A 55,331-nucleotide genomic window follows, 5' to 3' on the forward strand; every position below is an offset into this window, starting at 1 on the left:
GGGGGGGGGGGGGCCGGGGGGGGGGACCGGGCGGGCGCGCCGGCGGTTCCGCGGGGGGGGCGGGGCGGGCGGCGGGCCCCCCCCCGCCCGCCCGGGGGGGGGGGGGGCGCCGGCGCCGGGCGGGGGGGGGGGGCCGCCCCGCCCCGCGGCCGCGGCGCCCGCCGCTCACGAGATCACTCCCCGGTGCTGGCGGACGAGCTGCTCGCGCACCTGCCGGCTGTGCCGCCTGCTGACCTGCAAGGTCTCGGTGCCGACGGTGAGCGTCACCCGCCCGCCCTCGAAGCGCAGCTCGCTGACGTGCCGGCCGGAGACGAGCGTGCTGCGGTGGATGCGGATGAACCCGGCATCCGACCAGCGCCGCTCCAGCGCGGCCAGCGACATGCGCACCAGGTAGCTGCCGTCGACGGTGTGCAGCCGCACGTAGTCGCCCTTGGCCTCGGCGAACCAGACGGCCTGCTGCGGCACGAAGCGGGTGCGCCCGCCCAGCTCGACGGGGATCACGTCGTCCTGGCCCGGCTCGGGTGCCGGGCTGGTGGCGGCCTCCAGCCGGCGCACCGCCTCGGACAGGCGCTCGGCCCGCACGGGCTTGAGCAGGTAGTCGACCGCCTCCAGCTCGAACGCCTGCACCGCGCACTCCTCGTGCGCCGTGACGAACACCAGCCGGGGCGGGCTGGGGAAGCCGCCGACCAGCCGGGCGAGGTCGAGCCCGTCGAGGCCGGGCATCCGGATGTCGAGGAAGACGCCGTCGAGCCGCTCGCCGCCGCCGATCATCTGGACCATGTCCTGCAGCGCCGTGACGCCGTCGGCCGCGGTCGTGACGTGTTCGATTCGGTCGTCCTGGCGCAACAGGTAGGCGAGCTCCTCCAGAGCAGGCACTTCGTCGTCAACGGCCAGAACTCTCAGCATGTCCACCACGCTGTCGTATGAAAGCAGAGGTCACCAGCGCCACGCTAGCATAGGGTAAGGATTTGACTACAAAGAGCTAAGTTGCGTCTTGGGAACCCGCAGCCGCACCTTCGTGCCGGCCCCCAGCGCGGTCTCCACCACGAGGCCGTAGCCGTCGCCGTAGATCTGGCGCATGCGCAGGTCCACGTTCGCCAGGCCGATGCCGCTGCCCTCGCGCGCCGGGTCCTCGTCCAGCATGCGCCGCGCGCACTCCGGGTCCATGCCGGCGCCGTCGTCCTCGACCGTGATGTGCGCCTCGGGGCCGGCGTCGCGCACCACGACCCGCACCTCGCCGGGGCCGCCGCGGCCCGCCATGCCGTGCTTGATGGCGTTCTCGACCAGGGGTTGCAGGCACAGGAACGGCACCGGCACGGGCAGCACCTCGGGGGCCACCTGCATGCTGAAGCGCAGCTTGTCGCCGAACCTGGCGCGTTCCAGCAGCAGGTAGCGGTCCACGCAGGTCAGCTCGTCGGCCAGGGTGGTGAAGTCGTGGGCCCTGCGCAGGGCGTAGCGGGAGAAGTCGGCGAAGTCCAGCAGCAGCTCGCGGGCGCGCTTGGGGTTGGTGCGCACGAACGAGGCGATCGTCGTCAGCGCGTTGTAGACGAAGTGCGGCGAGATCTGCGCGCGCAGGGCGCGCATCTCCGCCTCCAGCGCGCGCCGCCGGGAGGCGTCGAGCTCGGCCAGCTCCAGCTGCCCCGAGACCCAGCGGCCGACCTCACTGACGGTACGCACGAGCGCCGCGCTCACCTCGCCGTCGAAGGCCGCCAGCACGCCCACCACCGTGCCGTCCACGGTCAGCGGCACCGCCACGGCCCCCAGCTCGGGCCCCTGCGGCTGACCGGGGAACACCTGGGCCCGCCCGGCGGCCAGCGTGGCGCGGGCGTAGGTGAGCACGTCGTCGGTGCACGGACCGTCCCACGCCAGCGCCGCCTCCGTCGAGGTGATCGCCACGGCCGACGTGCCGAGCAGGGTGCGCAGGTGCCGCACCGCCTTGCGGGCGGAGTCGCGGTCGAGCCCCGCGCGCAGGGCCGGGGCGGCCATCGCGGCGATGTGCAGCGTGGTGAACGTGGCGTCGTCCGCCCTGTGGCCCTCCGGCACCGCCCGGCCGCGCCAGGGCGCGCGGGCGAGCCCGTAGCCGAGGAGGAAGGTCAGGGAGCACAGCGCCACGCACACGGTGGTCAGCATGCTGGAAACCGTAACCAATAACGGAGCGTGCCCGGGGGAAAACCGGGAGTTGTGTCAGGGCGGGCCCTCGCCGGGTTCTTCCTGGTAGGAGTAGCGCTGCTCGCGCCACGGGTCGGCCACATTGTGGTAGCCGCGCTCCTCCCAGAAGCCCCTGCGGTCCTCCAGGAGGTACTCGATGCCGCGCACCCACTTGACGCTCTTCCACGCGTACAGGTGCGGCACCACGATGCGCAGCGGGAAGCCGCGCTCGGGGCTGAGCGGCTTCTCGTCGAGCTCCATCGCGAACAGCGTGTCGGGGGCGGTGAAGTCGGACATGCGCAGGTTGGCGCTGTAGCCGTACTCGGCCCAGATCATCACGTGGCGCACGCCCGGGTCGGGCGGGGCCGCCTGCATGATCGTGGCGGGGGTGACGCCGCGCCACTCGTTGGCCATCAGGGAGAACTTGGTGACGCAGTGGAAGTCGGCGATGCGCGTGGCGCGCGGCAGCTGCTCGAACTCGCTCCAGTCGTAGCGGTGCTCCTCGCCCGACGCCGTGGCTCCGAACACCCGGAAGTCCCAGCTCTCGGGCTTGAACGCGGGCACCCTGCCGTAGTGGATCACGGGCCGGCCGCGCGGGACGTACTGGCCTGGAGGCAGGCGCGACTCCTCCACGATCACTCCCCTCACCGGTCTCGCATCTTGGGCCATCCTGCCATCGGGCCCGTCCTGGTTCGCGAGCGGGTGGCGTGCGGTAGGCTTTCGAGCCATGCACGCAGCGTTCCTGTTTTCCTATGGCGGCGGACCCGAGTCCGTTCGCCATCTGATGCTGCGCTAGCAGTCAGGCGAACGAAGGCCCCGGGTCCGATCGGACCCGGGGCCTTCTTGTTTTTCCCGCCCGGTTCTTTTCCTCCCTCCAGCAAGGAGCAAGCAGATGGTGATCGTGATGGGGCCCGAGGCCACCGCCGCCGACATCGAGGCGATCGTGTCCGTCGTCGAGGCGGCCGGGGTGGAGGCGTTCGTCAGCAAGGGGGTGCGGCGCACGATCGTCGGCCTGGTCGGCGACGTGACACAGCTCGACGCGGCCGGCTTGAGAGGCATGGCGGGGGTGCGCGACGTCATGCGCGTGTCCACGCCGTACAAGCTGGTCAGCAGGGAGAACCATCCGGAACGCTCCACGGTCCACGTGGGCGGCGTGCCGATCGGCCCCGACACCGTGACGCTGATCGCGGGGCCGTGCGCGGTGGAGACGCACGAGCAGACGCTCGCCGCGGCCAGGATGGCGCAGACCGCCGGCGCGGTGCTGCTGCGCGGCGGGGCCTTCAAGCCGCGCACCTCCCCGTACGCCTTCCAGGGGCTGGGCGAGAAGGGCCTGCGCATCCTGGCCGACGTGCGCGAGGAGACGGGGCTGCCGATCGTGACGGAGGTCGTGGACGCGCGCGACGTCGAGATGGTCGCCTCGTACGCCGACATGCTGCAGGTCGGCACCCGCAACATGCAGAACTTCGCGCTGCTGCAGGAGGTCGGCGCGGCCGGCAGGCCGGTGATGCTCAAGCGCGGCATGACGGCCACGATCGAGGAGTGGCTGATGGCGGCCGAGTACGTCGCGCAGCGCGGCAACCTCGACATCGTGCTGTGCGAGCGGGGCGTGCGCACCTACGAGACGGCCACCCGCAACACGCTCGACGTCTCGGCGGTGCCGGTGGCGCAGCGGCTGTCGCACCTGCCGGTGATCGTCGACCCGTCGCACTCGGGCGGGCGGCGCGACCTGGTGCTGCCGCTGACCAGGGCCGCCATCGCGGCCGGCGCCGACGGTGTCATCATCGACGTGCACCCGCAGCCGGAGCAGGCGCTCTGCGACGGCCCGCAGGCCCTGGTGGACACGGATCTGGGCGAGCTGGCGCAGGTCATGACCGACTTCCCGGCGCTGCTGGGCAAGACGGCCGCCTGAGCGGTCGAGCGACGGCCGGCCCGCCACGAGCCATGCGCCGGCCGTACTCACAGGTAACTTGAGTAGGAGAACTCATGTGCCGGGCTTCGCCCGGGCCGCACGATGGCCCCATGACGAAGCCCATTCAGCCCACGCAGACCACCGCGTTCTACGTTCAGGCGATCCTGTCGTTCGCCGTCTCGCTGACCTCCGTGGTGATCGCCCTCGTCTACCTGCCCACGGCCGGCTGGATCAAGGCGTTCCTCGGGCTCGGCCTCCTGTACGTCGTGACCTCCACGATCACCCTGTGCAAGGTGGTACGGGACCGCCAGGAGCTCGCGGAGGTCAGCAACCGCGTCGACCAGGCCAGGCTGGACAAGCTCCTGGCCGAGCACGACCCCTTCAAGGTCGACGCCTAAAGGGTGTACTCCTGGATCGAGTCGGCGAGCTGCACGCACAGCTCCTCGGCGTCGAGCCGCTTCTCGATCAGCTTGAGGTCCTCGATCTTGGCCCGCGTCTCGGCCCGCTTGGGCGCCAGCAGCGAGCAGCAGTCTTCGTCGGGCAGCTCGGAGATCTCCAGCGTGCCGATGCGGCGGGCCTCGGCCATGATCTCGGTCTTGTCCCAGCCGACCAGCGGGCGCAGGATCGGCAGGTCGACGGCGTTGTCCTGGGCGGTGATGTTGGCCAGGGTCTGCGAGGAGACCTGCCCGAGGGCGTCGCCGGTGATCAGGGCGGCGGCGCGGATGCGGTGGGCGACCTCCTCGGCCGTCTTGAGCATCAGGCGCCGCTGCGCGATCACTGCCAGGCGGTCCTGGCCCGAGGTGCGGATCGACTGCTGTGCCTTGCCGAACGGCACCACCCACAGGCGGGACTTGCCCTGGAACCGGTCGAGCTTCCTGACCAGCGCGTACGCCTTGTAGATCGACTCGGACGTGGTGAACGGGATGCCGGAGAAGTGCAGGAAGTCGACGTGCAGGCCGCGGCGCATCATCCGGTAGGCCGCCACGGGCGAGTCGATGCCGCCGGACATGAGCACCAGGGCCCGGCCGCTGCTGCCGACGGGCAGGCCGCCCTGGCCGGGGATGCCGCCGGTGAAGACGAACACCTCGTCGCGGTCGACCTCGATGAACACGGTCAGCTCGGGGTTCTTCAGATCGACGGGCAGGCCGTACTCGTCGTTGATGGCGCCGCCCACGAGCCGGTCGAGCTCGTTGGAGCGCAGCGGGAAGCGCTTGTCGCGGCGGCGGGAGCGGACCGCGAAGCGGGCGCCCCGCTTGGCCTCCTCGCTCTCGCCGACCAGCTCGAGACCGGCCTTGAGCACGGTGTCGGGGTCTTTGGCGACCCGCCAGGCGCGGTGGATCCAGACGAGCCCGGGCACGTCGGCGACGCGCTGCGCCACGGCGTCGGCCTGCTCGGCGGTGGCCCCCTCGGGCAGGAAGATCGCGATGACGCCGTGCCGCTTGCGCACGTCGACCTGGATGCCCACCGTCTGGAGGGCGTCGCGGATGTTGGCGATCAGGCGGCGTTCGAACAGCTCGCGGTTCTTGCCCTTGAGGACGATCTCGCCCAGCTTGAGCAGAACGCACGGCTCGCCCAGGGCCGACATCGTCATGGTGGAACCTCCGGGAAGACGGGGACGGGCGCGGCGGTCTAGAGGGGAACGTCGCGACCACCCGAGTTTAGTCCGCGTCGAGGCCGCGCTCGATCGCATATCGCACCAGCTCGACCCGGTTGTGGAGCTGGAGCTTGCCGAGGGTGTTCTGCACGTGGTTCTGGACGGTGCGGTGGGACAGGACGAGCCGCTCGGCGATCTGCCGGTAGGACAGCCCCTTGGCGACCAGCCGCAGCACCTCGGTCTCGCGCTCGGTCAGGCGTGGCCCCTCGCTGGGTTCGAGCTGGACGGCCAGCCGCCGGTACTCCCCCAGCACCAGCCCGGCCAGCCCCGGGGTGAACACGGCGTCGCCGTCGGCGGTGCGGCGCACGGCGTCGAGGAACTCCTCCCGGCTGGCCGATTTCACGAGATATCCGCAGGCGCCCGCCTTGACCGCCTCCAGCACGTCGTCCTGCTCGGCGCTGGCCGACAGCACCAGCACCCTGGGGGCCGGGTCCACCCGCGCCAGGCCGGCCGCCACCTCGGGGCCCGGCAGGTCGGGCAGCCTCAGGTCGAGCACCACGACCTCGGGCAGCACCGCGGCGGCGACCCTGAGCGCCTGCCGCCCCTCCCCCACGGCCGCCACGACCTCGTAACCGGCCTCCGTCAGATCCCTGGCGACGCCGTCGCGCCACATGGGATGGTCGTCCACCACCATGACCCGCACCATGGCGCCACTGTAAGCGTTGCTCAGGCGGGCAGAGTTATTTCGACCTCGGTGCCCTGGCCGGGAACGCTCACGATCGTCACCTTCCCGCCCAGCTCGGCCATCCGGCCCCGGATCGACCGGGCCACGCCCATGCGGCCGTCGGCGGCGGCCTGCTCCAGCCGTCCTTGCGGGATGCCGGGCCCCTCGTCCCTGACGGTGACGGTGACCGCGCCGTCGAGGAATTCGGCCAGCACCCAGGCGCGCGCGTCGTGACCGCAATGCGCGCGCACGTTGTCGAGGGCCGCGCCGACGGCGGCGGCGACGGACGCGGCGGCCTCGGCGGGCAGGAGCAGCGGCGTGGCCGGGGCCGAGACGGTGACGGAGGACGAGCCGTACCGGGCGAGGAGGGAGCGCAGGTCGGTGGCGCCGCTGGGCGCCGGCGGGGCGATCGAGATCAGCTCGCGCAGCGCGGCCTCCTGCTCCCCCGCCAGGCGGCCCAGCTCGCCCGCCTCGCCCCCGAGCTCCCGGCCGCGCCGGTGCACCAGCGCGAGCACCTGGAGGACCGAGTCGTGGATGTCGCGGGCCAGCCGCTCGCGCTCGCGCTGGGCGGCCTCCATCTCGGCGGCCCGCTGCATGCGCTCCTCGGCCTGCTTGGCCAGCCGGGCCACGTGCCCGACGAGCCAGCCCGCCATGAGCAGCAGCACCGTCTCGTTGATGAGGACGGACGCCTCGTCGGCTCCCGAGCGGGACCAGATGTCACCGGCGGCCACCACGACGGCCGCGAGCGTGCCGGCGCGGCGGCCGTGCCGCACCGCCCAGGCGAGCACGGGCGCGGCCATCCAGGTGGCGGGCACGGGCATGGTGCCGGTGGCCGTCTGGAGGGTGCCCTGCACGTACGGGCTGGCGAGCAGGCACGCCAGCGTCACCGCGAGGTCGGCGGACAGCAGGGGCCAGCGGCGCAGCGACTCGGCCGCGTAGGCGGCCGTCGCGCCGGCCGTCCACAGCGCCATGACCAGGATGACCAGCCAGCCGAGCACCGGCTCGGCGTAGCCGCGGTGCTGGGCCAGGAGCACGACCGCGTAGACCAGCGAGGCGGCGCGGAAGACCGCGATCGCCCGCCAGAACGGCCCCTCGATAGCCATGAGCCCTTCTCATGTTCCCGACACGGAGGTTGACAGATAGTACGAATATCCATGCGAAAGGGACATCCGGGATGGCACAATCCGGGAACCCCTAATGCAAGGAACCGATAGATGACCGCTGTGAATCATTTCACCTACGGACTGATCACGCCGTTGCTCGCCTACGTCATGTCCTGCATCGGCTCGATGCTCGGACTGCGGCTCACCGCGCAGGCGCACGCCTCGCGCGGCGGCGCCCGCGTGCGCTGGCTGCTCGGCGCGGCGATCTCCATCGGCGGCACCGGCATCTGGGTCATGCACTTCATCGCCATGATGGGCTTCGAGGTGGAGGGCACCCAGATCAAGTACGACGTGCTGCTCACCGTGGCCTCCGCGGTGGTGGCCATCGTGGTCGTCGGCACCGGCCTGTTCCTCGTCTCCTACGGCGGCGGCCGCGTCCTGGCGCTGCTCGGCGGCGGCCTGCTGACCGGGCTCGGCGTGGCCTCGATGCACTACCTCGGCATGTACGCGATGAACATGTCCGCCCACGTCTCCTACGACCGGCTCACCGTGGCCGCCTCCGTGGGCATCGCCGTGGTCGCCGCGACCGTGGCCCTGTGGTTCACCCTGCGTGTCAAGAAGCCGATCTGGATCACCGGCGCCGCCCTCGTCATGGGCGTGGCCGTCTCGGGCATGCACTACACCGGCATGTACGCCATGCACGTCTCGGTGGACGCCGAGCCCGGGGTCGTCGCCGGCGCCGACGCGCTCGACTTCCTCGTGCCGCTCATGACCGTCATCAGCCTCATCACCCTGACCATGCTCCTCATGGTCATCCTGTCGCCGTCGGAGGAGGAGCTGCACGAGGACGCGCAACTCGTCGCCAAGCTCGAACAGCGCCGCCGCGCCGCCCACCAGGAACAACTCACGTATCCGACGCCGATGCCGCGCCAGCAGCCGATGCAGGCTCGGCGAAGGTAGTTGCGCGCCCGACGACCGCCTGCTCATACTCCCTTATCGGTGGGTAAGGGATGGGTGGGGCATGTCGCCGATCGATCATTTCTCCTATGGGCTCTTAACGCCCGTGACCGCGTACGTCATGTCCAGCGTGGGCTCCATGCTCGGCCTGCTGCTCACCTCGCGCGCGAGGCTGATCGGCGGGCGTGAGGCCAAGTGGTGGCTCATCGGCGCGGCCCTCGCCATCGGCGGCACCGGCATCTGGACGATGCACTTCATCGCCATGCTCGGCTTCTCCGTCGACGGCCTGGCGATCCGGTACGACGTTCCGCTGACCGCCGCCTCCGCGCTCGTCGCGGTCGTCGTCGTGGGGACGGGCCTGTTCCTGGCCTCCCACGGCGGCGAGCGGCGGGCCTACCTGCTCGGCGGCGGCGTCCTGACCGGCATCGGCGTGGCGGCCATGCACTACCTGGGCATGGCCGCCTTGAACATGTCCGGCCACGTCTCCTACGACCCCGTCGTGGTGGCGCTGTCGGTGCTGATCGCGGTGGCGGCGGCCACGGTGGCGCTGTGGTTCACGCTGCGGGTCAGCGGCGCGCTCAGGATCGGCGGGGCGGCGCTGGTCATGGGCGTGGCGGTGTCGGGCATGCACTACACCGGCATGTTCTCGATGTCGGTCGCCTCGCACGAGGAGATGGCGGCGGTGCCCGGCGCGCGGGCCATCGACTTCCTGCTGCCGCTCATCGTCGGCATCAGCGTCATCACGGTGGGGCTGCTGCTCACCGTCATCCTGTCGCCCTCGGAGAAGGAGCTGCGCAGCGAGGCCGCGTACCGGGAACGGCTGCGCGGAGGCGACGAGGGCGCGCCGGAGGTGGATCTCTTCGGCACGCCCCGCGGCTGAGCCACAAGACTGAGATACGGCTTGCACCGCATGGTGGGCCGCCGACTCTCCGCGGCGCAAGCCGTACCCTGAGGGGGTTGTAGCGGTAACCCCGCTGCCCTCAAGGTACGGCCGCCCGCTTGCGAGCCGCTTTCACCTGGTTGTCCGGGCGGCACGGCGTTACCCGAAGAAGACCTCGGCCTCGGAGTAGCGCTCCACCGGCACGGTCTTCAGCTCGGAGGTGGCCTCGTCGAGGCCGACCCGCACGATGTCGGTGCCGCGCAGCGCGACCATCTTGCCGTAGTCGCCCTCGTGGGCCGCGTCGATCGCCTGCAACCCGAACCTGGTGGCCAGCACCCGGTCGTAGGCCGTGGGCGTGCCGCCGCGCTGGATGTGGCCGAGCACCGTCGTGCGGGCCTCCTTGCCGGTGCGCTTCTCGATCTCCTTGGCCAGCACCTCGCCGATGCCGCCGAGCCGCACGTGGCCGAACGCGTCGAGCGTGCCCGCCTGCAGCTCCATCTGCCCCTCGATGGGGTGCGCGCCCTCGGCGACCACGATGATGGGCGAGTAGCGGGTGCGGAAGCGGGACTCGACGTACTCGCAGACCCGGTCGATGTCGAACGGCTTCTCCGGGATGAGGATGACGTTCGCGCCGCCGGCCATGCCCGCGTGCAGCGCGATCCAGCCCGCGTGCCGGCCCATGACCTCGCAGATCAGCGCCCGGTGGTGGGACTCCGCGGTGGTGTGCAGCCGGTCGATGGCCTCCATCGCGATGTTGACCGCGGTGTCGAAGCCGAAGGTGTAGTCGGTGCCGGACAGGTCGTTGTCGATGGTCTTGGGCACGCCCACGACGTTGACCTCGCGGTCGTAGAGCTGCTTGGCGACGCCAAGGGTGTCCTCGCCGCCGATGGCGATCAGCGCGTCCACACCGGTGGCGGCCAGGTTCTCCTTGATCCGGCCGACCCCGTTCTCGATCTTCATGGGGTTCGTGCGGGAGGAGCCCAGTATCGTGCCGCCGCGCGGCAGGATGCCGCGCACGGCCTGGATGTCGAGTGGCATCGTGTCGCCTTCGAGGGGGCCGCGCCAGCCGTCACGGAAGCCGACGAACTCATGACCGTAGACGCTCACCCCCTTACGCACCACTGCCCTGATCACGGCGTTGAGCCCGGGGCAGTCGCCGCCTCCGGTCAGCACTCCAATACGCATGGCGGGTTCCTCCCAGATAGGGGTCACGAACCAGACCTTGATGTCAGACTCGCATTGTGCCCGGCATCACACACAGTGGTCTAGACCAAACGCCAGCCCGAAAAACTAAACCTGCGTCTGCTTGAAACTGCGGAGGAAATTTCATGATTGTGCTCGCGATTGACGCCGGAACAACCGGGGTAACGGCGCTGGTAGTTACAGAAAACGGGCAGATCATCTCCAAGGGCTACGAAGAATTCGCGCAGCATTTTCCGCGGCCCGGCCGGGTCGAGCACAACCCCGAGGACATCTGGCAGGCCACCCTGTCGGCGTGCGCCACGGCGCTGCGCGACGCCCCCGGGCCGCCGTCCTGCGTGGGCATCACCAACCAGCGCGAGACCGCCGTCCTGTGGGACCGGCGCACGCTCGCCGCGCCCCGCCGCGCGATCGTCTGGCAGGACCGCCGCACCGCCGCCCTGTGCGGGCGCCTGCGCGAGGCGGGGCACGAGCCGCGCGTGTCGGAGCTGACCGGCCTGCGCCTCGACCCCTACTTCACCGCGACCAAGCTGACCTGGCTGGCCGAGAACGACCCCCGGGTATGGGACGGCGTCACGTCGGGAAATCTGGCCATCGGGACGGTGGACTCGTACCTCATCGCCAGGCTGACGGCGGGCGCGCGGCACGTCACCGACCCGTCCAACGCCTCCCGCACCCTCCTGTACGGGCTGGAGTCCGGCACCTGGGAGCCGGAGCTGTGCGAGCTGTTCGGGGTGCCGGAGGCGGCCCTGCCCGAGATCGTGCCCAATCACGGCCCGATCGGGCGGACGGACCCGTCGGCCTTCCTCGGGCTCGACGTGCCCATCAGCGGCGTCGCCGGCGACCAGCAGGCGGCGCTGTTCGGGCAGACGTGCTTCGACGTGGGCGACGTCAAGTGCACCTACGGCACGGGCTCGTTCGTGCTGACCAACCTCGGCGACCGGATCGTGCGCTCCGGCTCGGGGCTGCTGACCACGGTGGCCTGGCAGACGCCGTCGGGCGAGCGCACGTTCGCGCTGGAAGGGTCGATCTTCGTCACCGGGGCGGCGGTGCAGTGGCTGCGCGACGGGCTCGGCGTCATCGGGACGGCCCCCGAGTCGGAGGCCGTCGCCCGCACCGTGCCCGACAGCGGCGGCGTCGTGTTCGTGCCCGCGCTGACCGGGCTCGGGGCGCCGCACTGGGACCCTCAGGCGCGCGGGCTGATCACCGGCATCACCCGCGGCACCACGCGGGCGCACCTGGTCAGGGCCACGCTGGAGGCGATCGCGTACGAGGTGCGCGACGTCGTCGAGTCCATGGGCCCCGAGCCCGGCGCCGTCTCCGTGCTCAAGGCCGACGGCGGCGCCAGCGCCAACGACCTGCTCATGCAGCTTCAGGCCGACCAGCTCGGCACCCCCGTGGAGCGGCCCGCCGTCCAGGAGACGACCGCGCTCGGGGCCGCGTTCCTGGCGGGGCTGGGGGCGGGCGTGTGGGGGTCGCAGGCCGAGCTGCGCAAGACCTGGCACCTCGAACGGCGCTTCGAGCCGGGCGAGCGGGACGACGCCGCCTACGAGCGGTGGCGCGCGGCCGTCCGCCTCGCGACCGCCGCCGCCCACGGCTCCTGACTCCGCCACCCACCTCAAAACCCCGCGTCGCCGCTCCGGGCCCCCGCCGGTCGCGCGGACGGCGCCGACGAGGCGGACGGCGCGGGCGGCGGGTCGCCTGCCGGGCCCTTGGCGAAGCGGGTGAGGAGGTTGAGGGTGGCGCGGCGGGTGAAGGCGGCGGCCGCGTCGGTGACGCCGTGCCCGCAGCGCCGCCCGCGCAGCGCGCACACCCACCGCATGGTGCCGGAGGCGAACACCCCGGCCCCGCTCGGCGCCGTGTAGTACGTGCTGTGGCTGACGCTCGCCCGCCCGCCGCACGAGAACGGCGACTCGGCCAGCACCTCGACCCCGGCCGGCGAGCCCCGCGACACCCGGTCGCTCTCCACCCCTACCATGCCGGGGAAGCGCCGCCCCTTCGTCCCCGCGAAGATCCAGTGCCCGGGCCTGCTCACCCGGTAGACCCCTTCGGCGGGGAAGCAGTCGTACATCTGCCCCACCAGCGCGCTCTCCGGCGCCGTCTCCCGCCACAGGTCGCACACCCGCTCCTTGTCGCACACGACCTGCCGGCCGCGCAGCGCGATGCGCCAGTAGACGGCGTTGGCGCCGAGGAAGGCGAGGTTCGTGCCGTGGTCCCTGGCCCGGGTGACGGTCGCGCGCATGCCGGGCGACCAGTACTCGTCGTGCCCGAGCGAGAACAGCGCGCGGGCGCCGTCGAGCGCGCCGGGCACGAGGTCGAGGTCGGTCAGGTACGCCAGCGGCACCCCGCTCTCCTCGGCCACGGCCAGCGCGTCCTTCTCGAAGTCGAGGAAGAGCCGGGCGCCGGTGCCGTCGTAGGGGCGGTCGAAGGTGACGGCGCGCGAGCGGTGGCCGAACCCCCCGGGGCCGGTGTAGAGGCTGCGGCCGCCCCACAGGTTGTACGCCTGCCAGGTGGTGACCGCGTTCACGATCACCACGCGCCCGGCGGTGGAGGCGGAGCGCACGGTGACGGGGACGTAGCGCTGGCCGCCGGTGGAGGCGTCGAGCCTGATGAGGTACGCGCCTTCGGGCCAGCCGGCGGTGTCCACGGTGAGCGACGGGCTCCAGTGGGCGGCGGTCACGGTGCCGTTCACGACCCGGGCCGGCGCCTGCCGGGTGCCGGGGGTGCGCGCCGACTCCCACACCTTGGCGGGGTTGGCGCCCATGCGGAAGGCGAGGGCGGTGAAGCGCGGCGCGGTGGTGGAGACGTGCAGCCGGAACCGCTCGCCCGGCAGCACGCTCACCCGGTCGGCGTAGCCCTCGATCTCGTGCTCGGCGCCGTGCCGGGTGATCCGCCACGACTCCTGGACGTCGGCGACCGGCGGCTTCGCGTCCCCCGCCGTCGCGGGCGGCGGGGCGGCGGGCGGCCGGGTGGCGGGCGGCGGGCCGCAGGCGGCGGCCAGCAGGACGAGAGCGAGCAGGATTCGGCGCACGTGCCCATGGTCGTGACCGGCCGCGCGGGCGGGCCCCGACTTGGCGAACTCCTTACATGATCAACACGCAGGCCGGGCTTTCCACCTCGTACGACTCCCCGTCCGGCACCGGCACCCCGTCCTCCTGGAGCCGGAAGGAGGTGACGGTGCCGGCGTTCTGGTTGGCCACGTACATGCGGTCGCCGTCGATGGCGAAGTGCCGGGGCCAGGTGCCGCCGGAGGGCACCTCGGCCACCGGTGACAGGTCGCCGGCGCGCAGCACCGAGATCGTGTTGGGGCCGCGGTTGGCGACGTAGACGAGGTCGCCGTGCAGCTGGAGGTGCGAGGGCGCGTTCTCACCCTCCTGCCGGGAGGCGCGCACGACCGTGCGCCGCTCGCCCTCGACGAGGGTGACGGTGCCGTCGAGCTCGCCCGCCACGTACAGGCGCGAGCCGGCGAAGGCGAAGTGGCGCGGGCCGGTGCCGGGGGCCATGGTGATCGGCTCCAGCGGGGTGCCGTCGAGGTGGTAGCGGCGGATCTCGTCGGTGCCGAGGTCGGAGACGTGCAGCAGGCCGTCGTGGAAGACGGCCTGGTGGGCGTGCGGGCCCTCCTGGCGTTCCGCGTTCGGGCCGGAGCCCTGGTGGCGCAGCACGATCGGCTCCCCCGCGAACGCGCCGCGCTCGTCCAGCCGGTAGAGGGTGGCCGTGCCGTCGCCGTAGTTGGCGACCGCGAGGAGGTGGCCCTCGGGGTGCACGGCGACGTGGCAGGGGCTGTGGCCCTCGCTGGGGCGCTCGTCCAGCGCGCCGAGCCTGACCCCGTCGGCCTGGAACGCGGTGAGCCAGCCGCGTTCGAGCTCGCCCACCGCGTACAGCACCGGCAGCGTGGGGTGGGCGGCCAGGAACGACGGCGCCGTCACCCGCGTGAGGCCCTGCTCCCCTGGGGCGCCGAGCGTGACGATGCCGGGGCCGTATCCGCCTATGCGCACGTGCTTCACAGCGGGATCCTTCCTATGGTTGACTAAGGCAATGAGTTCGTTGACAGAAGCAAGGGTTTCTGAGGTCAGAGCCTTCAACCGGTTCTATACGAAGGTGATCGGCGCGCTCCAGGCGGGGATGCTCAACTCGCCGTACTCGCTGACCGAGGTGAGAGTGCTGTTCGAGCTGGCGCACGCCGAGCGCATGGAGACCGGCGGGCTGCGCGGGCTGCTCGGCCTGGACGCCGGATACCTCAGCCGCATCCTCGCCCGCTTCGAGAGCGACGACCTGATCACGCGCGAGCGCTCGGCCGCCGACGCGCGCAAGCAGCTCGTCGCCCTCACCCCGGCCGGGGCCGAGGTCTTCGCCGCGCTCGACAAGCGCTCGTCGGAGGAGATCGGCGCCCTGCTCGACGGCCTGCCCGAGACCGACCAGGAGCGGCTGGTCGGCAGCATGGCCACGATCAGGCGGCTGCTGGGGGGCGGCGGGCAGGCGCGCGCGCCGTACGTCATCAGGCCTCCCCGCACCGGCGACCTGGGCTGGGTCGTCTACCGGCACGGCGCCCTCTACAGCGCCGAGTACGGCTGGGGCACCGCGTTCGAGCAGCTCGTCGCCAGGATCGTCGGCGACCTCGACTTCTCCCGCGACACCGGCTGGATCGCCGAGGTCGACGGGGAGCGGGCCGGCTGCGTGTTCTGCGTGCGGCAGGACGACACCACGGCCAAGCTGCGGATGCTGCTCGTCGAGCCGTCCGCCCGCGGTCTCGGCATCGGGCGGCGGCTCGTGGACGAGTGCCTGCGGCACGCGCGGGCCGAGGGGTACAAGCGGATCGTGTTGTGGACGCGCGACTGCCTGGAGAGCGCCCGGCGCATCTACCAGGGGGCCGGGTTCGAGCTGGACTCGGAGGAGAAGGGGATGGAGAACGGGGTCGAGGTCACCGAGCAGATGTGGTCCCGCGACCTCTGACCCCCTCAGTGAGGTCGGCCGCGGGGCCACCAGTTGAGCGGCCCCGCCAGGCGCATCAGGCTCGGCACCAGCACCGCCCTGATCACGGTGGCGTCCACCAGCACGGCCACCGCCATGCCGACGCCCAGCATCTGCACGAACGCCACCGACGCCGTCGCGTAGGCGGCGAACGACAGCGCCAGGATGCCGCCGGCCGCCGTGATCAGCGGCGCCCCCGCCTGAAGGCCCGTGGCCACGGCCGACTCCGTGTCGCCCGTCCGGTCGTACTCTTCCTTGATCCTGGACAGGAGGAAGACCTCGTAGTCCATCGACAGCCCGTAGGCGACGCAGAGCATCAGGATCGGGATGCTCGGGTCGAGCGTGCCCGTCGGGGTGAAGCCGAGCAGGCCGGACAGGTGGCCGTCCTGGAAGATCCAGACGATGGCGCCGAACATGACGCCGAGGCTGAGGACGTTCAGCAGCATCGCCTTGATCGGGATGACGACGCTGCGCGTCATGAGGAACAGGACGGCGAACGTGACGGCCAGCATGAGCGCCAGCAGCAACGGCAGCCGGTCCACGACCGAGGAGCGGTAGTCGGCCAGCTCGGCCGGGTAGCCGCCGACCAGCACCTCGAAGGGCGGCGGCACCGCGCGGACGGCCTCGACGAGGCGGACGGGGTCGTCGGCCAGCGCCGCTGCTGACGGGACCACCGACAACCAGGTGCCCGGCCCCTGGAACCTGGCGGGCTGGCCGTCGCCGACGCGGGTGCCGCCCGCGTACGAGCCCGCCGCCGAGTCCACCTGGGCCACGCCGGGCAGCCCGGACAATCTCGCGGCGTAGGGGGCGACGCCGCCCGCCACTGCGCCCTTGGACACGAGCTGGATGGCGTCGGTCTCCTCGGCCGGGAAGGACCGGCGGATGACGTCCTGCGTCTGCCGCGAGGACGCCTCCGGCGGCAGGATGCGGTCGTCGGCCACGCCGAACCGCAGGCCCAGGAACGGCGAGGCGAGCACCAGCAGCAGCGCCGTGGCCAGCCCGCCGAACACCAGCGGCCGGCGCATCACCCGGGTGGCCAGGCCGTGCCAGAAGCCGTCCGCCCGCTCGGGAACAGGCTTCTTCGGCAGGAAGGCGCCGCCGATCGCGGCCAGCACGGCGGGCAGCACGATCACCGCCGCCACCAGCCCGCCCGCCACGACCGCGATCCCGGCATAGGCGAAGGAACGCAGGAAGTCGAACGGCAGCGCGAACAGCACCGCCAGCGACGAGGCGACGGTCAGGCCGCTGAACAGCACCGTCCGTCCCGCGTGCTCGACGGCCCCCGCGACCGCGGCGGCCCGGTCCGCGCCGCGCCGCGTCTCCTCGCGGAAGCGCTGGATGACGAACAGGCAGTAGTCGATGCCCAGGCCGAGGCCCATGGCCAGGGTCAGGTTGAGCGCGAAGGTGGAGATGTCGGCGAACAGCAGGACGCCGCCGAGCAGCGCCAGGCCGAGCACCATGGCGTACACGCCGGCCAGGATCGGCACCAGGGCCGCCATGACGCGCCGCTGGTAGAGCCAGAGCAGCACGAACGCCAGCGGGAAGATGACCAGCTCGGCCCGGACGAAGTCCTGCCGGGCCAGCGGCACCGTCTCCCTGAACACCTCCTCCCCTCCCCCGGCCCGCACTTGCAGCAGGTCACTGCCCCGGGTGATCTCGGGGACCAGCCGGGGCAGGACCTCGGCCCGCACGTGGTCGGCGTCGCCCGGGATGCGGACGACGATCAGCGCGTGCCTGCCGTCGCGGCTGCGCAGGGTGGCGGGCTTGCCGCGGGTCCAGTACGAGGCGGACTCGGCCACGCCCTCGTGGCGGCCGGCCCGCTCGGTCAGCTCCCTGCCCGCCGCCTCGACGGCCGGGTCGTCCACGCTGCCGCGCCTGGCCGTCACCAGGAAGATCATGTCGGGGCTGCCGGTGCCGAACCGCGCGACCAGCTCCCGCTGCGCCCGGTCCGACTCCGAGCCCGGCGCCTCGAACCTGGCCAGCGACAGCCCCGACGCCGCCCCCGCCGCCAGCACCCCGGCGCCGGCCAGCAGGGCCAGCGCGAGCGCGAGCACGAGCCGGTGGCGGCGGGCGAGAAAGAAGCCCAGCCTGCGCAGCGGCGGGCTCGCCGTGACCGGGCGGGCGCGGGTCGTCACCATGAGATCTCCCCGAAAACTCGGTAAACTGCTCGTGTTTTGCTTCCGGACCCAGAAATACAAGTGAATGCTCGTATTTGTCAACGAGGAGACCCATGCCTGAACGCACGGTCCGCCGGCAGGCGCGCGGCCTCAAACGCATGGCCGACATCCTCGACGCCGCCGAGCAGGTGATCGCCGAGGTCGGCTACCCCGAGCTGACCACCAACCAGGTCGCCGCACGGGCCGGGATGTCACCCGGGTCGCTGTACCAGTTCTTCCGCAACAAGGAGGAGATCCTCGACGGGCTCGTCACCCGCTACACCGACGACCGGCAGGAGTTCTGGGCCGACCGGCTCGCCGCCGTCACCCCAGAGGTGCCGCTGGAGGCGCTGGTGGGACAGCTCGTGGACGAGAGCGTCCGCTTCAAGAGCGCGTCGCCGGCGTACTGGTCCCTCCTGTACGGCACCGCCACCGGCGACCGGCTCGCGGCGGCGTCACAACGGCTGCACGAGGACATCGCGGGGCACATCGCCGCTATGCTCCGCCGACGCTCCCCCACCCTCTCCGAGGAACGCGCCCGGCTCACGGGCACCATGGCGCTGGCCATGGTGAAGGCGGTGATGCCGATGATCAGCACGTCGGGGCCGGAGCGGGCGGCCGAGCTCGTGAACGAACTCAAGCTGATGCTGGTGCGCTACCTGTCGTAGCCCCGCCCGGCCCCGCCCGGCCGCGCCCGGCCCCGCCTCGGTCAGGCGCGGGCCCGGGCTCAGGCTCAGCGTGGGCTCAGGTGCGGAACGGGCCCGAGACCTCGAACGTGTGGCCCTCCGTGCGGCCGCGCCTGGCCGAGAAGTAGAGCCGCTCGCCGTCCGGGGAGAAGGCGAGCCCGGTCAGCTCGGCCCCGTCGTGCCCCTCCAGCCGCAGGAACGGCGTCACCGCCCGGTCGGGCGCGATGACGTCGATCTCGGGCCGCTCCCTGGCGACGTACAGGTCGCCGGAAGGAGCGGCGGTGATGGCGCGCACGCCCTCGCACAGCCGGTCGAGGGTCGAGCTCTGCGCGTCGTACGCCCACAGGCCGGTGTCGCCCTTCGTGGTGAAGTAGCACACCCCGCCCGCGTAGTGGCAGCCGTCGCCGCCGTCGAAGTGGCGGGCGCCCTCCACCTGGTGGCGGGCCTCCTTGAGCAGGGCGGCCGGCGAGGGCACGGCCTGCCAGTGGCCGGAGGCGCACAGCACCTCCAGCGTGCCCTCCGTCAGGTCGCCCCAGTCGCTGGGCCGGAAGCGGTAGAAGCAGCCGTCGGGCTCGTCCTCCGTCATGTAGATGACGCGGCGCTCGGGGTCGCAGGCGGCGGCCTCGTGCTTGAAGCGGCCCATCGCCAGGCGCGGCCGGGCGGCGCGGGCGCCGTAGGGGTCGCATTCGAAGACGCGGCCGCGGTGGCCGAGCTCGCACGACAGCCACGTGTGCCACGGCGTGGCGCCGCCGGCGCAGTTGAGATCGGTGCCCGACAGGATGCGGTAGGCGTCGGCGATGCTGCCGTCGGCGCGGAACCGCAGCGCCGACGCGCCCCCGAGCAGGGGCAGCTCGGAGTTGCTGACGTAGATCCAGCCGCCGCCGTCGGGGAAACAGGCGCCACCGTCGGGGGCCGCGTGCCAGGTCAGGCCCGCGACCTTCTCGCCGGATCGGGCCACGACCCGGCCGGTGAACCCTGGGGGCAGCGCCAAGCCACCCGTGCCTGCCAGGCCGAGCGGACCGTACGGGCTGACGCCGCCCGACACGAGCGGGCCCGTGCGGAGGAGAGTCTTGCGCGACATCGTGGGGCCTCCCTCTAGGTGCCACGCTAGTCGACCGCACCGACATGAATGGCAGGGACTCGCGACATCAAACTCTGCGCAAACCCCGCTTCCCGTTCGCCGGGCGGTCCGCGCGTGGTGACGTTCCGTACAGACGGCGGGGGTACCCGCTCCCGCGACCGGCGGCCGGACGATCGGCCGGATGATCGGCCGGACGAGATGCGAGGCAGCGCGCCCGCCCGCGAAGATCGGACGGGGTGACAGCACTCTGTCGGGATCGTCCACGTCCGACCCGCTGCCTTATTCAGCCGGCCGTCCCTGACACGCGAAAGCCCGGGCGCGGGGCCCGGGCCGTCCTCGCGCTGGGGTCAGCGCTGCGCCTGGAACATCCAGTGCTGCTTGTCGATCTCCTGCGCCACGGCGATCAGGAGGTCCTGGCTGACGGGGTCGGCCTCCTCGGTGGCGCGGATGCGCTCGTACATGCGCTTGCTGATGCCGTCGAGGACGTCGGTGATCGTCGCCAGCACCTTGCCGTCCTCGATCCAGCCGCTCTCCGGCTGCTGGATGTCGCTGGTGCGGGCGATCGTGGCGGCGCGGCCGTCCGGGTTGACGCCCAGGGCGACGGCGCGCTCGGCGATCGTGTCCATGTGCGTACGCGCCAGCGCGACGACCTCGTCGAGCTGGAGGTGGATCGAGCGGAAGTGCGTGCCGATGAGGTTCCAGTGCGCCTGCTTGGCGACCAGCGACAGGTCGATGAGGTCCACGAGGGCGCCCTGGAGGGCCTCGGCGACAGTGTTCTTGGCGTCGCCCGAAAGCGGGCCGGTGATGGTAGCCATGTCCTACTTCCTCCCCTGCGGTCGGAATTTACACATTTAAGAACGACATCCGGGCGTCACATCTTCCGGCCCGCAACGACATTGACACTGTAATAGTGACAGTGTCATTGTGGGCTCATGAGTGACACCTGGACGATCGGCGAGCTGGCCGAGCACGCGGCGCGCGCCCTGCGCGCCGGCGCGCCGTCCCCTCCCAACGGGCGGGTCCGCGACGTGCCGAGCGAGCGGCTCATCAGGTGGTACACCACGATCGGCCTGGTCGACCCGCCCCTCACCCGCCGCGGCCGCATCGCCCGGTACGGGCGGCGCCACCTGCTGCAACTCGTCGCCGTGAAACGACTGCAGGCGGCCGGCCGATCGATCGCCGAGATCCAGGTCGCCCTGGCCGGCGCCACGGAGCGCATGCTGGAATCGGCCGCCCACCTGGACGGCCCCCTCCCGGCGCCGGCAACGGCCGACGGAGCGAGGGTGGCCCAGGGCGGAAGCGGCCAGGCGCGGCCAGGCGAGGCCCAGGCCGCGCAGGCACAAGCAAGCCGAGCGCAGGCGGCCGATGCGTGGGAAGGCCACCGTGAGGCCGGAGCCCCGTCGCGTGCGGTCGCGCGCGGCGGAGGGGAGCCCGTGCGCGGCCGGTTCTGGGCCGAGCGACCCGGCGTCGGTGCGGCACCCGCCCATCCAGGGCAGCAGCCAGGCGCGCTCCCCAGCGACGACCCCGCACGCGAGCGCGGCGGCGATCCTGCACGCGAGCATGATGGCGACCCCGCGCCGCCCGGCGGCGGCCCCGCACACGAGCACGGAACGCAGCGATCCGACGGCTCGGCGCGTCCTGCGGGCACTCGCCCGGCCGCCACCCCACCGGGCCTCGGCGCGCCCGGCGAGGCAGGCGTGCCGTCCGGTCGCGGCGCAGGCGGCGAGGCAGGAGCGCCGCCGCTGGGCGGGCCGTCCCAGGCAGTGGGCGCGCCGGATCCCACACCGTCGCGGGAGCCGGGCGCGCGCGGCGAGGGCGGCGAGCGGGTATGGGGCGCTGGGGTGCGGGGTGTGGTGGTGACGGGGGTCAGGTTGGGAGACGGGGTGCGGCTGCTGCTGGACACGGGCCGGGTGCCGTCGGAAGAGGACGTTCAGGCGGTGCTGGCGGCGGCGCGGCCGCTGCTCGCGGTGCTCGAAGAGAGGGAGCTGACATGAGGATCACTTCGCTGGAGCCCGCACGGTGCGCGCCGGTGCCGGACGCCGGGTTCGGCGCGCTGCTCACCGAGCGCGGCAACCTGCCGCTGGAGAGCGTGGACGTGGCCGCCGACATCTCGGGCCTGATCGCCGGGGTGGAGGTCACGCAGGGGTTCAGGAACCCGTTCGACGTCACGCTGGAGGCCACGTACGTCTTCCCGCTGCCCGACCGGGCGGCCGTCACCCGCTTCCGGATGGAGGCCGACGACCGGGTCGTCGAGGGCGTGCTGAAGGAGCGCGGCCAGGCCAGGGCCGACTACGACCGCGCGCTACGCGAGGGCAGGCGGGCGGCGATCGCCGAGGAGGACCGGCCCGACGTGTTCACGATCAGGGTGGGCAACATCCTGCCCGGCGAGCGCGTGTCGGTGTCGCTGACGATGAGCCAGCCGCTGCCGTACGAGGACGGCGCGGCCACGTTCCGGTTCCCACTGGTGGTGGCGCCACGTTACATTCCGGGCACCCCGCTCGACGGCCCGCCGGCCGGTGACGGCACCGCGCCCGACACCGACGCGGTACCGGACGCGTCGAGGATCAGCCCGCCGGTCCTGCTGCCGGGCTTCCCCGATCCGGTACGCCTGTCGCTGACCGCCACCGTGGACGCGGCCGGGCTGGAGCTGCGCGAGCTGGCCTCCAGCCTGCACGTCGTCGAGGAGGAAAGCCATGCGGAAGGGCGCGGTGAGAGGCGGACCGTGCGGGTGCGGCCCGGTGAGCGGCTGGACCGGGACTTCGTGCTGCGGCTGTCGTTCGATACCTCCACGTCGCTGCAGCTCGACGGGCAGGGCACGTTCGCGCTCACGCTGCTGCCGCCGCCGCTGGAGGGCACCCGCACGCCGCGCGACCTGGTGCTGCTGCTCGACCGTTCCGGCAGCATGGGCGGCTGGAAGATGGTCTGTGCCCGCCGGGCCGCCGCCCGCATCGTCGACACGCTGACGCCGCAGGACAGGTTCGCGGTGCTCACGTTCGACTCCGTGGTGGAGCAGGCGTTCGAGGGGCTGGTGGAGGCGTCCGACCGCAACCGGTACCGCGCGGTCGAGCACCTGGCCAGGGTGGACGCCCGCGGCGGCACCGAGCTGCTCGAACCGCTCCGCCAGGCCACCACCCTGCTGGGCGGCGCCGAGGCCGGCCGCGAGCGGGTCGTGGTGCTGGTCACGGACGGGCAAGTGGGCAACGAGGACCAGATCCTGGAGCAGGCGGGCGGCGCGCTGTCGGCCATGCGCGTGCACACGGTCGGCATCGACCGGGCCGTGAACGCCGGGTTCCTCGGCCGGCTGGCCGGGCTCGGCGCCGGGCGGTGCGAGCTGGTCGAGTCGGAGGACCGGCTCGACGCCGCCATGGACGCCATCCACCGCAGGATCGGCGCCCCGCTGGTCACCGACCTGTCGCTCAAGGACCTCGACGTCGAGCCCGGCACGGTCACCCACCTGGGCTCGATCTTCCCCGGCGTGCCGCTGCGCGCGTACGGGCGCTACCGCGAGGGCTCCTCGGTCACCGTGCGCGGCACCGCCGCGGGCGGGCCGTGGGAGGAGCGGGTGCCCGGCGTCACCACCGATAATCCGGCCCTCCGCGCGGTGTGGGCGCGGGCGCACCTGCGCGAGCTGGAGGACCGGTACGCCATGGGCGAGCACGACCTGGAGCCGCGCATCGTGCGGACGTCGCTGGAGTACGGCGTGCTCTGCCGGTTCACCGCGTACGTGGCCGTGGACACCCGCCAGGTCGCCGGCGAGGGCCCCGAGCACCGCGTCATCCAGCCGGTGGAGCCGCCGAGCGGCTGGGAGCTGCCGAGCGCGGCGCCGGCGGCGGGCGCGTTCGCGGCCGGCATGATGCTGACCTCCGCCCCCATGGCGGCGCCCCGGATGCGGATGTCCGCGCCCGGGCTCAGCCCGTCCGACCTGGACCAGGGGTTCGTGGGCAGGGGCTCCCAGGAGGGCGGCCCGGTGTTCGGCGCTCCCGGGGGCGCCCCTGACGGCGCTCCTGGTGGGGGTGCTCCCGGTCACGGTGTGGTGCCGCCGTCCGCGCCCGGCCGGCCGGCGATGCCCGCACCGGCCGCTCCCCGTGGCGGCCCCTGGCCGAAGACCGGCGGGCGGCCCACGCACCGGCTGGAGTCGGTACGTCCCCAGCTCGTCGCCGAGCTCGACCGGCTCAAGGCCCTGCCGGCGCCCGACCTGCTGTACCTGGCGGACCTGGGCACCCGGCTGGCCGCGCTGGCGGCGTTCCTCGGCGGGAACGAGGACCTGGAGACGCTGGCCCGCGAGTTGGAGGGCGCCGAACGGCCGGGCGCGGACGCGCAGGCGCTGCACGACCGCGCCGTCCAGGTGCTCACGACGCTCACCGGCGGCGGCACGCCCGCCCCGCCCGAGTCCCAGCGCCGCCCCCAGTCCCCGGGCCCGGGCCCGCAGCCCCCGGAGGCGAAGCGGCGCGGCCCCTTCTGGAAGCGCACCTGACAACCCGTGTGACGGGCGGCAGAGCGACCGCCCGTCACATGATCGGGGTCCACTCCCGCAGCAGCACGACCTGGGAGCCGTCCACCGCCGCGTACGGATCCTGCCGGAGGATGTCCCGCAGCTCGGCCTCGTCCGCCACCTCGTACACGTGCAGCGCCCCGCTGTCGTCCGCCCACGGCCCGGCGGTCACCAGCCGTCCCTGCTCCTTGAGCCGTCGCAGGTGCTCCCGGTGCGCGGGGCGGGCCGCGAGCCGCCGGGGGTCGCCGTCGAAGGCCAGGTGCACCACGTATCTCGCCATGCCCCGCACGTTAGGTCCGGGCCGTCCCTGCGGTCAGCATCGCGAGGCACGGCCGTGGTGTATCACGGGATACATGACGTACACGCTGGCCGATCTCCCCATGCTCGGCGGGCTCGGTGAGGAGCGGCTGCGGGGGCTGGCGGCGCGGGCTCGCCGGCGGCGGTATGCGGCCGGGCAGGTGCTGTGCACGGAGGGGGATCCCGCCGACGACCTGATCGTGCTGCTGGACGGGCGGGTCAAGGCCGCCCGGGTGAGCGCCGAGGGCCGGGAGGTGGTGCTGGCCGTGGAGGGGGCGCCGGTGGCGTTCGACAAGACGGCGCTGCTGGTGGACGGCGCCCACCGTGCGACCCGGACGGCGCTGACGGCCGTGGAGGTGGTGTACCTGCCGCGCGCCGCCGTGCTGGAGCTGGTCGGCGCGGAGCCGTCGGTGGCGGCGCGGCTGCTGCGCACGCTGGCCGCGACCGTGCGCGACCTCGACGAGCGGCTGCTGGACGCGTCGGTGCGGGACGTGCCGTCACGGGTGGCCGCCTGGCTGGTCCGCCGGGGCGCCGCCGGGCGGTCGACGATCCCGGGCCCGCGACGGTACCGGGTGCCGCTGGACGGAGGGCAGGCCGGTCTGGGGGCCGAGATCGGGGCGACCAGGGTGAGCGTCAACCGCGCTCTGCGGGCGTTCGAGCGCCGCGGGCTGATCGAGATCGGCACCGGCGAGGTGATCGTGCTGGACGGCCCGTCCCTCGCCCACGCCGCCGGGCCGGCTCGCCCGTGAACGTGCCCGCACGGGCGGACGGGCGTGCGGTGTTCCGGCGGCCCCGTACGCTGGTCAAGTGACGACACTTGTCCTGGACGGCGGCCTGGCGACGCGGCTGGAGGAGCTCGGCGCGGACCTGAGCGACGAGCTGTGGTCGGCGCGGCTGCTGCTGGAGGAGCCGGCGCTGATCAGGCGCGCGCACGCCGACTACTTCGCGGCCGGGGCCGACGTGGCGACCACGGCCAGCTATCAGGCGACGCTGCCGGGGTTCGCTCGGCGCGGCCTGGGCGTGGCGGAGGCGGAGCGGCTGATCCGGCTGTCGGTGGAGCTGGCCGCCCAGGCGCGGGACGAGGCGGGGCACGGGCTGGTGGCGGCCTCGGTCGGCCCGTACGGCGCCTATCTGGCCAACGGCGCCGAGTACACCGGCGACTACGACCTCGACGAGCACGGCCTGTACGCCTGGCACCTGCCGCGCTGGGAGATCCTGGCGGCGGCCGGGGCCGACCTGCTGGCCTGCGAGACGATCCCGTCGTTCCCGGAGGCGCGGGCGCTGGCGGCGCTGCTGGCCCGCACGCCGGGGGTGAAGGCGTGGGTGAGCTTCTCGTGCCGCGACGGGGAGCGGCTCAACGACGGCACGCCGATCCGGGAGGCGGCGGCGTTGTTCGCGGGGCACCCGCAGGTGGTGGCGGTGGGCGCCAACTGCACGGCGCCGCGCCACATCCCGGGGCTGATCTCGTGCCTGGCGGGCGGCCTGCCGGTGGTGGTCTACCCCAACTCGGGCGAGTCGTGGGACGCCGGCGCCCGTCGCTGGCTGGGCCTGGCGGACCCGGTCGAGTTCGGCCGGGCCGCTCAGGAGTGGCAGCGGGCGGGCGCGTCGCTGATCGGCGGTTGCTGCCGTACGACGCCGGAGCACATCAGGCACATCCGCGCGCGCCTGACCTGAGCCGGCACGAGCGCATCGAGCGGGTCCGCGCGTCCGGCCTGAGCCAGGCCCGAGCCCATCAGGCGGATTCGCGCGCGTCCGGCCTGAGCCACCAGCCGGTGAGCAGGCCGCCCGCGAGCACGACGGCGGCCACGACGCGGTAGCCGGTGCCCATCCCGTACGTGGCCATGACCGTCCCCATGACGGCGACCCCGATGGCGCTGCCGAGCTCGCGGGTGGCGCTGTTGAGGCCGGAGCCGAGGCCGGCGCGCTCGCGCGGCAGCGCCGCCATGATCTCGTGCGAGAGCACGGGCAGGCACAGCCCCATGGACGCGCCCATGATCACCAGCCCGGCGGCGTACAGGGGGTAGGGCATGGTGGCGCCGGCGAAGGACAGCAGGGCCAGCCCCGCGACGTTCCCCGCGAGCCCGGCCAGGACGGCGGGGCGCGGGGCGAAGCGGCCCGCCAGCCGCGACAGGACGATCATGGGGATGACGAGCGGCACGATGGCCACCCCGGTGAGCAGCGGCGAGAAGCCCTTGACCTCCTGGAGGAAGCGGGCGTTGACGAAGAACAGCGCGAACAGCCCGAAGAAGGTGACGGCCACGCCGAGCGTCCCGGCACGCAGCCGCGCCGACGCGAACAGCCGGGGGTCGAGCAGCGGCGCGGAGGCTCGTAGCTGGTGCGCGACGAAGACGGCGAACAGCACGGCCGCCACGCCGAACGCCGTCACCACCAGCCCGCTCCCCCATCCGGCCTCGGGCCCCTCGATGATCCCGGCGAGCAGCGCCACGGACGCGGCGGTGAGCAGCACCGTGCCGGCCAGGTCGAGGGCGGCCGGGTGCCGGGGCACGCGCGGCACCATCACGGCCACCAGCGCCGCGAGCACGGCGGCCAGCAGCACCGGCACCCCGAACAGCGCCCGCCACGGCAGGTACTGCATGACCAGCCCGCCGCCCAGGTTGCCGATCACGCCGGCGGCGCCGGTGGCGGCGGTCCAGGCGGCGACGGCGGCGCCGCGCTCGGCGGGCGGGTAGACGCCGACGGTGATGGCCAGCGAGGCCGGCATGACCATGGCGGCGCCCGCGCCGCTCAGCGCCCTGGCGGCGATCAGCGTGGCGACGTCCGGCGCGAGCGCCGCCGCGAGGCATCCGGCCGCGAACACGCCCAGCCCGGCCAGCAGCACCCCCTTGCGGCCGAAGCGGTCGCCGGCCGCGCCGGCGGGGATGAGCAGGCAGGCGAAGACGATGACGTAGGCGTCGACGATCCAGAGGATCTGCGACGGGGAGGGGTGCAGCTCGGAGGCGGCGAGCGTGGGGATGGCGAGGTTGACGGCGGCGACCAGGGCGACCGCGAGCACCACGGACGCGGCCATGACGGCCATGATCCGGGTGCGGGACCGGACGCCCGGCTCCAGCGTAAGGGTGGACATGCGAAAACCTCCGGCGAGGTCGAGGGGTGAATGAGTGCGGCGGAGGCCTCCCGCGTTCCTCACCGTAGACTCGACCCTGACCTGACCTCAAATGCATCTTTGGCAGGTGATACATGCGTCAGACGCAACCGAGCTTCGACCTGCTGATCGCTCTCGACGTGCTGCTGGAGGAGGGCAGCGTCTCGGCGGCGGCGCGACGGCTGCACCTGTCGGAGCCGGCGATGAGCCGCACGCTCGGGCGCATCCGCGCGGCGATGGGCGACCCGGTGCTCGTGCGCTCGGGGCGGCAGATGGTGCCGACACCCCGGGCGCTGGCCGTGCGGGGCGAGGTGCGGGCGCTGGTGGAGGCGGCCAGGAAGGTGTTCACGCCGCCGGGCGAGCTGGATCCGGCCACGCTGGAGCGCAGGTTCGTGATCCTGGCCTCGGACGTCGTGATCACGGCGGTGAGCGTGCCGCTGCTGACGGAGGTGAGCCGGTCGGCCCCGGGGGTGCGGCTGCACTTCGTCCCGGAGGGGCACGGCGACGCGCAGGCGCTGCGTGACGGGAGCGCCGACCTGGAGGTGACGGGCATGGAGGACCCGGCGCCGGAGATCAGGGTCGAGCCGCTGACAGAAGACCGGGGCATCGGCGTCGTGCGCCCCGGGCATCCGATCCTCGACGGCGGGCCGGTCACGGCGGCCAGGTTCGCCGCGTTCGAGCACGTCATCGCCACCCGGCGGGGCCGCACGGCGGGGCCGGTGGATGAGCTGCTGGCCGGGATGGGGCTGGCGCGGCGGGTGGCGGGCTCGTTGCCGACGTTCGGGGCGATGCTGCTCGCGGTGCGCGAGTCGGGGCTGGTGGGGATGACGCCGGAGCGGCTGACCAGGCCGATGTACGAGGCGCTGGGGCTGGTGACGTTCGCGGTACCGTTGGAGCTGCCGCCCATGACGATCTCGATGGGGTGGCACCCGCGCTACGACGCCGACCCGGCGCACGCCTGGCTGCGCGAACGCGTCCGGGAGGCCCTGGCCCGCCACCCCACGTAGAGAAGAAAGAGGGCGGCGCCGACCGTAGAAGCGGCGCCGACCCAAGAGGCGGTGCCGGCCGCCACCACGCCCGGCCGGCACGCCCAGGTCACGCCCTCCGGCGTTACGCGGTCGCCGTGGCGGCGCTGCGGCGGCGGAACAGGACGCGGTCGAGCGCCAGCGCGCCGCCCCCGGTGAACCCGACGGCCAGGCTGGCCGCGGCCAGCGCCAGCACGAACTCGTAGCCGCCGTCGCCGGCCAGCCCGTTGGAGCCGTGCACGAAGGCGATCGCGCCCAGCATGTCGAGGGCGAGCAGCGTGCCGGCGATCGGCAGCGCGACGCCGAGGATCAGCGCCAGGCCGCCGGCGACCTCCAGCACGGCCACCGCGGGCGCGGCCAGGCCGGCCAGCGGGATGCCGACGGACTCGAAGAACTTGGTCGTGCCCGCGATGCCCATGGTCGCGAACTTCTGGTAGCCGTGCACCAGGAAGATCACCCCGATGGCGACCCTCGCCAGCAACAGGACGATGGGACGCGCCTGATCCACCATGCGAACTCTTCCCCCCTCGATGGTTGTTCAGATTTGAACAACGACTCTAGCAGTGATTTGTTCAAATTCGAACGACAGTACACTGAATCGGTGACGGACATCCGATGGCTGGACGCGACGGAGATGGCGGCGTGGCGCGCCTTCGTGTCCACCTCCCACCTGCTCGAGCGGCGGATCGAGGAGCAGCTCAAGGCCGCCGCCGGCCTCACGCACCCGCAGTACGAGATCCTGGTGGTCCTGTCGGAGTCCCCCGGCCGGCAGATGCGCATGACGGAGCTGGCGAGAGACGTCGTGGTGTCGAAGAGCGCGCTGACGTACCAGATCAACCAGCTCGAGAAGGCGGGGCTGGTGGAGCGGGCGACCTGCCCGTCCGACGAGCGCGGCGTGCTGGCGGTGCTGACCGAGAAGGGCGCGCGCTGCCTGGAGCAGGTGGCGCCCGGTCACGTGGAGGTCGTGCGCGCCTTCCTGATCGACCGGCTCAGCCGGGAGGAGCTGCGCACGATGACGAGCGCCATGCGCCGCACCGAGGAGGCCTTACGCTCCTCGGCGTGACCTCCCGGCTCACTCGCTCTTGCCCGCGGCGGCGGCCCGCGCGGCCCGCTCCATCTCGACGCGGGCGCTGGCGGCGTACTTGTCGACGTACTCCTGGCCCGACAGCTCCATCAGCGCGTACATGATCTCGTCGGTCACGGCGCGCAGCACCAGCCGGTCGTCCTCCATGCCGTAGTAGCGGGAGAAGTCGAGCGGCTTGCCGAACTTCACGCCCGGCCGGATGCCCAGCTTGGGGAACAACCGCCCCGGGGGCATCATCTCGTACGTGTTGATCATCGCCCACGGGATCACCGGCACCCGCGACTCCAGCGCGAGCCTGGCCACGCCGGTCTTGCCCTTGTAGAGGCGGCCGTCGGGCGTGCGGGTGCCCTCGGGGTAGATGCCGAGGATGTGGCCCTCGCGCAGCACGCGCAGCCCGGTGCGCAGCGCGGCCTCGCTGGCCTTGCCGCCGGAGCGGTCGATCGGCACGGTGCCGACCCCGCTGAAGAACAGGCGGGTGAAGAAGCCCTTGATGCCCCGGCCGGTGAAGTAGTCGGCCTTGCCCAGCGAGATGACCTTGCGCCGGATCTGCAGGGGGCCGAAGAAGTGGTCGGCGAAGGACAGATGGTTGCCGGCCAGGATGGCGGGCCCCTCCTTGGGGACGTTCTCGGCGCCTTCGGTCCACGGCCTGAAGATGAGGTGGAGGAACGGCCCCAAGATGGCCTTGACCACCCAGTAGAACACCCTGGCACCTCTTCCTGCGCACTTCTCGTCGGCGGGCATCGTCAGCAGTGGGCAGAGTCATCTTCCCATCTCGACGGCCATGCTCCTACATCAGCTCTCGCACAAATACCCCGGAACATGCGACGATCGGGCCGTTCCGGCGGAAATTGCCGGAATGAAACGGCACAGAGGAGCTGTTATGCCGCTCATGCCAGGCGCGGAGCCCTACCACCACGAAGCAGGCCAGATCGGCGTGCTGCTGTGTCACGGCTTCACCGGCACGCCGCAGTCCCTGCGACCATGGGGCGAGTACCTGGCCGGTCAGGGGATCAGCGTGTCGCTGCCCCGCCAGCCCGGGCACGGCACCAAGTGGCAGGAGATGAACCGGACGCGCTGGGAGGACTGGTACGCCGAGGTGGAGAAGGCGTTCGCCGACCTCCAGGGCCGGTGCGCGGAGGTGTTCGTGGCGGGCCTGTCGCTGGGCGGCTGCCTGGCGCTGCGGCTCGCCGAGGTGCACGGGTCCGCCATCAGGGGGGTGATGGTGGTGAATCCCTCGATCGCCAACGACGTGCCGCTGCTCAAGCTCGCTCCGCTGCTCAAATGGTTCGTGCCGTCGGTGCCCGGCGTCGCTAATGACGTCAAGAAGCCGGGCGTGCGCGAGCTGGCCTACACTCGCACTCCGGTGAAGGCGGCGGCCTCGCTGCCCGGGCTGTGGTCGCTGGTGCAGGCCGACCTGGCGAAGGTGACCCAGCCACTGCTGGTCTTCCACAGCAGGGACGACCATGTGGTGAAGCCGACGAGTGTCGCGATCATTCGCGCGAAGGTCCCGCAGGCCACGATCGAGGAGCTTACCGATAGCTACCATGTTGCGACACTTGACAATGATGCCGACAGGATCTTTGCCGGGAGCCTCGACTTCATCCGGACACATGCCTCGGTACCCTTGCAGAGGGACTGATCGCACCCAGGGGGAAGTCGCGATCGCTGCGGAGAGGCCCATCTAGGTGACGCCCCAGAGTGACGAGGACGAGGTCTGGCGGCAGATCGTCGCGTCCTTCAACGACACCGCCGAGCGCGACTCGGCCGACCAGCCATGGCCCGACAGCGAGAACCTGCCTGCCGAGCCCACCCGCCGGGTCGTCAAGCCCTCGGAGGAGGAGCCCGCGCACGACGTCTCGCCGGGCTCCCTCGACTCCCTCGACGACGGCCCGCTGCTCGACCGCGACCGCGGCGACGGCGACGGTGAGGGCGAGGAGGACGAAGGCCACTTCGAGCCTCCGCCGCCGCCTCCCCTGCCCAAGCTCGACCTGCCGACCAAGCTGGCGTGGGTGGCGCTGTTCGGCGGCCCCGCCTACCTGCTGGTCGCGGCGATGGCGAGCTGGCACATGGAGGGGTGGGCGCTGTTCACGGCGGTGGCGGCGTTCATCGGCGGGTTCGTGGCGCTGGTGGTGCGCATGGGCGACGGCCCGCCCAACGACTCCGGCTGGGACGACGGCGCCGTGCTGTAGGCGCCCGGCGCGGGCTCACGACTTCGCCGTGGTGGTCTTGGGGGCAAACGACTCCACCACGTCGCTGTAGCGGTCTTTCGCGTCGACGGCGTGGCCCACCGCCCACACGGTGCTCCTGCCCGCCAGGTACGCCACCGCCTGCAACCGCACGCTGCTCCTGCCCTGCTGGGCGTCGCCCCTGATGGTCTCGCACCGGCCCTTCTCGCAGCGCAGCATGAACGGCTCCGCGGCCCGCGAAGGGTCGTAGCCGGTCATCCAGTAGCGGCCCTTGCCGTCGCCGGTCACGCCGTACAGCCTGGCCTCGGAGGCGGGCAGCTTCAGCTCCCGCCACCGCTTGCCGTTCCAGGTGAGGGCGAGCGGCACGATGTCGCCGGGGCCCCGGTAGACGCCGCCCACGGCCAGCGCCCGCTTGGAGCTGTCGACCTGCACGTCACGCAGGTAGCCGCCGGGGACGGGCGGCAGCGGCATGGACTTCCACGAGCCGCCCGAGTAGTGCATGACCAGCGGCTCGGTGCCGGTGTCGCCGACGGCGAACCCGCCGGAGACCGCGTACAGGGCGCCTTCGTCCTTGGTCTCCTGCGCCGTCCAGGTGCTGCCCTGGCCGGTGAGGATCAGCCCGTTCTTCTCCCGGCTGCCGACGGCCACGATCTTGCCCGACTTGGCGTCGACGCCGCCGAGCCAGTCGCCGGCCCGCAGGGCGGACGGCCTGACCCGGTCGAACCCGGCGGTGTCGCCGTGCGCGAGGTACGGCAGCCCGTCGTGCCCGTCGCCGACCGCCCACACGTCCGACGGCGAGGCCGCGGCCAGCCCGCGCAGGCTGCCCGCGGCGGTGTTGTCGCGGATGCCGATCTCGGCCCACCTGCTGCCGTCCCAGTGGCGGATGGTGCCGCGGTTCTTCCAGACGTCCCAGATCTCCTGCTGGCCCACCGCCCACACGTCGCTCGGCGAGACCGCCAGCACGTCGGAGAGCGAGCCGTCGACCTGGAGGCGCACGCTGGTCGACTGCTGCCACGCCTCGATCTGCGCGGGGCGGGGATCGGCATGCGCGGCGGGCGTGACCTGCGTCCAGGCCACGGACGTCGCCAAGATCAAGGAGAGCGCACGCCGCTGAAAGCGACGGGTCATGAAGGAAATGCTACGGGCTGGACAGCCTGTCTTGCCCGCTAGTGCCCAACTCTCAGCTCCGCGACGACCGGCAGATGGTCGCTGGCCCCGGTGAGATCGGCGCTCGCGGCCCGCACTCCCCCGCACGACACGACGTGCGTCCCGCGCGCGGCGAACACCCCGTCGATGCGCGCGGACGGCTTCCCGGCGGGGAACGTCAGGCCGTCGCCCTCGGGCGCCACGGCGTAGCAGTCGGCCAGCCGCCCGGCCAGGTAGCGCCAGGCGGGGCGGTGCGGATGCTCGTTGACGTCGCCGGCCAGCACGACGGCCGCGCCGTGCCTGGCGGCCACGTCCTCCATCAGCGCCACGGCCTCGACGGCGTGCCGCATCCTGGCCGCGTCGTGCAGGTCGAGGTGGAGCGAGCCGACGGCCAGCCGCGCCCCCTCGGCCTGCACCACGGCGACGGCCAGCGCGCGCCGCTCCAGGCCGAGGAAGGCACGCAGCCGGCGGGTCTCGGCGTGCAGGACGCGGGCGCGCGGCCCGACCAGGACGGCCACGCCGCCCACCCGTCCCGGCGTCGCCACGGACAGCCCCGAGGCGGCGGCCAGCGCCGCCCGCCTCGCCCGCCAGCGCAGGAACCTGGGCGCCTCCTGCACGCACAGCACGTCGGCGCGGGCGTCGGCGATCACCCTGGCCAGCGCGGGCACGCTGTCGCGCAGCCCGTGCAGGTTGTACGTGCCGACCCTGACCGTCACGGGCGCCACGGGCGTCACAGGCGTACGGACGTCAAGGGCGTCAAGAGCGTCACGAACGCGGGCGTCACGGGCGTCACGGCATCGGGCCCGGCGCAGCCTGGCGAGGTCGGCACGGGGGCCGGGCTCAGCGCTGCCTGGCCAGGTCGGCGGCACCCACGACGCCGGCGGAGGCGCCCAGCTCGGCCAGCCTGATCTCGGCGAGCGGCCGGTGCCCGTGCCCGGTCAGCCGCTCGGCGAAGGCCTGCCTGGCCCGGTCGATGAACAGGTCGGCCGCGCGGGACACGCCGCCGCCGACGATGAAGCAGCCGGGGTCGAGCACGGCGGCCAGGTCGGCCATGCCCTGCCCGAGCCAGTCGGCCAGGCTGCCGAACGCGTCGAGCGAGGCCTCGTCGCCCTGGCGCGCGGCCTCGGTCACCTCCTCGCCCTCGATCTTGCCGCCGGCCAGCCCCAGCAGGATCCTGGCCCGCTCCGGCTGCGCCTCGGCGATCTCGCGGGCGTCCTTGACCAGGGCCTGGCCGCTGGCGTACTGCTCCCAGCAGCCGATGTTGCCGCACCCGCACTGCCGCCCGCCGGGCAGCACCTGCATGTGGCCCAGCTCGGCGCCCATGCCCCAGCGGCCGCGGTAGAGCTCCCCGCCGATGACGATGCCGCCGCCGATGCCGGTGCCGAGCGTCAGGCAGACCACGTGGGACTGCCCCCTGCCCGCGCCGAACCTGGTCTCGCCCCAGGCCATGGCGTTGGCGTCGTTCTCGATGACGACCGGCAGGCCGACCAGGTCGCTGATCTTCTTCTGCAGCGGCTCCTCACGCCAGGCGAGGTTGGGGGCGAAACGCACGACGGACCTGGTCTCGTCCACGAAACCGGCCGCGCCGACGCCCACGGCCTCGATCGTCCGGTCTCTGGACAGCTCGCGTACGACGTCGGCCACCGTCTCGGCGACCACGTCGGGGCGGTCGGCGGCAGTGGGCCTGAGCGTGTGTTCGACGATCTCGCCATTGTCGTCGACCACACCGGCGGCCACCTTCGTCCCGCCGATGTCGACACCGATCGTGAGCATGCCCCGCGTCTCCTCTAGTTCAGATCTATGTGTTCCACGTCGTCACGCTGCCCGTCGCGGCGGCCCTCATGCTGGTCGCCGCCCGGCCTGCCGGTGCTGCGGGGGGCCGGCCTGCTCAGCGCGTCGAGCGCGCCCTTGAAGGCGGCGAACAGCTCGCCGCCCGCCGCCATCAGGTGCCCGGCCACGTCGCCGCCGGACTCACGCTGTGCCGCGATCGCCCGGCAGACGGGGCAGGCGCGGCAGATGTACTCGTCGTGGGGCTCGGACACGGCCTCCTCCCAGACGTCGCGCTCCCTGCGGCCACCGCCGCCGGTGAAGGAGTTGAGCACGCTCCTGCCGACCTGGCGGGTGGCCCGCCCCTGGATCGAGTCGAACAACTTGCGTGCCTCGTCGGCGACGGTCCCGATCGGGTCCCTGTTCTGGCTCTCGCTCATCTTGGCCCTTCCTGGCGTTTGGGGTCGCTCCTCCATTTCAACTCCTCAGGTCGCCGATTCGCTCCCCGAGCCGGATGATGGTGCGGACCCCGCCCCTCCGGGCTCGTCCTCGGGCTCGCCCTCTTGTGCCGCCCACCGCACGCGCAGCACGCCGTCGCGCAGCTCCGCCCCGCTGATCCGCCGGCGGGCCAGCGCCACGGGCAGCGCCAGGATCCTGCGGTACGGCCCGGCGGTGACGATCAGCTCGTCGCCCTTGCGGGCCAGGTCCACGTCGGCGCGGTCGGCGCCCGGCAGGGCCAGCGCCAGCTCGTCGGCGCTCATCCGCAGCGGCGGCTCGACGGCGTGCGGGGCGAACGGGTCGGACTCGCCGTACAGCGCGGCGCCCAGGCCGGCCAAGGCGTCCTTGCCGACGGGCTCGGCCGGCAGGTACGGCACGACGTGGACGGGCAGCGGCGCGAACGACTGCTCCGCCTCGGCCAGCAGCCTCGACTGGGCCGCCACCCAGCGGGCCCGCCACTCGTCGGCGCCGCCCTCGGGGAAGACCCGGTTGGCGATCACGGCGTCGACGCGGTAACCGTACAGGCTGAGGGAGGTCAGGGTGCGCCTGGCCTCGGCGAGCACCACCGACTCGGGGGTGAGCACGAGCCGCACGGAGGCGTGGTCGCCGGTGAGCAGCTCGCGCACCTCCATGAGGCCGCGGTGGAAGCGCTCGCCGGCGCTCAGCACGTCGTCGCCGGGCGCGCTCACCCGGGCCACGCTGCGCGTGAACGGCGCGACCAGCCGCACCAGCCTGCGGCCGACCGGCATGAGCCGGTTGACGTGCCAGTCGAGCGCCTCGGGCAGCGCCAGCAGGCGCAGCGTCTCGGCGGTGGGCGCGCAGTCGACCACGATGACGTCCCAGCGGCCTTCGCGGGCGTGCTCGCGCAGCTCCAGCAGCGCGATGACCTCCTCGGCGCCCGGCAGGACCGTGATCTCCTCGGAGGTGATCCGGTCGAGGCCCAGCTCGACGAGCACGCCCCTGGCGTAGTTCTGTAGCTCGCCCCAGTGGCGCTCCAGCGTCTTCTGCGTGTCGACCTGGTGCAGGTGCAGACCGGGCGCGATCTCCCCGGGGCCGGCGGCCAGCGCGTCGGACAGCGAGTGCGCCGTGTCGGTGGAGATGATGAGCGTCTTGAGCCCGCGACCGGCGGCGAGCGTGGCGGTGGCCGCGGCGGCCGTCGTCTTGCCGACGCCGCCCTTGCCGGTGAAGAGCAGGACGCGCGGGCTCACCTCAGCGGCCTTCGACGCGCTTCTTGAGACCCTTGAGCGCGGTGTCCACGATCACCTTCTCCGCCTTGCGCTTGATCAGGCCGATCATGGGCACGCTGAGATCGACCGTCAGCTCGTACGTCACCTCGGTGCCACTGCCCGTGCCGGCCAGCCGGTAACTCCCCCTGAGGTCGGAGACCATCTTCCCCGGCTCGACCACCTGCCAGTGCACGCCGCCGCCCTCCCACGTGTAGCCGAGGGTGTAGGTGTCGCTGATCGGGCCGGCGTCGAGGGCGAAGCGCACCGTCTCCGGCCTGCCGTCGGCGTCGGTGGTGAGAACCTGAGCGCTTTTGACCTGGCCCGCCCATTCCGGGTAGGAGGGGAAGTCCGCGATGACCGCCATCACGTCGGCCTGCGGGGCGCCGATGGTGATGCTCGAAGTGGTGCGATCAGACATGCGACCACCGTAGTGCACAAACCGCCGACCGCGGCGGAGCGCTGCACAGCGCCGCTCAGATCACCATTCGAGGACGTACGGGACGCCCTTCCCCCGGAAATGCCCCACGTTCACGCATTCGGTGCGGCCCACCCGGGCCCGCCGGTGCAAGGGGTTGTGCACGTGGCCGAACAGGGCGTAGCGCGGCTGCGTGCGCCTGATCGCCTCCAGCGTCGCCTCGCTGCCGCGCTCGAAGCGCCGGGCCACCACGTCGTACAGCAGCTCGGGCAGCGCGGGCGGGATGTGGCAGCACAGTACGTCGACCTCGCCGACCGCCTCGACCTTGGCGGCGTACTCCTCGTCGGTCAGCTCGTGCGGGGTGCGGTACGGGGTCTTGAGGCCGCCGCCCACGAAGCCGAAGCGCAGCCCGCCGATCTCCGCCACCTCCCCGTCGAGCACCTGGTGGCCGGGCCTGAGGTAGTCGGCCCACAGGCGCGGCAGGTCGACGTTGCCGTAGGTGAGGTAGGCCGGGGTCGGCATGGCGCCGAAGAGGGCGGCGTACTGGGCGCGGACGTTGCGCTCGATGTGCTCGCGCGGGTCGCCGTCGAGCGTGCTCCACAGGCGCGCCGACATGGCCCTGGCCTCGTCGAAGCGCTTGGCCGTGCGCAGCGCGATGAACTTCCTGGCGTTCTCGGCGCCGAACAGGTCGGCGAAGATGCCCTGGGCATGGTCGTCGTAGTCGACGAACAGGATCAGGTCGCCCAGGCAGATCAGCGCGTCCGCGCCGTCGCCCGCGCGGGCCAGGGCGTCGGCGCGGCCGTGGACGTCACTGACGACATGCACCCTCATGAGGGGAATCCTACGACCGCGTGATCGGGCCGTCCGATCCGCCGTTTTCGATGCGCGTACGGGCGGGCGACGGCTGCTAGCGTGGGAAATGCCCTTCATAACGCCTCAATGACGAAGCTACCGGCGCGTAACTTAAGGCGGTAACGTCCAGGCGGTCCCCGAAGAGGAGTTGAGTTCGTGCGCGAGTACAGCGTCCCCGTCCTGGTCGACGTGCCCGCCTCCGCGGGCCTGGCCGACACCGTCTTCCGGCGCGCCGAGCAGGAGCCGGGCGCGGTCGTCATGCGCCGCAAGACCGGCGCCGGCTGGCCCGTCGTCACCGCGGCCGAGTTCCGCGACCAGGTGGTCGAGGTGGCCAAGGGGCTGATCGCGGCGGGCGTCGAGCACGGCGACCGGGTCGCGCTCATGTCGCGCACCCGCTACGAGTGGACGCTGGTCGACTACGCCATCTGGGCCGTCGGCGCGGTGACCGTGCCGATCTACGAGACGTCCTCGGTCGAGCAGGTCAGGTGGATCCTGCACGACAGCGAGGTCAAGGCGGCGTTCGTCGAGCTCGACGGGCACGAGGAGGCCGTGCGGGAGGCCGCGCCCGAGCTGAAGGCGATCTGGCGGGTCGACGGCACGCTGGAGACCGGCGACGTCACCGCCGCCGACGTCGACGAGCGCAGGAAGCAGGTCACCTCCGCCGACCTGGCCACCGTCGTCTACACCTCCGGCACCACCGGCCGGCCCAAGGGCTGCCGCATCACCCACGACAACCTGCTGTTCACCGCGCTCAACGTGCTGCGGGGGCCGCTGGAGCCGCTGTTCGCCCGCAAGGACCCGGCGGCGCTGCTGTTCCTGCCGCTGGCGCACATCTTCGCCCGGATGATCCAGGTCGTCCTGATCGAGGCCGGCGCGATCATGGCGCACACCCCCAACATGAAGAACGTCGCCCCCGACCTCCAGGACTTCAAGCCGACGTTCCTGCTGGGCGTGCCGCGCGTGTTCGAGAAGGTCTACAACTCCGCCGAGCAGAAGGCCATCTCCGGCGGCAAGGGCAAGATCTTCGCCCGCGCCGTCGACGTGGCCGTGGCCTGGAGCAAGGCCGAGAGCACCGGCGGCGCGCCCCTCGGCCTGCGGCTGCGGCGCGCCGTGTTCGACCGGCTCGTCTACTCCAAGCTGCGCGCGGCCACCGGCGGCCGGCTGTCGGCCGCCGTGTGCGGCGGCTCCGCCCTCGGCGAGCGGCTCGGCCACTTCTTCCGCGGCGTCGGCATCGAGGTCTTCGAGGGCTACGGCCTCACCGAGACCTCGGCCCCGCTCTCGGTCAACATGCCCGGCGCCAACAAGATCGGCACCGTCGGCAAGCCGCTGCCCGGCATCACGCTGCACATCGGCGACGACGGCGAGATCCTCGCCAAGGGCCGCAACGTCTTCCACGGCTACTGGAAGAACGACGAGGCCACCGCCGACGTCATCGACCCCGAGGGCTGGTTCCACACCGGCGACATCGGCGAGCTCGACGCCGACGGCTACCTGCGCATCACCGGGCGCAAGAAGGAGATCCTGGTCACCGCGGCGGGCAAGAACGTCGCCCCCGGCCCCCTGGAGGACGCCCTGCGCGCCCACCCGCTGATCTCCCAGGCCATGATCGTGGGCGACGGGCGGCCGTTCGTGGCCGCCCTCATCACCCTCGACCCCGAGGCCCTGCCCGCGGGCGCCAAGGTGGCCGAGCTGCGGGGCGACCCCAAGGTGCAGGCCGAGATCCAGGCCGCCGTCGACCGGGCCAACCAGTCGGTGTCGAAGGCCGAGCAGATCAAGAAGTTCCTGATCCTCGACGGCGACATCACGGAGGAGAGCGGGCACCTCACGCCCACCCTCAAGGTCAAGCGGAGCCTGGTGATGCGCGACTTCGCCAAGGACATCGACGACCTGTACGGCGGCCACTAGGCAGGTTGGGGCCAGGCGCCGCCGGCCACCCGCGCGCCAGACGGCACCGGCCATCCGCGCGCGCCAGACGGCACCGGCCATCCGCGCGGGTCAGGCGGCGCCGGCCAGCGGGGCGGTCTGCTCGGCGTGCTCCGTGGCGGCCACGAGCGCGGCCAGGCTGTCGCGGGCCGTGCGGATCTCGGTGAGCTGCCGCTCCAGGGCCGCCAGGCGCTCGCGCAGGTGGCCGAGCGTGCAGGCGTCCAGCACCTCGCCCGAGCCGGACGCGCACGGCAGCACGTCCCTGATGACCTTGGTCGGCAGGCCGGCGGCGAGCAGCGTGCGGATCCGCCGCACGACGACGGGCGCGTCCTGGCCGTACCGCCGGTGGCCGCCCTCCTCCCGGAAGGACGTCAGCAGCCCCTGCTCCTCGTAGTAACGCAGCAGCCTCGGGCTGACCCCCGTCTCGCGCGACAACGCCCCGATCCTCATGTGACGCTCCTCACAACACTTCGGCTTGAATCTCACACCGATGTGAAGTCCTAGCGTGACGGCCATGAGAGAAATTCCACGTGAGAGCTTCGTCATCGGCGGCGACCTTCCGGTGAGCAGGATGGGCTACGGCGCGATGCGGCTGGCCGACGGGCCCGAGCCGGCGCCGTCCGCCACGGAGGCGCACATCTGGCGGCCCCCGGCCGACCGGGCGGCCGCCGTGACGCTCCTGCGCAGGGCCGTCGAGCTGGGGGTGGACCTGTTCGACACGGCCGACGCCTACGCCCTGGGCGCCAACGAGGAGCTGATCGCCGAGGCGCTGCACCCGTACGAGGGGAGCGTGACGGTGGCCACCAAGGTCGGCGTGGTGCGCCCGTCGCCCACGGAATGGGTCACCCACGGCCATCCCGCCTACCTGCGCCAGCAGGCCGAGCTGGCGTTGCGGCGGCTGCGCGTCGAGCGCATCGACCTGCTCCAGCTGCACCGCATCGACCCGGAGTACCCGCTGGAGGACCAGCTCGGCGCGCTCAAGCAGCTCAAGGACGAGGGCAAGGTGCGCCACATCGGCCTGTCGGAGGTCGGCGTGGACGAGCTGCGCCGGGCCTCCGAGATCACGCCGATCGCGAGCGTCCAGAACCTGTACAACCTGAGCACCCGCGAGCACGACCCCGTCGTGGACTACGCGGCCGAGCACGGGATCGCGTTCCTGCCGTGGTTCCCGTTCGCGGCCGGAGCGCACGCGGGGCCCGGCAGCCCGCTGGCGGAGGTGGCGGCCGAGATCGGGGTCACGCCGGCACAGGCGTCGCTGGCCTGGCTGCTGCACCGCTCCCCCACGGTGATCCCGATCCCGGGGACCTCCTCGGTCGGGCATCTGAAGGAGAATGTGCGCGCTCTGTCGGTGAAGCTGACGGACGACCAGTTCGAGCGACTTTCTCGGGCTCTTTAGCCAACGGCGGAGGCGCAGCAGATGATGGAGAAGAACCAGCAGCCCATCGCCACCACCCATCTGGAGATCCCCGTCACCATCCAGCGCAAGCTCGACGTGAGCTGACCACACCCCAAGGGCGGGCTCCCGGCGCGATGCCGGGGCCCGCCCTGGTCATGTCCACCACCGCTCGATCGGCTCCCCCGACAGGGGCGTGCCGCCGGCGCGCAGCCCGTCGAACATCACGTCCAGGAACCGGTCGGGCAGCCCCGCCGCCAGGTCGCCGGGCAGGCCGGGCAGCGGCCGGTGCAGCAGGTTGAGCATCAGCAGCACGTCCCCGGGGGCGACGTCGGCGCGCATGTCGCCCGCCTCCTGCGCGGCCACGATCATCCGCGACAGCAGCTCGAACCACGCCACCCCCGCCCGGAACAGCTCCTCGTCCTCGGGGACGGCGTCGATGAGGTGCGGCCGGACGGCGGCGACGACGCGGTTCAGCTCCCCGCCCTCGTGGACGAAGCGCCGCAGCGCGCTCCACGCGTCGGGCTCCTCCTTCCAGGCGGCCTCCCCCAGCGCGGTCACCCGCTGGATGGCGTCCACGGCGAGCCCTCTGAGCAGCGCGTCCCGGTCGGGAAAGCGCCGGTAGAGGGTGCCCACCCCCACCCCGGCGGCCCGGGCGATCTCCTCCATCGGCACCGTGAAGCCTTCCGCCAGGTAGATCCTCCTGGCCGCCGCGAGGATCTGGTCGCGGTTGCGCCGCGCGTCGGCACGCATCGTCAGGTTCCCCATTCCGTCACCCCGCCAGCATAACTGGACGAATTCTTCCGCATAGGCGTATCGTCGGGAAGCGGAAGAAATCATCCGCTTAGGAGGAGTCATGGCAGACGACCCGTTCCCCTGGCCCAGGACGTGCCCCTTCGCCCCGCCGCCCCAGTACGCGAAGCTCCCGCCCGTCTCCCGGCACGAGCTGGCCTCCGGCCAGTGGGCCTGGCTGGTCGCGGGGCACGAGGAGGTCAGGCAGGTGCTGCGCGACCCGCGCGTCAGCTCCGACCGCGCCGACCCGCGCTTCCCGGTCGTGTTCCCGGCCGCGCAGCGGGCGCTGGGCAGGGCCAGGGCCAAGCCGTCGTACGGGGGGATGGACCGGCCCGAGCACACCCTGCACCGGCGGATGGTGGCCGGGGAGTTCACGGTCAGGCGGGTGGAGGCGCTGCGCCCGCGGATCCAGGAGATCGTGACGGAGCACATCGAGGCGCTGCTGGCGGGGCCGCGCCCGGCGGACCTGGTGGCGGCGCTGGCCCTGCCGGTGCCGTCGCTGGTGATCTGCGAGCTGCTCGGCGTGCCGTACGAGGACAGGGAGGACTTCCAGCGGCGTACCCGGATGATCCTGTCACGCACCAGCGGCCTGGAGGAGAGCGTCGAGGCGTTCGTGGGGCTGATGGCGTACCTGGACCGGCTCGTGGCCGCGAAGCGGGCGCGGCCGGACGGCGCGGACCTGCTGGGACGGCTGGTCGCCAGGTACGTCGAGGCGGGCGTCTACGACCACGAGCAGCTGGTGAGCCTGGCCTCCGGTCTGCTGATCGCCGGCCACGAGACCACCGCGAACATGATCTCCCTCGGCACGGTCGCGCTCCTGGAGCACCCGGCCCAGCTCGCCGAGCTGCGCCGGGACCCGTCGCTGACCAGGAACGCGGTGGAGGAGCTGCTGCGCTTGTTCAGCATCGCCGATCTGGTGACCGCCCGCGTGGCCACCGCGGACCTGGAGGTCGGGGGCGTGACCGTGCGGGCGGGCGAGAGCGTGATCGCCCTGTCGGCGGCGGCCGACCACGACCCCGCCGTGTTCGAGCGGCCCGGCGAGCTGGACGTGCGCCGCGACGCCCGCCACCACGTGGCCTTCGGCTACGGCAGCCACCAGTGCCTGGGGCAGAACCTCGCCCGGCTGGAGCTGGAGATCGTCTTCGGCACGCTGTTCAGCCGCGTGCCGGGGCTGCGGGTGGCGGTGCCGGTGGCGGAGCTGCCGTTCAAGACCGACGGGATCATGTTCGGGCTGCACGAGTTGCCGGTTTTCTGGTAAGTGGCGAGATCTGTGCGTTGACAGTCAGAAATGCTGGCTTTTCGATGAAGGAAGGTGAGCGAACTCGGGGGATTCTGACGGGTCCAGCTAGGAGGAACCCACCATGAACCAACGGCCGCCGATCTCACGCCGCAATCTCCTGCTGGGCACCGCCGCCGCGTTCGGCGTCCCCGCGATTCTGGCCGGATGCGGCTCCGGCAACCCGGCCCCCGCCCCCGGCGGGTCCGCGGGCAGCAAGCTCGGCACGGTCACGATCGGATCGAACGCCTCCGACGAGATCCCGAAGAAGTCCCTCGAAACCGTGGTCAAGGGCTTCACGCAGGCCACGACGAGGATCAACACCGTCGACCACAACACGTTCCAGGAGAACATCAACCGCTACCTGCGCGGCACGCCCGACGACGTGTTCACCTGGTTCGCCGGCTACCGCATGCAGTTCTTCGCCGAGCAGGGGCTGGCCGTCGACATCTCCGACGTGTGGCAGGAGATCGGCGGGAACTACACGCAGGCGTTCAAGGACCAGTCGACCGGCGTGGACGGCAAGCAGTACTTCGTCCCGTTCACCTACTACCCGTGGGCGGTCTTCTACCGCAAGAGCCTGTGGCAGGAGAAGGGGTACGAGCCGCCGGCCACGCTGGACGAGCTCACCGCGCTGGCGAAGAAGATGAAGGCCGACGGGCTGATCCCGATCGCGTTCGCCGACAAGGACGGCTGGCCGGCGATGGGCACGTTCGACATCCTCAACCTGCGCACGAACGGCTACGACTTCCACATCTCGCTCATGGGCGGCAAGGAGTCGTGGACGGATCCGCGGGTCAAGCAGGTGTTCGACACGTGGCGGGGGCTGATGGAGTACCACCAGCCGGCGGCGCTGGGCCGCACGTGGCAGGAGGCCGGGCAGTCGCTGGCGCAGAAGAAGACCGGGATGTACCTGCTGGGCATGTTCGTCGCCCAGCAGTTCCCCGAGGCCGACCGTGACGACCTCGACTTCTTCACCTTCCCGGAGATCAACCCGGCGTACGGGACGGACTCGATCGACGCCCCCATCGACGGCTACATGATCTCCGCCAAGGCGAAGAACGTGGAGGGCGCCAAGGCGCTGCTCAAGCACTTCGCGCAGCCGTCGTCCCAGGACATCGCCACGAAGCTGGACCCGGGCACGCTCGCGGCCAGCTCGAAGGCCGACACCTCCGGCTACAGCGCGCTGCAGAAGCGCGGCGCGGAGCTGGTGTCGAAGGCCACGCACATCGCGCAGTTCCTCGACCGGGACACGCGGCCCGACTTCGCCTCCACGGTGATGATCCCGTCGTTGCAGTCGTTCGTCAGCAAACCCGACGAGATCGACTCCTTGCTGGCGAGCATCGAGAAGCAGAAGGCGAACATCTTCCGCTGATGGCCGTCAAGACCCGTCGCTACTCCGCCCGCGACGTGACCATCCTGGTCATCGGGCTGGGGGTGGCCATCGCCGTCAACGTGAGCGTCATCTGGGGGCCCACGCTGGCCTCCATCGGGCTGTCCGGCACCGACTGGAACGGGATCGGGCCGATCGAGTGGATCGGCGGCCAGAACTACCACGACCTGTCGGCCGAGTACCCGCCGTTCTGGTCGGCGGTCCGCAACAACGTGTTGTGGCTGGGCTTCCTCGGGCTGGTCGCGACGCCGTTCGGGCTGTTCTGCGCGGTGCTGCTGGACCGGCGGCTGCGGATGTCGCGCTTCTACCAGAGCGCCCTGTACATGCCGGTCGTGCTGTCGCTGGCCGTCGTGGGCTTCATCGCGCAGCTCGTCTACTCCTCCGACTACGGCGTGCTGAACGCGGTGACCGGGCTGAACGTGGACTGGCTGGGCGACCGCGCCATCAACATCTGGGTCGTGATGGTCGCGGCCGGCTGGCGGCACGTCGGCTACGTCATGATCATCTATTTGGCGGGGCTCAAGGCGGTCGATCCCGCGCTGAAGGAGGCCGCGGCCATCGACGGGGCGAACGAGCGGCAGGCGTTCTTCCGCGTGGTGTTCCCGACGCTGCGGCCGGTCAACGTGATCGTCCTGGTCATCACGGTGATCGAGGCGCTGCGGGCCTTCGACATCGTCTACGCCATCAACAAGGGCAGGAACGGGCTGGAGCTGCTGTCGGTGCTCGTCACCGAGAACATCGTGGGCGAGGCCAGCAGGATCGGGTTCGGCTCGGCGATCGCGGTGATCCTGCTGGTGATCTCGATGGGGTTCATCGTCGCCTACCTGTCGCAGATGTTCAGGGAGGAGCGATGACCCTCACCGCGCCCGCCGCCGCTCCCCCGGCCCAGGCGCGGCGGCCGCCGGCGCGCCGCCCCGTCCGGCCGCTGCGGGTCCTGCTGCACGTCTTCCTCACGCTGGTGGCGCTGGGGTGGCTGCTGCCGCTGGTGCTCGCCGTGTACGCGTCGCTGCGTCCGTACGAGGAGACCGCCCGCCTGGGGTACGTCTCGCTGCCGGAGCACCTCACGCTCGACTACTACGCGCAGGCGTGGACGCAGGCCGAGCTGCCCCGCTACTACCTCAACACGTTGATCATCGTGCTGCCGGCGGTGGTGGTGACGCTGCTGCTGGCCTCGTTCACCGCGTTCGCGATCGCCCGGCTGCGCATCCCGGGGCGCAGGACGTTGCTGATCGTGTTCACGGCGGGCAACCTGCTGCCGCCGCAGGTGCTCATCACGCCGCTCTACACGCTCTACACGATGGTGCCGCTGCCGTCGTGGCTGTCGGACTCGCAGTCGCTCTACGACTCCTACCTGGGGCTGATCCTCGTCCACGTGGCGTTCCAGTTCGGCTTCTGCGTCTTCGTGATGGCCAACTTCATGCGCACCATCCCGGAGGAGATCAACGAGGCGGCGCTGGTGGACGGGGCGGGGGTGTGGAAGCGGTACTGGCGGCTGACGCTGCCGCTGTGCCGGCCGGTGCTGGCGGCGCTGTCCACGCTGCAGTTCACCTGGATGTACAACGACTTCCTGTGGGCGCTGGTGCTGATGTCGTCGGGCGACAAGCTGCCCGTCACCTCGGCGCTGAACAACCTGCGCGGCCAGTTCTTCACCGACTACAACCTGCTGGCCGCCGGCTCGATGCTGGTGGCGCTGCCGACCCTGATCGTCTTCCAGCTCCTGCACAAGCAGTTCGTGGCGGGGCTCACGCTGGGCGCCACCAAAGGCTAGAGCGGCTCACGCCCGGCTCCGCTCAAGGCTGGAGCAGCTTTTGGAAGCGGGCGGCCACATGCTCCCACGTCCACTCGCGGGCGACCCAGTCGCGGCCGCCCGCGCCCATCTTGCGGCACTTGTCGGGGTCGGTGAGCAGCTCGACGACGGCCTGCGCCACCTCGCCCACGTCCTCCCCGTTCACGACCAGCCCCGTCTCGCCGGGCCGGACCGCGTCGGGCGCGCCGCCGGACGCGCCCGCCACCACCGGCAGCCCGGTCGCGGACGCCTCCAGGAACACGATCCCGAGCCCCTCCACGTCCACCCCCTTCAGCCGGGTGCGGCACGGCATCGCGAACACGTCCGCCGCCGCGTAGTAGCCGGGCAGGTCGGCCGCCGGCACCGTGCCGGTGAACCTGATCGACTCCTGCCCCGCCGCCATCCGCTCCAGCTTCCTGCGGTACGGGCCGCCGCCCACCAGCAGCAGCACCGCGTCCGGCACCGAGCGCAGCACGTGGGGCCAGGCCCTGATGAGCTGGTCCTGGCCCTTGCGCGGCACCAGCCGCGACACGCACACCACGACGGGCCGCCCGCCGAGCCCGAGCTCGGCCGGGGCCACCCCCGGATGGAACTGGCCGACGTCCACGCCGGGCGCCAGCCGGACCAGCTTGCCCGCAGGGACGGCCGCGGCCAGCCGCCTGCGCGTGTACTCGCCCAGGTAGGTCACCACGTCGGCGTGCCCGCCGATCCTGCGCAGCACCGCGCGGAAGCCCGGCGAGATCGCCCACGACGCCTCGTGGCCGTGGGTGAGCATCACCACCCGCCGCGCGCCCGCGCCGCGCAGGCGCGGCCCCAGCAGGCCCAGCGGCGCCGCCGCCCCGAACACCACGGCCCGCGCGCCGTGCTCGGCCACCAGCCCGGCCGCCGTACGGGCGACGGCCGGGGTGGGCAGCATGAGCCGGGTCGGGTGCCGCACGACCGGGAACGGCTGGCGCCGGTCGAACTCCTCGGCACCCGGCCAGGCGGGCGCGTAGACCACGGCGCCCGGCGTGCGCAGCGCCAGCCCGTGCACGAACGACTGGATCCCGCCCGGCCTGGGCGGGAAGTCGTTCGTCACGAAGAGGACGCTGCCGGTGGAGCTGGTCACGGCTCGGGCGCGCCGTTCAGCTTCGCCCACGCGCGGGCCATGGCGATGCGCTCGGGGCCGGAGGGATGGGAGGCATAGAGGATATATTCCACCGCATCCGGCGACAGGTCGGAAATATTCGTCACGGCGAGCCGTTTCTGCATGGCGATGAACGTGGCCGGATCCCTGGTCAGGTCGAGCGCGTGCACGTCGGCCCTGGCCTCGATGTGCCGGCTGATCACGTTCTGGGCCGGACCCATGATGAGCGAGCCGACCGTCATGAGGCCCATGACCACGCCCACCGAGCGCGGATCGGCGATCGAGGCGACGCCGGTGCGCCGCCGTACCGAACCGAAGACCAGGAACAGCGCGACCGCGCCGAACGCGGCGCTCAGGGCGCCGATCAGCGTGCCGTACAGCACGTCGTCGTACTTCGCGTGGCCCAGCTCGTGCGCCACGACCAGCTCGACCTCCCGCTGCGGGGCCCGCAGCAGCGTGTCGTAGACGACGATGCGGCGCGTGGCGCCGAAGCCCGACACGTACGCGTTGAGCGCCGTCGTGCGGCGCGAGGCGTCGGCCACCAGCACGTCCTCGACCGGGACGCCGTCACGGGCCGCCATGTCCAGCAGGTTCGTGCGCAGGGAGCCCTGCGGCATCGAGGTGAAGTCGTTGAACAGCGGCTCGAACACCACCGGGTACACGAACGACGTCACGATCGTCAGCGCGAACGCGCCCACCGCCGCCGGGATCCACCAGCGCCTGACCTTGCGCGCCAGCGCCACCAGGGCCAGCAGCATGACGCAGAGCAGGAACGCCTCCACGCCCAGGTTCTTCAGCCGATCCGCCGTCCAGCTGCCCCAGCCCTGGATGGACAGGCCGTAGTCGCGCAGGATCGTCTCGAACCACATCCCGAGCGGCCACCTGACCAGCTCCGTGATCGCGGTGATCACCAGCGCGCCGAGCACCACCCGCGCCCACCACGGGCCGCGCAGCCTGCCCAGCACCCTGGCGCTGAACGGGGTGGCGATCAGGATCCCCGCGATGATGACCGTCAGGCCCAGCGAGAGGTAGCTCGGCAGCGTCGTGGCCGCGTCGAACGCCTGCGACCTGGCGATCTGGGCGGCGTCGAAGTCGCGCGCCGGGTCCGGCGGGCCGCCGGACAGCACCCGCCACGGCGTGCTGAAGGCCGACACGGCCAGGATCACGACGCCCAGCAGGACCAGCGCGATGGCCGCCGGGCGCGTCGCCCTGGCGTCCTCGGGGGCTGCCGCCGTCACGGGCACCTCCTCACGATGCCCGTCCGCACGCTCCTCATTCGGAGGCGGTGGTCCGAACGTCACGGTGTCGTCGCTCGCGGGCACCCCGGCGGTCGCCTGGGCTCGGGCCTGGGCGGGCGCCTGCGCGGCTGCCGCCGGCTCGCTCTCCCCCGGCACCGTCGTCCCTCCGCCGAGGTGCGGGCGTCCGGCGGGGACGGCGTCCTCCGATTCCGCCGCCTCCTCGTCCGCGTGCCCCGCGGCCCCCACGGCGGCCATCGCCCCATCCGGTATCCGGTCTTCCCCGGTCACCTCGTCTTCCCGCGCCGCGTCATCGGCGTCTCTTCGATCGCTCATCTGCCTCCCCTTCACACGAGCCGATCCCGCACGTACGTGCGCCACCGTGCCGTCAGCGTGGCGACGGAGAGCCCCAGCGAGGCGAGCGCCCGATCGACGCCCGCCACCCGGGCTTCACGGTAGAGCCTCACCAGGGTCCCCTCACCGAACCGGTCAGCGAGGAAGCGACACGCCAGCCAGGCCTCCTGGTACGCCCGGGCAAGGCGGCCGGGGTCGGCCCCGTTCACGGCGAAAGCCTCAGGGCCGGGCAAAGCGTTCGGCAGGTGTCCGGCTCGTACCTCGGCCGCCAGCTCGGCGGCGGCCGTCGCGACGGGCAGCCCGGAGTCGCGGTAGCCGACGTAGTCGGCGAAACCCTCGTACAGCCAGACGGGCACGCCGCCGGTGCCGGCGACGACGTGGGTCAGCTCGTGGGTCAGGACGACGTCCCTGCCGGTGCGGTTCAGCCTGGCGAACGCCTCGGGCACGACGATCACGCGCCGCCCGTCGGCGACCGCCGCCAGCCCGTCGAGCGGGGTGGTGCGGGCCAGGCGGGCGGCGTCCCGTCCGGACTCGGGCAGGACGATCAGCGGCCGTACGGGCCGGCCGAGCACGCCCGAGACCCGCACCGCCGCACCGTCGGCCGTGCGCGCCAGCTCGGCCAGCGACGTCGGCGAGGCGCCGGCCGGCCCCGCGACCGTGGAGCGGGCACCGCGACTCACGGCCGTCCGCCGCCCCGGCCACAGATCGCGCAGCTCGGGAGGAAGGATGGGGGAACCGGGCAGCGGAGCGGCGGCGGAGGGCACGAGGATCAGCAGCCCCGCCACCACGGCCCGCCGGCTCACCCGCTCCAACACGATGCCCGATCGTAGTGGCCCGGACCGCGCCGGGCTCCAGCGCGTAAGTCCCCGGACAGGCGAGAGCCCCGTCCGGATCCAGGAAATCCTCCAAGAATCCGAACGGGGCTTCTTCACATGCCGGGACGAACCGCGCCGACAAAGGACGATCGGCGCCATCCGCTCAGCTTGTCGATGCGTACCCGTTCACCTGTCCGCGGCGAGTGGATCATCTTGCCCTTGCCGACGTACATGCCGACGTGGCCGAGCCCGCTGAAGAACATCAGGTCGCCGGGACGCAGATTGCGCCAGGAGACCTTGTGCCTGATGCGGGCGAACTGGCTGCTCGCCACGCGCGGGAGCTTGATGCCGGCCTTCTTCCAGGCGAACTGGACGAGACCGGAGCAGTCAAACGAACCAGGCCCTGTGCCTCCGTACCGGTACGGGTCACCGATCTGGTTCTTGGCCACGGCGACGGCCTTGCGGGCCTTCGCTTGCTGCCGAGCGAGCCTGGCCGCCCTTCGCTGGGCGGTCGTGGCCTTCCTGGACGTCTTGGCCGTGCTCGCCACCGCCGTGCTCATCGCCGCGGTGCTCGTCACTGCCTTGACCGTCATCGGAACGGCCGCATCGCTCGTCGTCTCCGCCCGAGCCGTTGGGGCATGGAGGATCAGACCTCCGGCCGTCACGGTCATCGTGAGTGCAACGCCACTCAGGGCAAGGCGGGACAGGCGGGGGTTCTGCAGGGGACTAGACAGGATTTCTCCTTGTGTCTTCCACGAACGCCTACCGGGTTAGCTGACGGATTCGGGCGTGGAAGTCGCCCTACGGCACGCATGGGCGCGCCGATTCACCCCTGATCCCTTGGGGACTTGGGATCGCTGGGTCCCCGGCTCCGTGCCTCCTGGCTGCACGGATTCGGCAGGCCGCCCTGGCCCCGACGCGAACTTGCTGGTGTGGGGATGGTCGGGGGGCGGCCGGCGGATTTTTATCTGTCTCACATCGGGAGGGACCGATGCGGGTTCGCGGGGACATGGCTTGTTCACCGCGACGACGCCAGAAGCTACGCCGAAAGGTCACGGATCGGCAAAGGGTGAGTCCGGCTGTAAAGATCAGACAGGAGGGTTTGTCAGGATCGAAATCCCTGCTGGAACATCGGGCTCCGTTACCGAAATGTGACCCTCCTCACACTTCAGAATTGACACATTTGTCAGGTCCCACCCGTCACATCCGTCACATTTGTCACACTTCAAACTGAGTATCGCCACTGGGAGCGCTCCCGCCCGCTCCGTGCCATGATGCGCGCCATGCCGGGGGAAGCACGGGTACCTACGGCTCCATCCGTATCCATCCCCGCTGAATGTGGCCCTCTCTGAAGACCTTGCGAGCCCCTCTCTACGATGGAGCATCGTAGATATTGCCGACCCTCCGCCCCAGACCCGCCGTTTCACGCGCCACCCGGGCAACGCGCGTCTCGTCGCGCCGCGGCGCACGAATGCGCGCACGACGCGGCGGCGCCAGGCGGCACACGACGCGGCACCCCGCCATGCAGCGCCCCACCACGCGCCGCCCCACCACGCGGCACCCCACTACGCGCCGCCCCAGCACGCGGGCCGCACAGGCGGCACTGCGCCGGGCAGGCGGATTTCGCGCGCCTGTCCGGCGCCGGGCCGGCGAGACGATGCGCGGTGGAGCTCGGCGCAAGGTGGGCGGCGCCCAAGGCGGGCTCTCCAGCCGCACCGGACAATCGCGCTGGGCACCACGCCGACCACCGCGCCGCCGGCGTGACCCGGTCCCGCCGCCACGCCAGGCGACCCCCTGCGACCTCCCCTGGCGGGGGGCGCGTGGCCGCACCCGTACGTGACCGAAACCCGGGCGGTCAGGGACCGAAATCGGCCCTCACCCACCGCCGCGCGAAAGCGGGACGATTACGGGCGGACCGCACCCACCAGCGACCGCCCGTAAGAGGAGAGCTTGACGACCTTGACGACGTCGCCCGTCTGCGGCGCGTGGACGATCTGCCCGTTACCCGCATACATGCTGACGTGTCCCAAACCCTCGCTGAAGATCAGATCCCCCGGCTGGAGCGCGTCGAGCGACACCCGGCGGCTGGCCCCCCACGACCACTGCTGCCACGTCGTGCGGGGCAGCGAAACGCCGGCCGCCGCCCAGGCCGCCTGGGTGAGGCCGGAGCAGTCGTAGCCGCGCGGCCCCGTGCCGCCGTAGATGTACGGCTTGCCCACCTGTGCGTACGCGAAGCGCAGAGCGGCCGCGGCGCTGCCGGAGGCGGGGCCGGTGTACTTGATGCCGACGCTGTTGGGGTTGCCGGGGTTGTAGGCGCCCAGCTTCTTGAGGAGTTTCTTCTGCTCGGCGATGAGCTTGCGGATCTCGGAGCGTTCCTTCTCGACGGCGTCGCGTTCCTTGTCGGCCTCTTCGAGCGCCACCTCGGCCTTGTCGCGCTCGACCTTCAGCCCCTTGTTCTCGCGGTCGAAGGCGGCCAGTTTCTCGGCTCGTTCCTGCGAGAGCTGCCCGGCCACCGCCCATCCGGTGAGCATGGCGGAGGGGTTGTCGGTGTTGAAGAGGCCGGGCCAGGAGGTGACGTCCTCGCCGAGCTTGTAGCTCTCGACGGCCATCCCGATCACTTGTGAGCGCAGGTCGGCGACGGTCGCCAGCTTGCGCTTGTAGCTGTCGTTCAGCTTCGTGTAGGTGCTCTTGGCCTTCTTGTAGCGCTCGTTCGCCTGGTTGAACTGCTCGACGACCTTGTCGGCCTTGTCGTTGAGCTTCTCGAGCTTGGCCTTGGCCTGCGCCAAGGTGGGGCGAGGATCGGCGTGAGCGGCTCCCGTCTGGGACAGCACCAGTCCGAACGCGAGACCCGCGGCCACCGGTACCCGGCCAAACCTCACTGTATCGCCTCCCAGGGATTACACCTGGGGCGAAATAGTACAGAAGTGGCAGGCGGGGTATTGCCAAACCTACCAATTCGTAATTTATGCGCGGCCGAGCCGGCGCAGCAGCAAGCCAGACGGAACGGGTCTGGCGCCCATGCGCCTGACGGACTCGGCGACCTCCCGGTCGGAGGACACCACGGCGATGGCGCGGCCGGGCGGCTCCGCGCGTACGAGCTGGCGGATGAGGTCGTCGGCGATCTCGCCCGGCGCGCTGAACAGCACCCGCACCCCGCGCGGCGCCACCACCTGCACGGGCGCGTTGAGCTCGGCCCCGTCGAACACCACGGTCACCTCGACCCTGGTCTGCGCCACCAGCCCGCCCAGCGAGGTCATGAGGCGGGTGCGCTGGTCGGCGAGGGTGAGGGTGCCGTAGCCGGTCTTGGTGACGTTGTAGCCGTCGATGATCAGGTGCACCTGCGGCAGCGCGAGGAGCTGGTCGAGGAGCTGCGGGTCGTCGTCGGCCAGGGCGCGCGCGGGCACGCCGCGCACGTTGGGGCGCTCGCCGGTGACGGCGGCGACCGAGTCGGCGGGGCGGCTGATCGTGGTGGGCAGGGCGAGCTCGCGGCGCAGCCCGGCCGAGGCGTCTTGGAGGGCGTCGAGGAGCACGCGGATGCGGGCGTCCTCGATGCTCCTGCCCTCGCGGGCGGCGCGGCGGGAGGCTTCGAGCTGTTTCTCCACGTCGGCCAGGCGCTCGCGCAGCCGCCGCAGCTCGGACTCGCCGGCGCTGCCGGCGGCGGTGGCGGCCGTGCGGGCCTCCTCAGCCGCGCGTTCCATCTCCTCGGCCCTGCGCGTGGCGGCCTTGGCCCGCTCGCGGGCGTCGTGCAGCTTACGGCGCAGGTCGGAGTTCTCCGCGCGGGCCGCCTTGATCTGCTCGCGCAGCCGGTCGGCCTCCTCCTTGGCGGCGCTCTTCTGCGCGGCGAGCTGCTCGCGCAGCCGCGTGACGGTCTCCTCGCGCTCCAGGTCTTCGGCGGCGACCGCCGACTGCTCCAGGTCGGCGCGGGCGGTCTCGATCATCTCCGCCCAGCCGGGCGGTCTGGTGAGGTACGCGGCGGCGGCCACGAGCACGGGGTCGGCGGCCGGCGGGATGTTGCCCTCGGCGAGCGAGGCGACCAGCTCGGGCCAGCCGGCGGCCACGGACTCGGCGACCAGCTCGCGGAACTTCTTGTCGTTCTCGAGCTGCGCGGCGATGGGCGCCCCGCCCAGCTTGGCCCGCTTGCGGGGGTCGAACTTGGCGATGCCTCTCAGGGGCGGCGGGATGGTGGCAGCGGGCATCGAGCCGAGGACCTGGGAAGCCAGATCCACGACATTGAGCCGCACCTGCTCGGGAAGCGGGCGAGACAGGCCTTCACCCGCTGAACTCATCCCACTTGTCCCTTCGTGACATGCCCTTTCAGACAAGGGTACGGCTGTTGCGTACCTGACCGTAACGGCCACCTCTATATGGACAAGCGCTTGCTAGGGGGTATACGACTGTCGAAGGGCAGATGGCCAACCGGGAGGCCCACCGTGACGGAACAGCTCCGCACCTCCACCCGTGACCTGGAAGAACTGCGGAAACGCGCCACCGTCTGGCTTCGCTCCAGGGTCGGCGCGGACGCCACGGTGTCCGAGATGTCCAGGCCGTCGGAAAACGGGCTGTCAAGCGAGACCCTGTTCTTCACCGCCACCTGGGACGGACAGGGTACGCGCTGCGTAGCGAGGCTCGCACCTGCGGTGGAAGCCGTTCCGGTTTTCCCCTCGTACGATCTGCGGGCCCAGTTCCACATCATGCGCCTGGCCAGGGAAAAAGCTGGAATCCCAGCGCCCAGGGCCCTGTGGTTCGAGCCGGACCCCGAGCCGCTCGGCACCCCGTTCTTCGTCATGGAGCGGGCCGAGGGCGAGGTGCCACCCGACGTGATGCCGTACACGTTCGGCGGCTGGCTGCACGACGCCTCCCCCGAGGACCAGCGCCGGCTGCAGGACGAGAGCGTGCGACTCCTGGCGGCGCTGCACCAGACCGCATTCACCCCGGAGGAGCTGGCCCCGTTCGGGGCCGCCGGGCTGCGCGCGCACGTCGAGGCGCAGCGCGCCTACTACGCATGGGCGCACGGCGAGTGCCGCGTCCCGCTGCTGGAGCGCGCGTTCGCCTGGCTGGAGGAGCACTGGCCGGACGACCCCGGCCCCGACGTGCTCACCTGGGGCGACGCCCGGATCGGCAACGTGATGTACCAGGACTTCACCCCCGTCGCGGTGCTCGACTGGGAGATGGCCGCCGTCGGGCCACGCGAGCTGGACCTGTCGTGGATGATCTTCCTGCACCGCTTCTTCCAGGACATCACGGTCAGCGCGGGCCTGCCCGGCATGCCCGGGTTCATGCGCCGCGAGGACGTCTGCCGCACCTACCGCGAGCTGACCGGCTACGAGCCGCGCGACCTCGCCTTCTACGAGATGTACGCGGCCCTGCGGCACGGCGTCATCATGGCCAGGATCTGGCACCGCAGGATCCACTTCGGCGAGCTGACCATGCCCGACGACCCCGACGACCTGGTGCTGCACCGCGCCACCATCGAGGAGCTGCTCGGTGGCTACGAGGCCGCGTCGTAGACCAGCAGCGCCACCTGCACCCGGTTGTTGAGCCCCAGCTTGGTGAGGATGCGCGAGACGTGCGCCTTGACCGTGGGCACGCTCATGTAGAGCTCGCGGCCGATGTCGGCGTTCGACTTGCCCTGCCCGACGGCCATGGCCACCTCGCGCTCGCGCTCGCTGAGCCGTTCGAGCAGCTTCCTGGCGCGCTCGCCGCGCTCCTCGCCCGGCCCGCCGCCGTCGGAGACGTGCGTG

At 72.2% G+C, this 55,331-nt stretch carries 54 protein-coding genes and 1 riboswitch (1 of these 55 running past the window's edge); of the genes, 22 read left to right on the plus strand and 32 right to left on the minus strand.

All coding sequences use genetic code 11. The features are described 5' to 3' along the window. Positions 1-165: 165 nt before the first annotated feature. The 3 genes from HCN51_RS14545 to HCN51_RS14555 form a co-directional block, all read right to left on the minus strand. Positions 166-906: a LytR/AlgR family response regulator transcription factor gene (locus tag HCN51_RS14545; protein WP_168010174.1), complete on the minus strand. Its 741-nt coding sequence runs from the start codon at positions 904-906 to the stop codon at positions 166-168. A 66-nt stretch (positions 907-972) separates the two neighbouring features. Next, positions 973-2,130 (minus strand): sensor histidine kinase, encoded by a 1,158-nt coding sequence (locus HCN51_RS14550; protein ID WP_168010175.1) that lies wholly within the window; start codon positions 2,128-2,130, stop codon positions 973-975. A gap of 54 nt (positions 2,131-2,184) precedes the next feature. After that, positions 2,185-2,796, minus strand: a complete 612-nt coding sequence (locus tag HCN51_RS14555) for a molybdopterin-dependent oxidoreductase (protein ID WP_230466414.1) — start codon at positions 2,794-2,796, stop codon at positions 2,185-2,187. A gap of 244 nt (positions 2,797-3,040) precedes the next feature. On the opposite strand from HCN51_RS14555, the gene aroF reads away from it, so the two are divergent. Next, the gene (aroF, locus tag HCN51_RS14560) at positions 3,041-4,057 is read left to right on the plus strand and encodes a 3-deoxy-7-phosphoheptulonate synthase (RefSeq protein ID WP_168010176.1); all 1,017 of its coding nucleotides are present in this window, start codon (positions 3,041-3,043) and stop codon (positions 4,055-4,057) included. Positions 4,058-4,167: 110 nt separating this feature from the next. Beyond that, entirely contained in the window at positions 4,168-4,455 is a 288-nt protein-coding gene (locus HCN51_RS14565) for a YiaA/YiaB family inner membrane protein (protein ID WP_168010177.1), read from the plus strand. Here the strand turns inward: HCN51_RS14565 and thiI are convergent. From thiI to macS, 3 genes are all read right to left on the minus strand, one after another. Further along, positions 4,452-5,648: a tRNA uracil 4-sulfurtransferase ThiI gene (gene thiI, locus HCN51_RS14570; RefSeq protein WP_080041139.1), complete on the minus strand. Its 1,197-nt coding sequence runs from the start codon at positions 5,646-5,648 to the stop codon at positions 4,452-4,454. The two genes, HCN51_RS14565 and thiI, sit on opposite strands and share 4 nt — an antisense overlap. A 67-nt stretch (positions 5,649-5,715) precedes the next feature. Then, the gene (locus HCN51_RS14575) at positions 5,716-6,357 is read right to left on the minus strand and encodes a response regulator (RefSeq protein WP_168010178.1); all 642 of its coding nucleotides are present in this window, start codon (positions 6,355-6,357) and stop codon (positions 5,716-5,718) included. A 20-nt stretch (positions 6,358-6,377) separates the two neighbouring features. Continuing rightward, positions 6,378-7,478, minus strand: a complete 1,101-nt coding sequence (gene macS, locus HCN51_RS14580; RefSeq protein WP_168010179.1) for a MacS family sensor histidine kinase — start codon at positions 7,476-7,478, stop codon at positions 6,378-6,380. A 111-nt stretch (positions 7,479-7,589) separates the two neighbouring features. On the opposite strand from macS, the gene HCN51_RS14585 reads away from it, so the two are divergent. Then, positions 7,590-8,438 (plus strand): MHYT domain-containing protein, encoded by an 849-nt coding sequence (locus tag HCN51_RS14585; protein ID WP_168010180.1) that lies wholly within the window; start codon positions 7,590-7,592, stop codon positions 8,436-8,438. Between the two features lie 103 nt (positions 8,439-8,541). Further along, a complete protein-coding gene (locus tag HCN51_RS14590) occupies positions 8,542-9,315 on the plus strand; it encodes an MHYT domain-containing protein (RefSeq protein ID WP_346433643.1) in 774 nt (257 codons plus the stop codon). 159 nt (positions 9,316-9,474) lie between these two features. On the opposite strand, the gene HCN51_RS14595 is transcribed toward HCN51_RS14590, so the two are convergent. After that, positions 9,475-10,500 carry a 6-phosphofructokinase gene (locus HCN51_RS14595; RefSeq protein ID WP_168010182.1) on the minus strand — a complete coding sequence of 342 codons (1,026 nt, stop codon included), beginning with the start codon at positions 10,498-10,500 and terminating at the stop codon, positions 9,475-9,477. Positions 10,501-10,643: 143 nt separating this feature from the next. Here HCN51_RS14595 and glpK point away from each other — a divergent pair, with 143 nt between their 5' ends. Continuing rightward, positions 10,644-12,119, plus strand: coding sequence for a glycerol kinase GlpK (gene glpK, locus HCN51_RS14600; RefSeq protein ID WP_168010183.1), 1,476 nt, complete (start codon positions 10,644-10,646; stop codon positions 12,117-12,119). Positions 12,120-12,133: 14 nt separating this feature from the next. Here glpK and HCN51_RS14605 read toward each other — a convergent pair whose 3' ends face one another. After that, positions 12,134-13,546, minus strand: coding sequence for a N,N-dimethylformamidase beta subunit family domain-containing protein (locus HCN51_RS14605; RefSeq protein WP_206067028.1), 1,413 nt, complete (start codon positions 13,544-13,546; stop codon positions 12,134-12,136). A 52-nt stretch (positions 13,547-13,598) separates the two neighbouring features. Then, on the minus strand, positions 13,599-14,519 hold the full coding sequence (locus HCN51_RS14610; RefSeq protein WP_168010184.1) for a beta-propeller fold lactonase family protein: 921 nt from the start codon (positions 14,517-14,519) through the stop codon (positions 13,599-13,601). A 94-nt stretch (positions 14,520-14,613) separates the two neighbouring features. Between HCN51_RS14610 and HCN51_RS14615 the strand changes: the two genes are divergently transcribed. Continuing rightward, on the plus strand, positions 14,614-15,465 hold the full coding sequence (locus HCN51_RS14615; protein WP_346433644.1) for a bifunctional helix-turn-helix transcriptional regulator/GNAT family N-acetyltransferase: 852 nt from the start codon (positions 14,614-14,616) through the stop codon (positions 15,463-15,465). A 5-nt stretch (positions 15,466-15,470) separates the two neighbouring features. Here HCN51_RS14615 and HCN51_RS14620 read toward each other — a convergent pair whose 3' ends face one another. After that, entirely contained in the window at positions 15,471-17,621 is a 2,151-nt protein-coding gene (locus tag HCN51_RS14620) for an MMPL family transporter (protein WP_168010186.1), read from the minus strand. Positions 17,622-17,713: 92 nt separating this feature from the next. On the opposite strand from HCN51_RS14620, the gene HCN51_RS14625 reads away from it, so the two are divergent. Then, entirely contained in the window at positions 17,714-18,307 is a 594-nt protein-coding gene (locus HCN51_RS14625; RefSeq protein WP_168010187.1) for a TetR/AcrR family transcriptional regulator, read from the plus strand. A gap of 76 nt (positions 18,308-18,383) precedes the next feature. On the opposite strand, the gene HCN51_RS14630 is transcribed toward HCN51_RS14625, so the two are convergent. Both HCN51_RS14630 and HCN51_RS14635 read right to left on the minus strand, forming a co-directional pair. Further along, entirely contained in the window at positions 18,384-19,406 is a 1,023-nt protein-coding gene (locus HCN51_RS14630; RefSeq protein WP_168010188.1) for an alkaline phosphatase PhoX, read from the minus strand. A 347-nt stretch (positions 19,407-19,753) separates the two neighbouring features. Continuing rightward, positions 19,754-20,221 carry a Dps family protein gene (locus tag HCN51_RS14635; protein ID WP_080041150.1) on the minus strand — a complete coding sequence of 156 codons (468 nt, stop codon included), beginning with the start codon at positions 20,219-20,221 and terminating at the stop codon, positions 19,754-19,756. Between the two features lie 117 nt (positions 20,222-20,338). Between HCN51_RS14635 and HCN51_RS14640 the strand changes: the two genes are divergently transcribed. Both HCN51_RS14640 and HCN51_RS61335 read left to right on the plus strand, forming a co-directional pair. After that, entirely contained in the window at positions 20,339-21,400 is a 1,062-nt protein-coding gene (locus HCN51_RS14640; RefSeq protein ID WP_168010189.1) for a helix-turn-helix domain-containing protein, read from the plus strand. Further along, positions 21,397-23,880, plus strand: coding sequence for a VIT domain-containing protein (locus HCN51_RS61335; RefSeq protein ID WP_168010190.1), 2,484 nt, complete (start codon positions 21,397-21,399; stop codon positions 23,878-23,880). The genes HCN51_RS14640 and HCN51_RS61335 overlap by 4 nt, the downstream gene beginning before the upstream one ends. Positions 23,881-23,914: 34 nt before the next feature. Here HCN51_RS61335 and HCN51_RS14650 read toward each other — a convergent pair whose 3' ends face one another. Next, positions 23,915-24,178: a YciI family protein gene (locus HCN51_RS14650; protein ID WP_168010191.1), complete on the minus strand. Its 264-nt coding sequence runs from the start codon at positions 24,176-24,178 to the stop codon at positions 23,915-23,917. Positions 24,179-24,251: 73 nt separating this feature from the next. On the opposite strand from HCN51_RS14650, the gene HCN51_RS14655 reads away from it, so the two are divergent. Then, entirely contained in the window at positions 24,252-24,944 is a 693-nt protein-coding gene (locus HCN51_RS14655) for a Crp/Fnr family transcriptional regulator (protein ID WP_168010192.1), read from the plus strand. Between the two features lie 58 nt (positions 24,945-25,002). After that, positions 25,003-25,869 carry a homocysteine S-methyltransferase gene (mmuM, locus tag HCN51_RS14660; protein WP_168010193.1) on the plus strand — a complete coding sequence of 289 codons (867 nt, stop codon included), beginning with the start codon at positions 25,003-25,005 and terminating at the stop codon, positions 25,867-25,869. A gap of 58 nt (positions 25,870-25,927) precedes the next feature. Here mmuM and HCN51_RS14665 read toward each other — a convergent pair whose 3' ends face one another. Continuing rightward, the gene (locus tag HCN51_RS14665; protein WP_168010194.1) at positions 25,928-27,280 is read right to left on the minus strand and encodes an MFS transporter; all 1,353 of its coding nucleotides are present in this window, start codon (positions 27,278-27,280) and stop codon (positions 25,928-25,930) included. 113 nt (positions 27,281-27,393) lie between these two features. Between HCN51_RS14665 and HCN51_RS14670 the strand changes: the two genes are divergently transcribed. Beyond that, positions 27,394-28,305: a LysR family transcriptional regulator gene (locus HCN51_RS14670; RefSeq protein WP_168010195.1), complete on the plus strand. Its 912-nt coding sequence runs from the start codon at positions 27,394-27,396 to the stop codon at positions 28,303-28,305. 103 nt (positions 28,306-28,408) lie between these two features. Here HCN51_RS14670 and HCN51_RS14675 read toward each other — a convergent pair whose 3' ends face one another. Further along, on the minus strand, positions 28,409-28,834 hold the full coding sequence (locus HCN51_RS14675) for a DoxX family protein (RefSeq protein WP_168010196.1): 426 nt from the start codon (positions 28,832-28,834) through the stop codon (positions 28,409-28,411). Between the two features lie 90 nt (positions 28,835-28,924). Between HCN51_RS14675 and HCN51_RS14680 the strand changes: the two genes are divergently transcribed. Beyond that, complete coding sequence (locus HCN51_RS14680; protein WP_080041157.1) at positions 28,925-29,386, plus strand: MarR family winged helix-turn-helix transcriptional regulator; 462 nt, start codon at positions 28,925-28,927, stop codon at positions 29,384-29,386. 9 nt (positions 29,387-29,395) lie between these two features. Here HCN51_RS14680 and HCN51_RS14685 read toward each other — a convergent pair whose 3' ends face one another. Further along, on the minus strand, positions 29,396-30,109 hold the full coding sequence (locus tag HCN51_RS14685) for a lysophospholipid acyltransferase family protein (RefSeq protein ID WP_080041158.1): 714 nt from the start codon (positions 30,107-30,109) through the stop codon (positions 29,396-29,398). Positions 30,110-30,287: 178 nt separating this feature from the next. On the opposite strand from HCN51_RS14685, the gene HCN51_RS14690 reads away from it, so the two are divergent. Together HCN51_RS14690 and HCN51_RS14695 are read left to right on the plus strand one after the other, a co-directional pair. Next, positions 30,288-31,046, plus strand: a complete 759-nt coding sequence (locus tag HCN51_RS14690; RefSeq protein WP_080041159.1) for an alpha/beta hydrolase — start codon at positions 30,288-30,290, stop codon at positions 31,044-31,046. Between the two features lie 46 nt (positions 31,047-31,092). Further along, positions 31,093-31,596, plus strand: coding sequence for a hypothetical protein (locus HCN51_RS14695; protein ID WP_080041160.1), 504 nt, complete (start codon positions 31,093-31,095; stop codon positions 31,594-31,596). A 15-nt stretch (positions 31,597-31,611) separates the two neighbouring features. Here the strand turns inward: HCN51_RS14695 and HCN51_RS14700 are convergent, their stop codons facing one another. From HCN51_RS14700 to HCN51_RS14730, 7 genes are all read right to left on the minus strand, one after another. After that, positions 31,612-32,721 (minus strand): hypothetical protein, encoded by a 1,110-nt coding sequence (locus HCN51_RS14700; RefSeq protein ID WP_240972839.1) that lies wholly within the window; start codon positions 32,719-32,721, stop codon positions 31,612-31,614. Between the two features lie 38 nt (positions 32,722-32,759). Then, the gene (locus HCN51_RS14705; RefSeq protein WP_168010197.1) at positions 32,760-33,455 is read right to left on the minus strand and encodes an endonuclease/exonuclease/phosphatase family protein; all 696 of its coding nucleotides are present in this window, start codon (positions 33,453-33,455) and stop codon (positions 32,760-32,762) included. Positions 33,456-33,579: 124 nt separating this feature from the next. Beyond that, on the minus strand, positions 33,580-34,512 hold the full coding sequence (locus tag HCN51_RS14710) for an ROK family glucokinase (RefSeq protein WP_168010198.1): 933 nt from the start codon (positions 34,510-34,512) through the stop codon (positions 33,580-33,582). A gap of 14 nt (positions 34,513-34,526) precedes the next feature. Next, complete coding sequence (locus HCN51_RS14715) at positions 34,527-34,946, minus strand: DUF5304 family protein (protein ID WP_080041163.1); 420 nt, start codon at positions 34,944-34,946, stop codon at positions 34,527-34,529. Between the two features lie 45 nt (positions 34,947-34,991). Next, complete coding sequence (locus HCN51_RS14720) at positions 34,992-36,212, minus strand: TRC40/GET3/ArsA family transport-energizing ATPase (protein WP_168010199.1); 1,221 nt, start codon at positions 36,210-36,212, stop codon at positions 34,992-34,994. Position 36,213: 1 nt separating this feature from the next. After that, the gene (locus HCN51_RS14725; RefSeq protein WP_168010200.1) at positions 36,214-36,648 is read right to left on the minus strand and encodes an SRPBCC family protein; all 435 of its coding nucleotides are present in this window, start codon (positions 36,646-36,648) and stop codon (positions 36,214-36,216) included. A 60-nt stretch (positions 36,649-36,708) separates the two neighbouring features. Continuing rightward, on the minus strand, positions 36,709-37,476 hold the full coding sequence (locus HCN51_RS14730) for a metallophosphoesterase family protein (protein WP_168010201.1): 768 nt from the start codon (positions 37,474-37,476) through the stop codon (positions 36,709-36,711). Positions 37,477-37,653: 177 nt separating this feature from the next. On the opposite strand from HCN51_RS14730, the gene HCN51_RS14735 reads away from it, so the two are divergent. Beyond that, positions 37,654-39,402 (plus strand): AMP-binding protein, encoded by a 1,749-nt coding sequence (locus HCN51_RS14735; protein ID WP_168010202.1) that lies wholly within the window; start codon positions 37,654-37,656, stop codon positions 39,400-39,402. Positions 39,403-39,492: 90 nt separating this feature from the next. Here HCN51_RS14735 and HCN51_RS14740 read toward each other — a convergent pair whose 3' ends face one another. Next, a complete protein-coding gene (locus tag HCN51_RS14740) occupies positions 39,493-39,870 on the minus strand; it encodes a MerR family transcriptional regulator (RefSeq protein WP_168010203.1) in 378 nt (125 codons plus the stop codon). Positions 39,871-39,934: 64 nt separating this feature from the next. Here HCN51_RS14740 and HCN51_RS14745 point away from each other — a divergent pair, with 64 nt between their 5' ends. Continuing rightward, a complete protein-coding gene (locus HCN51_RS14745) occupies positions 39,935-40,816 on the plus strand; it encodes an aldo/keto reductase (RefSeq protein ID WP_168010204.1) in 882 nt (293 codons plus the stop codon). Between the two features lie 153 nt (positions 40,817-40,969). Here the strand turns inward: HCN51_RS14745 and HCN51_RS14750 are convergent, their stop codons facing one another. Beyond that, positions 40,970-41,581 (minus strand): TetR/AcrR family transcriptional regulator, encoded by a 612-nt coding sequence (locus HCN51_RS14750; RefSeq protein WP_168010205.1) that lies wholly within the window; start codon positions 41,579-41,581, stop codon positions 40,970-40,972. 88 nt (positions 41,582-41,669) lie between these two features. Here HCN51_RS14750 and HCN51_RS14755 point away from each other — a divergent pair, with 88 nt between their 5' ends. The 4 genes from HCN51_RS14755 to HCN51_RS14770 all read left to right on the plus strand — a co-directional run bounded on the left by HCN51_RS14755 (position 41,670) and on the right by HCN51_RS14770 (position 46,042). After that, the gene (locus HCN51_RS14755; protein WP_168010206.1) at positions 41,670-42,863 is read left to right on the plus strand and encodes a cytochrome P450; all 1,194 of its coding nucleotides are present in this window, start codon (positions 41,670-41,672) and stop codon (positions 42,861-42,863) included. A 103-nt stretch (positions 42,864-42,966) separates the two neighbouring features. Continuing rightward, a complete protein-coding gene (locus tag HCN51_RS14760; RefSeq protein WP_168010207.1) occupies positions 42,967-44,256 on the plus strand; it encodes an ABC transporter substrate-binding protein in 1,290 nt (429 codons plus the stop codon). Next, the gene (locus HCN51_RS14765) at positions 44,256-45,128 is read left to right on the plus strand and encodes a carbohydrate ABC transporter permease (RefSeq protein WP_168010208.1); all 873 of its coding nucleotides are present in this window, start codon (positions 44,256-44,258) and stop codon (positions 45,126-45,128) included. The genes HCN51_RS14760 and HCN51_RS14765 overlap by 1 nt, the downstream gene beginning before the upstream one ends. Further along, a complete protein-coding gene (locus HCN51_RS14770) occupies positions 45,125-46,042 on the plus strand; it encodes a carbohydrate ABC transporter permease (RefSeq protein ID WP_168010209.1) in 918 nt (305 codons plus the stop codon). The genes HCN51_RS14765 and HCN51_RS14770 overlap by 4 nt, the downstream gene beginning before the upstream one ends. Before the next feature lie 22 nt (positions 46,043-46,064). Here the strand turns inward: HCN51_RS14770 and HCN51_RS14775 are convergent, their stop codons facing one another. From HCN51_RS14775 to HCN51_RS14800, 6 genes are all read right to left on the minus strand, one after another. Then, positions 46,065-47,138, minus strand: a complete 1,074-nt coding sequence (locus HCN51_RS14775; protein WP_346433645.1) for a glycosyltransferase family 4 protein — start codon at positions 47,136-47,138, stop codon at positions 46,065-46,067. Positions 47,139-47,164: 26 nt separating this feature from the next. Next, positions 47,165-48,757 (minus strand): M48 family metallopeptidase, encoded by a 1,593-nt coding sequence (locus HCN51_RS14780; RefSeq protein ID WP_240972841.1) that lies wholly within the window; start codon positions 48,755-48,757, stop codon positions 47,165-47,167. 11 nt (positions 48,758-48,768) lie between these two features. Next, positions 48,769-49,590 carry a hypothetical protein gene (locus tag HCN51_RS14785; RefSeq protein WP_168010211.1) on the minus strand — a complete coding sequence of 274 codons (822 nt, stop codon included), beginning with the start codon at positions 49,588-49,590 and terminating at the stop codon, positions 48,769-48,771. Between the two features lie 113 nt (positions 49,591-49,703). Then, the gene (locus HCN51_RS14790; RefSeq protein ID WP_240972843.1) at positions 49,704-50,261 is read right to left on the minus strand and encodes a C40 family peptidase; all 558 of its coding nucleotides are present in this window, start codon (positions 50,259-50,261) and stop codon (positions 49,704-49,706) included. 73 nt (positions 50,262-50,334) lie between these two features. Beyond that, positions 50,335-50,500, minus strand: a riboswitch (cyclic di-AMP (ydaO/yuaA leader). 994 nt (positions 50,501-51,494) lie between these two features. After that, a complete protein-coding gene (locus HCN51_RS14795; protein WP_346433646.1) occupies positions 51,495-52,448 on the minus strand; it encodes a C40 family peptidase in 954 nt (317 codons plus the stop codon). A gap of 105 nt (positions 52,449-52,553) precedes the next feature. Further along, positions 52,554-53,816 (minus strand): NYN domain-containing protein, encoded by a 1,263-nt coding sequence (locus tag HCN51_RS14800; RefSeq protein WP_230466422.1) that lies wholly within the window; start codon positions 53,814-53,816, stop codon positions 52,554-52,556. A 204-nt stretch (positions 53,817-54,020) separates the two neighbouring features. Here HCN51_RS14800 and HCN51_RS14805 point away from each other — a divergent pair, with 204 nt between their 5' ends. After that, positions 54,021-55,097 (plus strand): phosphotransferase family protein, encoded by a 1,077-nt coding sequence (locus tag HCN51_RS14805; protein ID WP_346433647.1) that lies wholly within the window; start codon positions 54,021-54,023, stop codon positions 55,095-55,097. Here the strand turns inward: HCN51_RS14805 and HCN51_RS14810 are convergent. Continuing rightward, positions 55,079-55,331, minus strand: partial view of a response regulator gene (locus HCN51_RS14810; protein WP_168010214.1) — the end only. The gene runs 416 nt beyond the window's last position; only the last 253 of its 669 coding nucleotides appear in the window; its start codon lies beyond the right edge, outside the window — the gene reads right to left on this strand; it ends in the stop codon at positions 55,079-55,081. The genes HCN51_RS14805 and HCN51_RS14810 overlap by 19 nt on opposite strands.

This window comes from Nonomuraea composti, from assembly GCF_012034275.1.
Lineage (GTDB): Bacteria > Actinomycetota > Actinomycetes > Streptosporangiales > Streptosporangiaceae > Nonomuraea > Nonomuraea composti.

Coding starts and splice junctions, on each gene's coding strand:
- HCN51_RS14545 (WP_168010174.1), bottom strand. CDS start 906: ATGCTGAGAGTTCTGGCCGTTGACGACGAAGTGCCTGCTCTGGAGGAG.
- HCN51_RS14550 (WP_168010175.1), bottom strand. CDS start 2,130: ATGCTGACCACCGTGTGCGTGGCGCTGTGCTCCCTGACCTTCCTCCTC.
- aroF (WP_168010176.1), top strand. CDS start 3,041: ATGGTGATCGTGATGGGGCCCGAGGCCACCGCCGCCGACATCGAGGCG.
- HCN51_RS14565 (WP_168010177.1), top strand. CDS start 4,168: ATGACGAAGCCCATTCAGCCCACGCAGACCACCGCGTTCTACGTTCAG.
- thiI (WP_080041139.1), bottom strand. CDS start 5,648: ATGACGATGTCGGCCCTGGGCGAGCCGTGCGTTCTGCTCAAGCTGGGC.
- HCN51_RS14575 (WP_168010178.1), bottom strand. CDS start 6,357: ATGGTGCGGGTCATGGTGGTGGACGACCATCCCATGTGGCGCGACGGC.
- macS (WP_168010179.1), bottom strand. CDS start 7,478: ATGGCTATCGAGGGGCCGTTCTGGCGGGCGATCGCGGTCTTCCGCGCC.
- HCN51_RS14585 (WP_168010180.1), top strand. CDS start 7,590: ATGACCGCTGTGAATCATTTCACCTACGGACTGATCACGCCGTTGCTC.
- HCN51_RS14595 (WP_168010182.1), bottom strand. CDS start 10,500: ATGCGTATTGGAGTGCTGACCGGAGGCGGCGACTGCCCCGGGCTCAAC.
- glpK (WP_168010183.1), top strand. CDS start 10,644: ATGATTGTGCTCGCGATTGACGCCGGAACAACCGGGGTAACGGCGCTG.
- HCN51_RS14620 (WP_168010186.1), bottom strand. CDS start 17,621: ATGGTGACGACCCGCGCCCGCCCGGTCACGGCGAGCCCGCCGCTGCGC.
- HCN51_RS14625 (WP_168010187.1), top strand. CDS start 17,714: ATGCCTGAACGCACGGTCCGCCGGCAGGCGCGCGGCCTCAAACGCATG.
- HCN51_RS14630 (WP_168010188.1), bottom strand. CDS start 19,406: ATGTCGCGCAAGACTCTCCTCCGCACGGGCCCGCTCGTGTCGGGCGGC.
- HCN51_RS14635 (WP_080041150.1), bottom strand. CDS start 20,221: ATGGCTACCATCACCGGCCCGCTTTCGGGCGACGCCAAGAACACTGTC.
- HCN51_RS14640 (WP_168010189.1), top strand. CDS start 20,339: ATGAGTGACACCTGGACGATCGGCGAGCTGGCCGAGCACGCGGCGCGC.
- HCN51_RS61335 (WP_168010190.1), top strand. CDS start 21,397: ATGAGGATCACTTCGCTGGAGCCCGCACGGTGCGCGCCGGTGCCGGAC.
- HCN51_RS14650 (WP_168010191.1), bottom strand. CDS start 24,178: ATGGCGAGATACGTGGTGCACCTGGCCTTCGACGGCGACCCCCGGCGG.
- HCN51_RS14655 (WP_168010192.1), top strand. CDS start 24,252: ATGACGTACACGCTGGCCGATCTCCCCATGCTCGGCGGGCTCGGTGAG.
- HCN51_RS14665 (WP_168010194.1), bottom strand. CDS start 27,280: ATGTCCACCCTTACGCTGGAGCCGGGCGTCCGGTCCCGCACCCGGATC.
- HCN51_RS14670 (WP_168010195.1), top strand. CDS start 27,394: ATGCGTCAGACGCAACCGAGCTTCGACCTGCTGATCGCTCTCGACGTG.
- HCN51_RS14675 (WP_168010196.1), bottom strand. CDS start 28,834: ATGGTGGATCAGGCGCGTCCCATCGTCCTGTTGCTGGCGAGGGTCGCC.
- HCN51_RS14690 (WP_080041159.1), top strand. CDS start 30,288: ATGCCGCTCATGCCAGGCGCGGAGCCCTACCACCACGAAGCAGGCCAG.
- HCN51_RS14700 (WP_240972839.1), bottom strand. CDS start 32,721: ATGACCCGTCGCTTTCAGCGGCGTGCGCTCTCCTTGATCTTGGCGACG.
- HCN51_RS14710 (WP_168010198.1), bottom strand. CDS start 34,512: ATGCTCACGATCGGTGTCGACATCGGCGGGACGAAGGTGGCCGCCGGT.
- HCN51_RS14715 (WP_080041163.1), bottom strand. CDS start 34,946: ATGAGCGAGAGCCAGAACAGGGACCCGATCGGGACCGTCGCCGACGAG.
- HCN51_RS14725 (WP_168010200.1), bottom strand. CDS start 36,648: ATGTCTGATCGCACCACTTCGAGCATCACCATCGGCGCCCCGCAGGCC.
- HCN51_RS14730 (WP_168010201.1), bottom strand. CDS start 37,476: ATGAGGGTGCATGTCGTCAGTGACGTCCACGGCCGCGCCGACGCCCTG.
- HCN51_RS14740 (WP_168010203.1), bottom strand. CDS start 39,870: ATGAGGATCGGGGCGTTGTCGCGCGAGACGGGGGTCAGCCCGAGGCTG.
- HCN51_RS14745 (WP_168010204.1), top strand. CDS start 39,935: ATGAGAGAAATTCCACGTGAGAGCTTCGTCATCGGCGGCGACCTTCCG.
- HCN51_RS14750 (WP_168010205.1), bottom strand. CDS start 41,581: ATGGGGAACCTGACGATGCGTGCCGACGCGCGGCGCAACCGCGACCAG.
- HCN51_RS14755 (WP_168010206.1), top strand. CDS start 41,670: ATGGCAGACGACCCGTTCCCCTGGCCCAGGACGTGCCCCTTCGCCCCG.
- HCN51_RS14760 (WP_168010207.1), top strand. CDS start 42,967: ATGAACCAACGGCCGCCGATCTCACGCCGCAATCTCCTGCTGGGCACC.
- HCN51_RS14765 (WP_168010208.1), top strand. CDS start 44,256: ATGGCCGTCAAGACCCGTCGCTACTCCGCCCGCGACGTGACCATCCTG.
- HCN51_RS14770 (WP_168010209.1), top strand. CDS start 45,125: ATGACCCTCACCGCGCCCGCCGCCGCTCCCCCGGCCCAGGCGCGGCGG.
- HCN51_RS14780 (WP_240972841.1), bottom strand. CDS start 48,757: ATGAGCGATCGAAGAGACGCCGATGACGCGGCGCGGGAAGACGAGGTG.
- HCN51_RS14790 (WP_240972843.1), bottom strand. CDS start 50,261: ATGACCGTGACGGCCGGAGGTCTGATCCTCCATGCCCCAACGGCTCGG.